We start from the raw sequence: 56,262 nt of genomic DNA, 5'->3' as shown, positions 1-56,262 counted from the left end.
TGCTCGGGCGCCTTTTTCGTTGTATCGGCCAGCATCCACAGATCAGTGTGTAGCCCATTTCCGTCAGCCAACAAACACACTGCCGTGGGCTCCGTCTGGATTTCGCCCAGCTGATTGTGGGGGCATTTCCCCACCCATAGACTCCGCCGCCGTAGGGCAAATCCCTGTCCCCTCGACGATTCCAACAGGCGGCACGTAGCACAACTCCCTGCCGCCAAGACCTGCAAGGAGCCACACCCATGACCAAGACCTCAACCGCCGTCCTATTGCTTGCACTGACCAGTCTGTTGGCAGGCTGCTCAACCAACCCCAATGTACTGCAGATGCACAAGGTCACCGCGGAGGCGATCGGCTTGGCATCCACCGATGAGCTGACCATGGGTCCGGTGACCAAGGGCAAGGAAGACTTCCTGGGTGGCGCTGAACTGACCTTCCAAGCCACCACCGCCAAGGGTCGCGTGTTCAACTGCTCGACATTCATGACCCCAGGCATCCTGCTTGATCCACCAACGTACACGCGACTGACCTGCACGAAGTAAGTCCGCTAATCCGGTGCGGGCATTGCTCGCACCGGCTACCCAGATGGGCACGACCGCGAAGCGATCAGTCGTTATCAACATCCGGCTGGTTGAGAAACACCAGCACACCAAGAATGGCCGCATAGAACTTGAACGCCGCGCTCTGGCCGTTCCACTCCTGCGATTGCCACATCAGAAACCATTCGCCACCGATCACCATGAAGCCAAAGAACCACACCACCAGGCCCATGGTGAGGCCCGCGACGGAACAGGCCTTGGCCCGGTTGAACTGCTGAGCCCTGCCCTGTCGAGCGCGCCACAGCAGCAACGCACCACCGGCCAGCAAGACGGCCGTCAGCGCCTCACCCGCAATGATCACCCAATAGGCACCGTGCCATAGCCAAGGCGCGTTGACCGCACGATTCATGGCGGCGTTGCCGGGAAAGGTGGTGTCCATGCTCAGCACATGCTGGACGAAGTAGAAATTGGAGTTGTAGTCGGTGAGGTTGTTGAACGCCGCCAGTGCCGCGAACGCCGCCAACATCCCAACCAAGACGATTTTTGCGTAACGAATGACCATGCTGCTTCCCTGAAAAGGTCTGAAACGCCCAGTACGCTACACCTACATCAATGCGCAGAACCCGCGACAGGTCTACTTGTGATGTAGGAATCGACTGAATAAATTTCAGATCGGAATAGGGGCATAGACGGCACCTCTTACCCACGCGCCATCGCCAGCATCCCGCGTTCAACTACCCATTGAATTCCCCTGCGGGTAGTTGCCCCATGTATCGCCGACACTGCTTACCCACCGCTGCAAGCCTGGCGCTCCTCCTCACGGCCAGTAACGCCACCGCTATCGACAGCGCAACACTGGTCAGTTCCAGCCTGTCCCCCGACTGCCTGGCCTACCGCGTGGTCGGCGTGTGCTACTGGCTGCGCTGCACGCCCTACGGCTGCAAGGTCAAGACTTCGGTGAAGGTGCGCCACTACGTGCCGGATGCGGTGGTATCGAGCTACGCCGACACCGGCGCCAACCCATGGCGCGAGGTTGCGCTGATGAGCCCGACCAATGCCTCGGCTCAAGGTGGCGGTGACAGCACGACCAACCAGGCTAACGAAAACGCCCTGCTCAAGTTCAAGAACGCGGACGTGATCGGCCATCCCGGCACACTGGTGTTCAATCGTTTTGCCAGCCAGTTCGGCTACAGCTGCACCGGCGCGGGTACCGCGTACATGCCGTACCTGCTGAGCAGCTTCGACTTCCTCGCCTGGCGCTACAACGTGCCCGAGATGTTCTATTCAGAAGCCCTGACACCCGGTGAGCGTGAGGTCGGTGTTAGCGGGGATCTGTGGGGCAGCGTGTATCCGCGCGGCGGCTTTCTGCAGCAGGCGGATGACTACAAGGCCGCTGCCGTGGTCGCCCAGCGTGCCGGCGATGTCGTCACCCGCAGCGGTCAGCCGCACCTCTATCAGTCGCTGCTGGCCAAGGCCCAACCGGGCTATTGGCCAGCAGGCGCGCTACGCGAGAACGATGCCGACAGCGGTAAATGGCAACGGCTGCAACCGGACCTGTCGAGGAGTTGCGCGGTGTTTCCAACCGCTGGCGCATTACCGCAGGCCGAAGACGGCGCCTATGCCTGGGGGCTATGGTGCCCATACAGCTGCTGCAAGCGCCAGGGCCAGACCTTTCTCGGCAGCACCGACACTGGGAGTTGAGCGATGAAGACCTACTACCCCACCGCCCTGCTGGTGTTCGGGATGCTGTGCTTCCCGGCCTACGCCGACGATCCCAACTTCGGCGCCAGCGGCAGCGTGATTGGTGACGACGTGCTCTACAGCATCGGCGGCGGCCGTGCGGTGCCGATGGGACCGGGGGCAAATATGCGCAGCCTCGGCGTCGGTGTTGGCTGGAGCAGCAACATGATTTGCGGCGACATGAACCTGCAAACCACCTTGCAGAACCAGTTGAACGGCATCACCAACGGCTTCCAGTCGATCATGAGCAGCGTGATCCAGAACGCCACCAGTGCAGTCGCCTCCCTGCCAGCCTTGATCATCCAGCGCGCCAATCCCGGCCTGTACAACCTCCTCACCAACGGCATCCTGCAAGCGCGGCTGGACTTCGACCGCTCCAAGACGACCTGCCGCGCCATGGCCAACCGCATGGCCGATATCGCCGGCAACCAGTCAGGCTGGGAGCAGTTGGCCGAAGGCATGGCCTTGAAAGAAAGCGCCAGCAAGACCGATGCGGTCGCCGCGATTGAGGAAACTGAGGCCAAGCGCGGTAACCGTGGGGTGCCATGGGTCGGCGGTGGCCAGGCCGGCGGCAGCGGGCAGACGCCAATCAAGGTGGTCGGCGACGTAACCCGCGCAGGCTACAACCTGCTTAACGGCCGCAACGTCACCGATACCTCGCCGATTCCACGCGCCAGCTGTGGCGACCGCCTGAGCTGCCAGAGCTGGCCGTCGCCCCAGGCCGCCGCCGACTGGGCCAACCGCGTGCTGGGCGAACAAGTTCAACGTACCTGCGACGGCTGCAGCAAGACCGACAGCACGCCTGGCATCGGGCTGACGCCACTGATCCAGGAGGAATACGACGCCAAACTCAAGGCCCTGCTGGACCTGGTCAGCAAGCGCCTGCCGACTACCTCGGCCAATCTGGAAGCCGCCGGCAGCAATGCGCTGCCGGTCACCCGTGGTCTGGTCGAGGCACTGCGCGAGGAGCCCGATCAGGATCTGCTAGGCAGACGCCTGGCTTCCGAAGTGGCGCTGTCGGGCGTACTGGAGAAGGCCTTGCTGTTGCAGCGCACGCTGCTGACCGGGCGCCAGGAGCCGAATGTGGCGGCCAATGAATTGGCGCAGCAAGCGGTGGCCCAGGAGAGCGACATGCTGACCCTGGAAATCCAGAACCTGAAGACCGAACTGGAACTGCGCCGCACCCTGGCCGCCAATGCCGCGAGCGAGATCCTGCGGCGTAATCAGCTGCGGGTTGAGGGTTCGCGCGGGGTGTATCAGGGCGATCCGGAGCGCAACCGCATCGAGCAGATCGAACGGCCGGTCGAGGGAGGTCGCTGAGATGCGCCGAGTCTGGATCAAGTACCTATCCACCAGCGCCCGCTATGCGATATGGGCTTTGGTTTTGATCCTCGCCGGGCTACTGATCAACCTGATCGCCATCGGCCTGCTCGGCGATACCTCGGCCTGGAGTACCTGGTTGCAGGATCACAGCACCGGCCTGTTGGTCTGGCGCCTGTATCTTTATGCCGCAATCCTCTACGGCTGGCGCTGGATGCGTACACGCCTGCTGCAGCGCGAACCCGACGCGGCCGCGCGCCTGCGCCGTGCCGAATGCGCAGGCATCGCAGCACTGATGCTGCTGGAAGTCAGCAACGCCCTCACCGGGTCGGGGGCATCATGACCCTGACCACCACCGACTATCTGGAGTACTACCTGACCCTGGTGGGCTGGATCGTCAACAACGGCCTGTGGCAGGTGCTGGTTGCCAGCGGCGTATTCGCCCTGCCGTTTCTGGCGATCATCCTGCAGGAGTGGTTGCGCGCCCGTGCCGAGGGCGCCGACGAAGGTAACAAGGGCGTGCTGTCGGCAATGCGCATCGAGAACCGGGTATGGGTCGCGATCGTGGTGATCATGTTCGCCGGCATCCCCTTTGTACCGGTGGACCTGAGCACGCTGCAGTTCGACGAAAGCCGCTCGCGACAGTGCCAGGTGCGTGTCGTCGCGCCGACGGAAACCGGCTGGAACAGCGCCTTTACCACCCTCAACAACCAGAGTGCCGAAGTACCCGTGTGGTGGTTCTTTATGCACGCGCTGTCCAAAGCCGTGACCGGTGCCGCCGTCGCGTCGATCCCTTGTGGCGTGGACCTGCGGCAGATGCGCATGGCCATCGACAGCGCCCGCATCGACGACCCGCTACTGGCCCAGGAAGTTGCCGACTTCACTCGTGATTGCTATGCCCGCGCCCGTGCGCGGCTGTTCATGGATCGCCCTGGGTTGAACGAAGAACAGATGAACGATGTGGGCTGGATTGGCTCACGCTTCTTCCTCAACAGCCCCGGCTTCTATGACCGCTATCGCTCAAGCACTCCACGCAGTGCCTGGCCCTACGATGCTACCCGCGACGCCGGATTGGCCCAGGTGCCCGGTGGCGGCGGGTATCCCGGTTGCCAGCAATGGTGGGGAGATGGTGACCAGGGATTGCGTGCACGTTTGCTGCAGCAGGTGGATCCCGACGTGTTGACCCGGCTGGCGCGCTGGGCGGGTTTCATGTCGCGAGTGCAGGTGGATGACGCTGTAATCCGCGCCGTGGCCGCGCCAAAGCAGCAGGTGATGAACCAGGGGCAGGTCTACAACGACTACGGCGGCCAGGTGGAAAAGAGCATCCCCAATATCGTTACCCGCGCCACCGCGGATCTGGGCCTGACTGTCGGCTCGCTGGGGTTCTTCCCGGCGATGGATGTGGTGCGCCAGGCACTGCCGATGGTGTTGTCGTTTCTGAAAATGGCCTTGGTGATCTGCCTGCCGCTGGTGCTGGTGATCGGTACCTATGATCTGAAGACCCTGGTCACTGCCAGCTGTGTGCAGTTTGCGCTGTTCTTCGTGGATTTCTGGTTTCAGCTGGCGCGTTGGATCGACAGCACGATCCTGGATGCGCTCTACGGCAGTGGTGCGCCCCACAGCAACTTCAATGTGCTGTTTGGGTTAAACAATTCGTTTGGGGATATGTTGCTGAATTTCGTCATGGCGACGATGTTCATTGTGCTTCCAAGTCTTTGGGTAGCGAGTTTGACCTGGGCCGGCCTACACGTCGGCAGCGTGCTACGAGGCTTAAGCGACGCGACAACCGAAGCAAAAAGTGCTGGCCGAAGCGGCGGCGAGATGATTAGCAAAAGGCTGACCTAGAGATTGAGCTATACGTCTTCGCCGTCTTCAAAAAGTCGACCGAAGTCCGTACGAACGCCCTTCTCATAAAAGCCAAACCCCTCATCGCCGTAACGCCATTCGGCTTCTGACGCTCGATAGGAAAAATCGCCTCGCGCAACACCCCGACCGATCAGCCACAGCCCGAAGACAACCATGGCCAGCAGGAGGGAAAAGCTCAATAGCAAGACAATCACGCTGACCCGCAGACACCAAGCAAAGATCCGGGCGCCTGTTGCAGGAATTCCGAGCCCAACAAGCCACAGACGCAACCGCTGCTCCTGCTGCATCAGGCTTCGGTAGGCTCGCCCAAGCCAGCGTCCAACACGCTCGGCCTTAGTGTTTTTAGGATGACCGCTCATGGCATTCACCTCTACGACGACGGGCTTTTCAGCACTCCAGTTCGAGGAAGGACATGTGGCAATAGTTATCACAACTTTCCCCGAATTTGCGTGCCGCCCGTCAGCAAAAATGGCAAGAAACGGCTGACGCAAAGGACACAACGGAAGGGTTCATCAATGGCAAAGGCCTTACCCAGAAAAGGCAAAGGGCACTCCCGCCGCGCGCACTTCGGAGGACGCCATGTTCCAGTGGTTGCGCCCTCGCAAAGGGACAGCTGAAGCTCCCACTCCTGACAGCAACCAAGCTCCTGTCGGCTGGCTTCGTCCGCAGTCGGCAGCGGAGCTATTGGCTATCCCCCATCGCCAGGCACTGATAGAGCAGATCTGGCAGCGCACCGCCGTCTCGCCGGCGCAATTCGCCCTGCTCTACCGCACGCCACTCGAACGCTACGCCGAGCTGGTGCAGTTGCTCCCCGCTTCGGAAAGTCACCACCACGCCCATCCCGGTGGACTTCTGGATCACGGCCTAGAGATCGTGGTCTGCGCCCTTAAGCTGCGCCAATCCCACCTATTGCCGCCGGGCAGCCCGCCAGAGATCCAGACCCAGCAGGCCGAAGCCTGGACCGCCGGGATCGCCTACGCCGCGCTGCTGCATGACATTGGCAAGCTGGCCACCGACCTGCGGGTGGAAGATCAACACGGCAATCGCTGGCAGCCCTGGCACGGCCCTCTGCACCAGCCCTATCGCTTTCGTCACCTCTCGGGCCGGCAATACCGTCTGCATAGTGCCGCGGCCGGGCTGCTGGCTGGCGCCGTGCTCGGCCGCGAACCGCTGGACTGGCTCAGTGGTTTTCCCGACCTATGGGCCACAGTTCTCCTGGCGTTGGCCGGCCAGCACGAACAGGCCGGGATCCTCGGCGAGTTGGTGATCCGTGCCGACCAAGCCTCCGTCGCCCGCGCCCTCGGTGGCGACCCGGTCCAGGCCCTGGCTGCCCCGCGCCACGCACTGCAACGCAAGCTGCTCGACGGACTGCGCTACCTGCTGCATGACGTGCTCAAACTCAACCAGCCCGAAGCCTCGGACGGATGGCTCACCGACAACGCTCTGTGGCTAGTGAGCAAGACCGTCTCGGACAAGCTGCGCGCCCATTTGCTGTCCCAGGGCATCAGCGGCATTCCGGAGCGCAACACCACCCTGTTCAACATCCTGCAGGAACACGGCCTGGTGTTGGCCAACCCCGAAGGCAAGGCGATCTGGCGGGCCACGGTACACAGCGGTAGCGGCTGGACCCAGACCTTCACCCTGCTGAAGTTGGCCCCTTCGTTGATCTGGGAACCCGAGCAACGCCCGCCGCTATTTGCCGGCAACGTGCAAATGGAGGCAGCCACAGAACCTACCGAGACGTCCGACGTACCAGCCCAAGGTGAGGCAGGCCCCGAGGCCACTGTCCCAATACCTCAGAAGACCGACGCGTCCCCCGGTGAGCTATTCCTGCACTGGCTACGCGAAGGCCTACTGCTGCAACGCCTGGCCCTGAATGACGCAAAAGCCCTACTGCACACTGTGGACGGCACCCTGTTCCTGGTCAGCCCCGGTATCTTCCGGCGCTACCTGCAGGAGCATCCCGAAGCCACCCCCAACGCCCAGCATGAAGACGCCAGCGATTGGCAATGGCTGCAAAAGCAGTTCGAACGATTGGACCAGCACCGCAAACGCCCCGACGACCTCAACCTATGGACCTGCGAAGTATTCGGCCCGCGGCCGGGCAAGCGACTGCATGGTTACCTGCTACGGCAGCCGCAAGCCGTGCTGCCATCGGTGCCGTTTGACAACCCTTACCTGCGATTAGAGCCTGCTGGCCAGACCAAGGCCTGACAGTCCTTGAGCAGCAATCACTCACTCTGTCTCAGTGTGGTCTGCGAGGTCGAAGGAAGAGCGGCGGGCACCAGTGGCCAGATGCAAGCAAGCCAGGATGAAGTGGGCTCGTGGCGTACCGCTCGTCGGAAAAACGGCCAGTCCACAGACTGCCATCGACAACCCAAAGCTTCCAACACATGGCGCACATCGCTTGATAGTCGATTTGATAGTTGACTGCCCATTCAGCAGGCAAAAAAAATCCCGCAGAGCGTCTAACTCGCGGGATTTTTTAGGTATTTATGGCGGAGAGATAGGGATTCGAACCCTAGGTACCGGTGAAGGTACAACGGATTTCGAATCCGTCCCATTCGGCCACTCTGGCATCTCTCCAACGGCGCGCATCATAACAGCATGATTCGTGGATGCAAAGCGCCGAAGCGATTTTTTTCCGTGCTATCAGATGCTTGCGTCGATTAAAGCGGTACGCCGAGACGATTGGCGACTTCTTCGTAGGCTTCGATCACATCACCGAGGCCCTGGCGGAAGCGGTCTTTGTCCATCTTTTTCTTGGTGTCCTTGTCCCACAGGCGGCAGCCGTCCGGGCTGAATTCGTCGCCCAGGACGATGGAGCCGTCGTGGAACACGCCGAACTCGAGCTTGAAGTCCACCAGCAGCAGGCCAGCGTCGTCGAATAGCTTGCTCAGCACGTCGTTGACCTTGAGGGACAACTCCTTCATGCGCGCCAGTTGCTCAGCGGTGCCCCAGCCGAATGCCACGACGTGGGATTCGTTGATGAACGGGTCGCCCTTGGCGTCGTCCTTCAGGAACAGTTCGAAGGTGTACGGGTTGAGCTTGAGGCCCTCTTCCACGCCCAGGCGCTTGACCAGGCTGCCGGCGGCGTAGTTACGCACGACGCATTCAACCGGGATCATGTCGAGCTTCTTGACCAGGCACTCGTTGTCGCCGAGCAGTTTGTCGAATTGGGTCGGGATGCCGGCCGCTTCGAGCTTCTGCATGATGAAGGCGTTGAACTTGTTGTTCACCATGCCCTTGCGATCAAGTTGTTCGATGCGCTTGCCGTCGAACGCCGAGGTGTCGTTGCGAAACAGCAGGATCAGGCGGTTGGCGTCGTCGGTCTTGTACACCGACTTGGCTTTGCCGCGGTAGAGTTCTTCACGTTTTTCCATGATGGGCTCCGCTTGCTAAATGGTGGGCTAGGCGATGTGTCGCCAGTCGAGCCCTGAATCTTGATCGGCCAGTTGCAGCCAGTCCGGGTCGCACCCGAGGGTGTCGACAAAACATTGCCGGGCCAGCTGCGGCAGGTTGTTCTTGCTGCTCAGGTGGGCCAGGACCAGGTGTTGCAAGTCTTGCCAGCCCAACTCATACACCAGGTACGCCGCCTGGTGGTTGTTCAAATGTCCCAGTTCGCCGCCCACCCGCTGCTTGAGGAAGTAGGGGTAATGACCACGAGCCAGCAGGTCTCGGCAGTGGTTTGACTCGATCATCAAGGCATCGAGGTTCCGGTAACCGTCCAGCACCTTGGTGCAGTAGGAGCCCAGGTCGGTCAGCACGCCAAAGCGCCGCTCACCGTCACTGAAGACATACTGCGTCGGCTCCTGGGCGTCATGCGCAACGGCAATCACATCGATGCTCAAGGCACCGATTTGCAACTGCTCGCCACCGGCCAGGAAACCCGCGGGTTCAATGGGTTTGCGCATCCCGCGCAAGGTGCCGCGACTGAGGTACACCGGGAGATTGTAGCGCCGAGACAGCAAACCCACGCCATGCACGTGGTCGGCATGTTCGTGGGTCACCAGAATCGCGCTCAGCTGCGCGGGGTGAACCCCCAGGCGCAGCAGGCGCCGCTCGGTTTCTTTTAACGAGAAACCACAATCCACCAGCACATACGTGTCGTCATGTGCGACCAGCGTGCCGTTCCCTTGGCTACCGCTGCCGAGAACGGCAAAACGCATCGGATCAGCCCAGGTTGTCCTGAATCACGCCCAACACTTTGCGTGCTGTTTCAGCTGGCGCAACGGTATTGATGTTCTTCTCGACGGTGACCTGCACGCTGTCGCCCACCTTGCTCAAACGAACCTGGTAACGCTCGGCGCGGGTCTCGATCTCTTCCTTGGTCGGCTTGCTGCCGAACAGTTTGCCGAAGAAACCAGGCTCGTCGTCTTTACGCTCGGCCTTTTCCGCCACGTTGATGTAGTACAGGCCCAGGCTGCGGTTGATGTCTTCAACGCGCCAAGGGCCCTGCTCCAACGCGCGGCCAACACTGGCCCAGGCACGATCAAGGTCCTCACCCAGGTTCAGCACCACGTTGCCGCTGCCGTCCTCAGTGAGGCTGACGCGGCTCGGGGTGTCGTAATCACGGGCGGCGAGCAGGGAAACCGACCCACCCTTCTCGGAGATACGGCTCATGCTGGCCAGCATCTCGTCGACCAGCGCCGAGTCGACACCGGTGTTGACCGAGCGGTTAGTGAAGTCAACGTTGGCGGTGCTGCCGGCCGGGCGCTCGGCGCTGACTACGTAGACTTCACTGGTATTACGCTGCACGCCTGGCTCGATGCGCACACGCACACGGGCTTCGCTGTCGGCGGCTACACCACCGGCCTGCAGGCGCTTGGCCATGGTGGCGGACAGTTCGCTGCCCTGCTGCCATGCCGTGGTGAATTCACCGGTCTGCGGACGCTGCTCGTCGATATGGAAACCGTTGTCCTGGAAGAACTGCACGGCCACTGGCCAGACTTCGGCAGGTGGGCGCTGAGCCACGATCCAGCGCGAGTCGCCGCTCTTCTGCAGGCTGTAGTCGCTGGCATCCGCCACGGCCGAGATCGGCTGTGGACGCGGCACCACGTACTCACCCTTGGTGGTGTCGTCGGCGACGTTGCGCGGGATCGGCAGCAACGGGTCAAGGCGCTTGGCGACGTTGACGCCCGGCGGCAATTCCATCGGTTTGGTAGGTTGTGCTTCCAGGTAATCGCTGCCGCGGTCACGGAAGTAGCCTTCCGGGCCCCAGATCCAACCGCAGCCACTGGTGCTGGAGATAATCAAGGCAAGTGCGGAAAGTCCGGCCAATCGCTTCATGCGTAGTGCTTCCTCAATTAAACCAGGACGCCGGACTGGCGCAGGGCCTGTCGCAGCGGTTCGTGACAGGCTTCGCTGAGACGGGTGAGCGGCAGACGGATACCGTCCGGCATCATGCCCATTTCAGTCAGCGCCCACTTCACGGGAATAGGGTTGGATTCGATAAAGAGTGTCTTGTTGAGCGGCATCAGCTTCTCGTGGATCGCGCGGGCGGTCACGGCGTCGCCGGCGATGGCGGCGGCGCACATTTCGCTCATGGCACGCGGGGCCACGTTGGCGGTCACGGAGATGTTGCCCTTGCCGCCCAGCAGGATCAGCTCGACAGCGGTGGCGTCGTCACCGGAATACACCAGGAAATCGCTGCTCACGCCGGCCAGGATGTCCTTGGCGCGCTGCAGGTCGCCGGTGGCTTCCTTGATACCGATGATGTTCGGTACGGTGGACAGGCGGATCACGGTCTCGGCCTTCATGTCGCACGCGGTGCGACCCGGTACGTTATAGAGGATCTGCGGGATGTCGACCGCTTCGGCAATGGCGCGGAAATGCTGGTACAGGCCTTCCTGGGTCGGCTTGTTGTAGTACGGGGTCACCAGCAGGCAGGCGTCGGCGCCGGCCTTCTTGGCGTTTTTGGTCAACTCGATGGCTTCACGCGTCGAGTTGGCGCCCGTACCGGCGATCACGGCAATACGGCCCGCAACACGCTTGACCACGAACTCGATGACCTGGATGTGTTCTTCCACATCGAGGGTGGCCGATTCACCGGTGGTGCCGACCGCCACGATGGCGTTGGTGCCTTCTTGCAGGTGGAAGTCCACCAGTTTGCCCAGGCTGTCCCAGTCGAGATGACCTTGTGCATCCATGGGTGTGACCAGTGCCACCATACTGCCCGCAATCATGCAACCGCTCCTGCCGGAAAAAGAGAGCCGTAATGGTACTGGCGCCAAGATGCTTGCACAAGCGAAGTACCGCCTGAGGATGCGTTCTGGCGCAACTAAACGACAGGCAATGCCATCATTGGGCAGAAGCACGCCCTGAAGCACGATGAAATCAGACCGGTCACGCAATGAAAACGCCCCCTCCTATCCCTTGGCGACGGTTTTCGCTACCCTTCATCCTTTGATCGATACAGCCCACACGGTATCGACCGCTCATCGTTTTAGGAAGGCTGCATGTCCACCCCCACAGTTCGCGAACAATTCCTTGTTATCAGTGCCCTCGGCGCCAACCCCATGGAGCTGACCAACGTCCTGTGCCGCGCCAGCCATGAAAACCGCTGCGCCGTCGTGACCTCCCGCCTGACCCGCCACGGCGAGTGCAGCGCGCTGGTCCTGCAGATCTCCGGCACCTGGGATGCCCTGGCGCGCCTGGAAACCGGCCTGCCGGGCCTGGCCAAGAAGCATGACTTCACCGTCAACGTGGTGCGCAGCGCTGCGCTGGAGAATCGCCCTCAGGCGCTGCCTTATGTGGCTTATGTCAGTTCGGCCTATCGTTCGGACATCGTCAATGAGCTGTGCCAGTTCTTCATCGACCACAACGTCGAGCTGGAGAACCTGACCTGCGACACCTACCAGGCCCCACAAACTGGCGGCACCATGCTGAACGCCACGTTTACCGTGACCTTGCCGGCCGGCGTGCAGATCAGTTGGCTGCGCGACCAGTTCCTGGATTTCGCCGATGCCCTGAACCTCGACGCCTTGATCGAGCCATGGCGCCCACAGAACCCAATGTAAGGAAGTTTTCATGGCGGTAGTCATCGACAAACCCGTAGCCGATTTCGAAGCCCAGGCCACCAGCGGCCAGACCTTCAGCCTCGCCGCCCTAAAGGGCAGGCAAGTGGTGATCTACTTCTACCCGAAGGACAGCACGCCGGGCTGCACCACTGAAGGCCAGGGCTTTCGTGACCAGTACGCAGCGTTCAAGGCGGCCAACACCGAGGTGTTTGGCGTATCGCGTGACAGCGTGAAATCCCACGAGAACTTCAAGGGCAAGCAGGCGTTCCCCTTCGAGCTGATCAGTGACAAGGATGAAGCGGTTTGCCAGCTGTTTGATGTGATCAAGTTGAAGAAGCTGTACGGCAAGGAATACCTGGGTGTGGATCGCAGCACCTTCCTGATCGACAAGGATGGTGTGCTGCGCCAGGAATGGCGTGGCGTGAAAGTGCCAGGGCATGTGGATGCCGTGCTGGCGGCGGCGCAGGCTTTAAACAAGGCTTGAAGCCTTGGGGCGAACACCCCTGTTCGCCCCAATTGTTACAACATCGGCGCAACCACCGGCTCCTGGCGCGGCCACGCATCCAGCACCGCCTTGAACAACGTCGCCAGTGGGATCGCAAAGAACACGCCCCAGAATCCCCATAACCCACCGAACAACAGCACAGCGCAGATGATCGCGACCGGGTGCAGGTTGACGGCCTCCGAGAACAACAGCGGCACCAGCACGTTGCCATCCAGGGTCTGGATGATCCCGTAAACCGCCATCAGGTAGATGAACTGGTCGCTCCAGCCCCACTGGAACAAGGCGATCAAGGTCACAGGTACGGTCACCACCACGGCGCCGACGTAGGGCACCACCACCGAAATCCCCACCAGCAAGGCCAACAAGGCCGCGTAGTTCAAGTCCAGGGCGATGAAGGCGATGTAGGTCACGCCACCGCAGATAATGATCTCGATGACCTTGCCGCGAATGTAGTTGGCGATCTGCCGGTTCATTTCCTCCGCCACCCGGGTAATCAACGCGCGCTCACGAGGGAGGTAGCCTCGCACCCAGCGACCGATCATGGCGCGGTCCTTGAGGAAGAAGAACACCAGGATCGGCACCAGCACCAGGTAGATCATGATGTTGACCAGCAGCGGCAGGCTGGACAGGGAAAAGGTCAGCGCCCATTGCCCGAATTTTCCGATCTCTCCGCGCGCCACTTCGATGGCTTGCAGCACCTGTTCGTCCGACACCAAATGCGGGTAGCGCTCCGGCAACAACAGCAACAGCGACTGCCACTTGGCGAGCATGCCGGGCAGTTCATTGAACAGGGTGATCAACTGATGCCATAGCAGCGGCAATACCACCACGATAAACAGCACCAACAAGCTCATGAACAAGGCGAACACCAGCCCTACCGCCGCACCACCCGGCAGGCGCAGGCGCTCCAGCGTAGTGACCAGGCCCTGCATCAGGTAAGCCAGCACCATCCCCGCCAATACCGGCGCCAGCATGCCGCCCAAGGTCAGTACGGCCGTAAAGGCCAGAAACAGCAGGACCGCCAGCACCACGGCTTCTTCGTCGGAGAAGTAGCGCTGGATCCAGTCTCGTAACACTTTGAACATCAATCAACCTCGGGTGATGGGGCAAACGGTTCAGGCCTTGCGCAACCAGTAACGGTACACACCGGCGGCGTCTTCTTCATGCAACAGCGTGTGGCCGGCCAGCTTGGCAAACGTACGGAAATCACGCTGGGAGCCGGCGTCCGTGGCGATCACCTTGAGCACTGCGCCACTGGCCAGACGGTTGAGTTCCAGCTTGGCCTTGAGCAAAGGCAGCGGGCAATTGAGGCCGCTGGCATCGAGTTCGGCATCAAAGGCTACAGCGTCGGTCATGGTTTTACTCCGGGCACGCGTTTGGGTTGCTTAGAATATCTGGTCCGAAGCTCAGTGTCCGGCTACAGTAAGCTCTTTGTCGAAAGGCTCTGTGCATGACTTTTTTGCGCCCCACCCTGCTGACGCTGGCTTGCCTGCTGGCCTCCCCAGGCTTCGCTGACGACCTGCCGTCACTTGGCGACGCCAGTTCTGCCATTGTCTCGCCGCAACAGGAATACCAGTTGGGCCGCGCCTGGCTGGCCTACCTACGGGGCCAGGTCTCGCAACTCAACGACCCGCAGCTCAAGGACTACGTCGAAACCAGCGTGTACAAGCTGGTGGAGACCAGCCAGGTCAATGACCGGCGGCTGGAATTCATCCTGATCAACAGCCCGCAACTGAACGCCTTTGCCGCACCGGGTGGCATCGTCGGGGTCAACGGCGGCCTGTTCCTCAACGCCCAGACCGAAGGGGAATATGCCTCGGTACTGGCTCACGAACTGGCGCATTTGTCCCAACGCCACTTCGCCCGTGGCGTTGAAGCGCAACAGCGCATGCAGATTCCGATGATGGCCGCCCTGCTCGGCGGCATCATTGCTGCGGCGGCGGGTGCAGGCGATGCAGGTATTGCCGCGATTGCCGGCACCCAGGCCGCGGCGATCCAAGAACAACGTCGATTCTCTCGCCAGAACGAACAAGAGGCTGACCGTATCGGCATCCTCAACCTGGAAAAGGCCGGTTATGACCCGCGCTCCATGCCGACCATGTTCGAACGCCTGATGCGCCAATACCGCTTCGATGCCAAACCGCCGGAGTTCCTGTTGACGCACCCGGTCACCGAATCGCGGATCGCCGACACCCGTAACCGCGCCGAGCAATCCAAGCCTGGCGGCAAGGAAGACAGCCTGCGTTATCAGCTCATCCGTGCACGGGTGCAACTGCAATACGAAGACACCCCTGGCCTCGCCGCCAAGCGCTTCCAGGCGCAACTGGACGAAAATCCGAAGAACGATGTGGCGCGCTACGGCCTGGCTATCGCCCAGATCAAAGGTTCCCAGTTCAAGCAGGCTCGGGAAAACCTTGCACCGCTGCTGGCCAAAGCGCCCAGCGACATCACCTACAACCTGGCGCAGATCCAGCTGGACATCGACAACAACCGACTGCCGGATGCCCAGCAACGCACGGATCGGATGCTCACCCAGTATCCGGGTAACTATCCGTTGAATCAGGTGCGCGTGGACCTGCTGCTCAAGCAGAACCGCACGGCAGATGCAGAAAAGGCGTTGGACGGTTTGCTCAAGTCTCGCCCAGATGACCCGGACGTGTGGTACCAGGTCGCTGAGACCCGCGGCTTGTCGGGCAACATCATCGGGCTGCATCAGGCTCGCGCCGAGTACTTTGCGCTGGTGGGTGATTTCCAGCAGGCTATCCAGCAATTGGATTTTGCCAAGCGTCGCGCCGGCAGCAATTTCCCGCTGTCGTCGCGCATCGATGCACGCCAGCGTGAGTTGATCGAACAGGAACGCCTGGTCAAAGGGATGATGAGCTAAACCCGTCAGGCACAAAAAAGCCCCGCCTTCGTTAAACGAAAGCGGGGCTTTTTGTTTTTACCGACTTATTCAGCCAGCTTGAAGGTAATGAAGCTCGCACGCCCTTGACGCAGAACGCGCATCGAGACTGAACGATTCTTCGGCAACGCCTTGGCGATATCGGTGAATTGCTTGGTGCTATCGATTGCCTGGTTGTTCAGGTGGGTGATCACGTCACCCGGCTGCAGGCCGATCAGGGAAGCAGGGCCGTCCTGCACCTCCTTGATCACCACACCGCTCTTAAGGTCGAAGCTCTTCTTCTGCTCATCGGTCAGCTCGGCTACAGCGATGCCCAGACGGTTGCTGCTGCGTTCGGCACCCGGCTTGGTGTTACCGAGGGCGTCCAGGGTCGCGCCTTCTTCCGGGATTGCACCCACAGTCAGCTCAACAGTCTGGCGCTTGCCTTCGCGGATCACTTCCAGCTTGGCTTTGCTACCCGCCTTGAGCGCACCTACGAGGTGCGGCAGGTCGGCCGACATGACGATCGGCTGGCCGTTCATGCTCAGGATCACGTCGCCAACCTGCAGGCCGCCTTTGGCAGCCGGGCCGTCGTCCTGGATCTGCGCAACCAGCGCACCGGCCGGCTTGTCGAGGCCGAAGGATTCAGCCAAGTCTTTGTTCACTTCCTGAATTACCACACCCAACCAACCACGGCTGACCTTGCCACCGCTTTTCAGCTGGTTGGAGACGTCCATGGCCACGTCGATCGGGATCGCGAACGACACCCCCATGAAGCCACCGGAGCGGGTGTAGATCTGCGAGTTGATGCCGACCACTTCGCCCGCCAGGTTGAACAGCGGACCACCGGAGTTACCCGGGTTGATCGGCACGTCAGTCTGGATGAACGGTACGTAGTTTTCGTTCGGCAGGCTGCGGCCAATGGCGCTGACGATGCCTTGGGTAACGGTATGGTCAAAACCAAACGGCGAACCGATGGCGACTACCCACTGCCCGGCTTTCAGGTCCTGGGATTTGCCCAGTTTCAGCACGGGCAGGTCCTTGCCGTCGATCTTCAGCAGGGCCACATCGGAGCGTGGGTCGGTACCGACGAGCTTGGCTTTCAGCTCACTGCGATCAGCCAGGCGCACGAGAATCTCGTCAGCATCGGCAATCACGTGGTTGTTGGTAAGGATGTAGCCGTCCGGCGAGATGATGAAGCCCGAGCCCAGGGACTGAGCCTCTCGCTGACCGCCACCACCGCCACGAGGTGCGCGCTGTTGTGGCATGCCACGCTCAAAGAACTCGCGCAGCATCGGCGGCAGGCCTTCCAGGTCCGGCATCTGCTGGTTGGAGACTTTGCGATCCGGCAGTTTTTGCGTGGTACTGATGTTCACCACGGCAGGTGAGGCTTGCTCGACCAATTGGGTGAAGTCAGGCAGCTCGACTGCTTGCGCAGGCAACGCCTGACCCAGCACCAACACCGTGGCGACTATGGATAGGTAAGACTTCAAACGTGGTATCGACATACAGCTCCCGTTACGACGAGCAGGGTTGAGCGACAGGGTTCAAGAAACGCCGGAAACCGCGACCGACATCTTTGTTCCGCGAACAAAACAAGGCCAGAGCCGACAAGCCCTGACCTATAAAAAACATGAGGGATTTTTGCAAGTGAAAATGCTGATCCAGACATTTCATGCTCTCGGCAGCCAACCTGGCATGGAAGTACAGTGAAACGTCAGGATGAACATAGGATTAAAGACTCACGGCTGGACGGCTGGTTTTTTTTCACCACGCACCGATAGCGCGATACGCTCGGCGGTGCCGATGGGTATTTCACCCACCACCGTCACCATCATTTCACCGTCCACCGTGTTCAGCCGACGCGATACCGCGACTGTAGGACCCAGCTGAGTGCGGGTCTCCGTGACGCTTGCATCGCTGATCGGCTCCAGGAATACCGAGAACCGCGCCAACCCGTCTTCATACATCAGGCTGTCGACGGTCGCTTTGGTCTGGGTGTCTTTGCGGGCACTGGTGTTGGTCAGCTGAAAACCCGGCGGCAACCATTCCATATGCCAAATCTCGGTAGATTGCACCTCTGGCGCCTTGCTATTTGCGACGGCGATAGGTGTACAGTCGCTGCTGGGTTGCAGATCCCGGTCATCAGGCACGACCGAAGTATTCAATCGCGTGAACTGGAAGCGCTCCAGCAATTGCCCTTGATCATTCAGCAGCAGGGACTTGAGCGGCAGCGCGGTCTCTCTATCCAGGTGCAGTTCAAAACCATAACGGTACTGGTCACGCGGTGTGATCGATACGATGACCGCATTTCGACCGGCCACGCGCGATTTGCCAATGACGGCCAGTTCGTAGAATTGATTGAGTTTTTGCGGATCGAGCGCACGTGACGGTGCATCACGGGAATTGCCAATGCCTGCGACGAGGGTGCCGCTGACGCATTGTGTCCGGCCATCCAACCGCACGACTTCCTGGGCAGAACCATCGAGCTGCAAGAGCCGCTCACGGACCTGACCGTCCTGGACACGATGCCAGATGTCATGGGTGGAAAAACTGCCGTTACGTTCATAAACGAACGTACCTTGAAAGCTTTGCTGTTGCTCTGCACGCCCAAGTCGAGTCAGCCAGTCTTGGGCTTCATCGGCGTGGGCGGGGAGTGCAAACCAACCACTGAGCAAAAGCGTAAGGAGCGGTATGGCTCGCATAGAGCTCCTTACGGATTAGCGGTTTTCCAGGCTTGCTGCACGAGCATAAGGCAGAGCGCTTTCAGTGCCCTTCAGAGCCGATTCCTGTGCGTGTTGGCGCAGGTAGCCTGGAAGACGCTGGTCTTGCCAGCCGGATTGCCCTTGCAGTACACCGTTGGCCATCGGGCCGGTGGTGTCAGAGCTTTCCTTGTAGCCGGCCAATACCGCTGGGCCTTTGACTTGCGGACCGGCCATGACCGGTTGCTGAGTCTGTTGGGCCAGTTCGGCACCGGCGATTTCATCCTGGTTGTACAGGCGAACACCAGCAAGCACGGCAACAGTTACCGAGGCAGCAACTGCCAAGCGACCCAGGCTACGCCATGGACCACGAGCAGCTTTTGCCGGAACGGCTTCATCAGCCAGCGCAGCAGAAACGGCCGCAGCAATATCCAGACGAGGGATTAGAAGATCCTTGTGCATCACCGCCCGAGCGACTTGGTAACGAGACCAGGTATCACGGGTTTCGGCATCATCAAATGCGTTGAGCACTCGACGAAGTTCCAGTTCATCCGCTTCGTTATCCATCACTGCGGACAGCGATTCCTGCAGGGCATCACGACTCATGGCGGTTCCTCTCTTGGCTGTCGCCGCTGTCTTTAGTTCTCTTGCAACAACGGTTGCAAGGCTTTATCGATGGCTTCCCGGGCCCGGAAAATCCGTGACCTTACAGTCCCCACCGGACACTGCATGACGCTCGCAATGTCTTCGTAACTCAGACCATCGAATTCACGTAAAGTTAACGCCGTACGCAAATCTTCTGGCAGTTGCTGAATTGTGCGATGAACGGTGCCTTCGATCTCGTCGCGCAGCAATGCACGCTCCGGCGACTCGAGATCCTTGAGGCCGTGATCACCATCGTAAAATTCCGCATCTTCTGAACTTACATCGCTATCTGGCGGGCGGCGTCCGCGAGACACCAGATAGTTCTTCGCCGTGTTGATGGCGATTCGGTATAGCCACGTGTAAAACGCACTATCACCGCGAAAGTTACCAAGTGCACGGTAAGCCTTGATAAAGGCTTCCTGTGCAACGTCCTGCGCTTCATGGGTGTCGTGCACAAACCGCACGATCAACCCGAGAATTTTGTGCTGGTATTTCAGCACTAGCAGATCAAAAGCTCGCTTGTCGCCGCGTTGGACGCGCTCGACCAGCTGCTGATCCTCTTCCTGGGTTAGCATGAACACTCCTCGTAGTACTTGAAGGAGGCTTGCATAACTAAACGATCAGGCTTGCAAACATAGACTCGGTCTTTTCGCAAAAGTTCTCCCCCTTCAAGCAAGTTTCCGGCACGCACTGATTTGGCACACACGAAAAACGCAGCACGGGCAACGCCGACTGCGCGAATAATCTTGTCGTCGGTTTTCTGACGCGTCCAATGCTCCCGACGGGCCAATAAACTCAACGTTTTCCCAGCTTTCGGGCAACCTGCTATTGAGTCGGGGCCTATGCAAAAAGTTCCCGCTTCAATAACCAGCTGATTCTACCCGAGCCGTGCACCGTAATCTCACATTGCCACGAATGCCCGGCTATTGTGCCGCTCCACCCCTCTATATACTAGTAGCCCGTGTGCCCCTTTGATTCGCCGATCCAGGCGTCCTGTTTGCGCCACCTCTTCGGATCGCTTTTTGCGGAATCCTTCCAATGAGCCAACAGTTTCAACACGATGTCTTGGTGATCGGCAGCGGCGCGGCCGGTTTGAGCCTAGCGCTGACCCTCCCCAGCCACCTGCGCATTGCGGTACTGAGCAAAGGCGACCTGGCCAACGGCTCGACATTCTGGGCCCAGGGCGGTGTCGCCGCCGTGCTGGACGACACCGACACGGTGCAATCCCATGTCGAAGACACCCTCAACGCCGGCGGCGGCCTGTGCAATGAAGAAGCGGTGCGCTTCACTGTCGAGCACAGCCGCGAGGCCATCCAATGGCTGATAGACCAGGGCGTCCCCTTTACCCGCGATGAGCACGCAGGCAGCGACGACGGTGGTTTCGAGTTCCACCTGACCCGCGAGGGCGGCCACAGTCACCGTCGCATCATTCATGCCGCCGATGCCACAGGTGCGGCGATTTTCAGGACATTGCTCGACCAGGCGCGCCAACGCCCCAACATCGAATTGCTGGAGCAACGCGTCGCCGTCGACCTGATCACCGAAAAACGCCTGGGCCTGGACGGCGAGCGCTGCCTCGGCGCCTACGTGCTCAACCGGGGCAGCGGCGAAGTCGACACCTACGGCGCACGCTTCACCATCCTCGCCTCTGGCGGCGCGGCCAAGGTCTACCTCTATACCAGTAACCCCGACGGCGCCTGCGGTGACGGCATCGCCATGGCCTGGCGTTCGGGCTGCCGGGTGGCCAACCTGGAATTCAACCAGTTCCACCCCACCTGCCTGTACCACCCACAGGCCAAGAGCTTCCTGATCACCGAAGCCCTGCGTGGCGAAGGCGCACACCTGAAACTGCCCAACGGCGAACGCTTCATGCAGCGCTTCGACCCTCGCGCCGAACTGGCCCCGCGCGATATCGTCGCCCGCGCCATCGACCATGAGATGAAGCGCCTGGGTATCGACTGTGTGTATCTCGACATCAGCCACAAACCCGAAGCCTTCATCAAGACCCACTTCCCCACCGTCTATGAGCGCTGCCTGGCGTTCAACATCGACATCACCAAGAGCCCGATCCCGGTGGTGCCGGCTGCGCACTACACCTGCGGCGGCGTGATGGTCGACCAGCACGGTCGCACCGACGTACCGGGTCTGTACGCGATTGGCGAAACCAGCTTCACCGGCCTGCACGGCGCCAACCGCATGGCCAGCAACTCGCTGCTCGAATGCTTCGTCTACGCACGCTCTGCGGCGGCGGACATACTCGAACAATTGCCCCGCATTCCGGTGCCAGCCGCCCTGCCCCGCTGGGATGCCAGCCAGGTGACCGACTCGGACGAAGACGTGATCATCGCGCATAACTGGGACGAGCTGCGCCGCTTCATGTGGGACTACGTGGGGATCGTGCGCACCAACAAGCGCCTGCAACGCGCGCAACATCGCGTAAGGCTGCTGCTGGACGAGATCGACGAGTTCTACAGCAACTACAAAGTCAGCCGCGACCTCATCGAGCTGCGCAACCTGGCCCAGGTCGCCGAATTGATGATCCGCTCGGCCATGGAGCGCAAGGAGAGCCGAGGCCTGCATTACACCCTCGACTATCCGCAGATGCTGCCCGAGGCCCGCGACACTATCCTGGTGCCAACCACCTACGGCGGCTGAACTTCAGGCGTACACGCAGGCGCCGGTGCACATCGGCGGCCTGCGAATCCCTCGGCACACAGACCGAACGTACCCGCCGTTCGCCCTGCACCCGATAACGCAGCACCACGATCAACGGCAACGCCAGGCTATCGCGACGCAACTGCACGCTGTGCCAGCCCCGCGCGGCACTCCACAGCTGCCAGCCGTCTGCATCGCGGCGCAGGCCACCAATCGACGAACGGTGAGTCAACAGGACAGCGCGTGGCAAAACCCAGGCGGCGTGCGCCAGGCACACCAGCATGCCAAGGCTCGAAAAAGGAAGTTGCACGAACATCAAGGCGCCCAGCGCAAACAGCTGGGCAAGGAGATAGGCCGCCAGCAACAGCCGTGAGGCCTGCCAGCGGCATTCAAAGCTATTACTTGGGCTGGACACGATCCAGGATCATCCGGACCATGCGCTGCAGCTCCGGGTCTTCCGACTCGGCGCGTTCCATGAACCAGCCGAACATGTCCTGGTCTTCGCACGTCAGCAGGCGGACATAGAGGTCGCGATCCACTTGATTGAGCGTCGCGTAGACCTCCTTGGTGAAAGGCACCAGCAACACATCCAACTCCAGCATACCGCGACGGCTGTGCCAGTAGAGGCGATTGATTTCTACATCTTCGACCATGGAGCGCTCCTCAAATAGGCGGCAAGTATACAGACCCGACGGCACCGGAACAGTCGGCTTTGGTCGCCCCATACGGAAACTATCCATTTGCCGGGCGCCCCTCTATGATGCACCCATGACTTTTTGACCTGCGATGACCCATGGCTGACTCTGCTTTCTTCTGCCCCCTGTCCCACGAAGGCGTTCTCGCCGTCCGCGGCGCCGACGCTGCCAAATTCCTTCAGGGCCAACTGACCTGCAACCTCAATTACCTGAGCGACACCCAGGCCAGCCTCGGCGCGCGCTGCACGCAAAAAGGGCGCATGCAGTCGAGCTTCCGCATCCTGCTGCAAGGTGACGGTGTGTTGCTGGCCATGGCCAGCGAGCTGCTGGAGCCGCAACTGGCCGACCTGAAGAAATACGCCGTGTTCTCCAAGTCCAAACTCACCGATGAAAGCGCCGCCTGGGTGCGCTTTGGCCTGGTCAATGGGGATCAAGCCCTCATAAGCCTTGGCCTTGAGCTGTCGGCAGAGACCGACAGCGTCGCCCGCAGCGATACGTTGATTGCCATCCGAGTCTCCCCTGATCGCGCTGAACTTTGGGTGCCTGCCGAGCACGCCAACGTTATACGCCCTCAATTGGCTGCGAATCTCAAAGAAACCGACCTGAATGAATGGCTGCTGGGTCAAATCCGCGCTGGCATCGGCCAGGTCATGCCCCAGACCCGCGAGCTGTTCATCCCGCAGATGCTCAACCTGCAGGCCGTGGGCGGCGTGAGCTTCAAGAAAGGCTGTTACACCGGCCAGGAAATCGTCGCGCGCATGCAGTACCTGGGCAAACTCAAACGTCGCCTGTACCGTTTGAGCCTCAATGCGCCGGAAATGCCCGAGCCAGGCACTCCGCTGTTTTCTCCCAGCCATAACAGCTCGATCGGCGAAGTGGTGATCGCCGCAAAAGCTGACCAGAGCGTTGAACTTCTGGCCGTGTTGCAAGCCGAAGCTGCCGAGAGTGGCGATGTGCACCTGGGCACACTGGAAGGTCCAGGCTTGCGACTGCTCGACCTGCCTTACACCCTCGACCGCGATCGAGAGATCCAGCGTTAATCGCCGTACCTTCTTGCAACACCCTAGAGAGCATGAATGAACAAGCTGGCGGAAAAAGTCCAACAGGCTTTGGTGAGGGCCATCGATAACGATGACCTGGTTCTGCCGACATTGCCGGAAGTGGCCCTGAATATTCGTCAGGCCGCAGAAGACCCGGAGATCAGCATCAGCCACTTGAGCAAAGTGATCGGTCGCGACACCGCGCTGTCGGCGCGCCTGATCAAAGTGGTCAACAGCCCGTTGTTGCGTGCGACCCAGGAAGTCACCGACCTGCACACCGCCATCACCCGGTTGGGCACCAACTACAGCAGCAACCTGGCGATCGGCCTGGTCATGGAGCAGATCTTCCACGCGCGTTCCGACGTGGTCGAACAAAAGATGCGTGATGTGTGGCGCCGCAGCCTGGAGGTCGCGGGTGTGAGTTATGCCCTGTGCCGCAGCCACACACAACTCAAGCCGGACCAGGCGGCCCTCGGCGGCCTGGTGCACCAGATCGGTGTGCTGCCAATCCTGACCTACGCCGAAGACCACTACGAGCTGCTCGCCGACCCGGTCAGCCTCAACCACGTCATCGAGAGCATCCACCCACTGCTGGGCGACAAACTGCTGGGCGGCTGGGACTTTCCGGAAATGCTGGCGAAACTGCCAGGCCAATACCTGGACCTGGAACGCGACTCGCCCAGTCTCGACTACATCGACCTGGTGCAGGTCGCCGTGCTGTATTGCCATCGCGGCACCGATCATCCCTTGGCCAGCGTTCCAGTCTCCAGCTTGCCGGCCATCCAGAAACTGCGGGTCGACCCTTACAGCGACGCCTTGCGCGCCGAGCTGGATGAAGCCCGCTCGATGTTCTACTGATCAACCCGCGATAAAACTCACCCGCACCTTCAGCCCGGCCTGTTCGCCATCGTGCAGGCTGATCTGGGCCAGGTGCGCCCGGCAGATTTCGCCGACGATCGCCAGCCCCAGGCCAGAGCCCATGCCCTGCTGGCTGCGCCGGTAGAAACGCTCGAACACCCGGTCCCGCTCATCCAGCGGGATGCCCGGCCCATCGTCTTCCACTTCCAGTACCGCCGGCGCCGTGACCCGCAGGATTACATTGCCGCCAGGCGGGGTGTGCGCCAGGGCGTTGTCCACCAGGTTGCTCAACAACTCGTTCAACAGGGTTGGCTCCCCGCGCAGCCACACCGGCTCATCGGCTTCCAGCGCCAATGCCACGCCGCGTGCGTGGGCCAGCGGCGCCATGGCCATGCCCAGCTCACGGGCCAACTGGCTGAGGTCGAGCAACTGCGCGCCGCCTTCGGCAATGGCGCGGGCACCATTTTCGATGCGTGCCAGGGACAACAGTTGATTGGCCAGGTGGGTCAGGCGGTCAGTGCCCTGGGCTGCGGTTTCGAGGGTGCTGCGCCAGGTGGCGGGGTCCTCGGCGCGCAGGCCCAGTTCCAGTCGGGCCTTGAGCGCGGCCAGTGGCGTACGCAACTCATGGGCCGCATCGGCAATAAACTGCGCCTGGCGCTCGAACTGGCCGCGCAGGCGTTCGGTGAAATGGTTGAGGGAACGCACCAATGGGCCGAACTCATGCTGCACTTCCACCAACGGCAAGGGCCGCAGGTCGTCAGGCTGGCGTTCTTCCACTGCCGTACGCAAACGCTCCAGTGGGCGCAACGCCGCGCTCACGGCGAACCACACCAGCAACAACGCGCCCACGGCGAGCATGCCCAGGCGCAGCAAGGTGTCGGCCATCAGGCTGCGAGCCATGCTCACGCGTGCTTCATCGGTTTCGGCGACACGGATTTCGGCCATGCCGTTCATGTTCGGTTCGGACACCGCCTTGAGCAGACTCACCACCCGCACCTGCTGGCCCTGGTAGATGGCGTCGTAAAAGCGTGCCAGTGCCGGATAGTCATCGGTGCGTGGCGTACCCGGCGGTGGGCCGGGAAGGTTTTCGTAGCCGGAGATCAGTTTCTGGTCGATGTCATTGACCTGGTAGTAAATGCGCCCGGCACTGTCGTAGGCAAAGGTGTCCAGGGCCACGTAGGGCACGTTGGCGCTCAGGGTGCCGTCCACCTGGGTCAAGCCGGCGGCGATGGTACGCGCCGAGGCCAGCAGCGTGCGGTCGTAGGCGGTGTCAGCGGCCTCGCGACCGTTCCAGTAGGCGCTCATGCCACTGGCCAGCATCAACAGCACTAGCAACAGCGCCAGGTTCCACAACAGGCGCCAGCGTAGGCTGCTGGGCTTATGCATCGCGGGCTTCCAGCAAATAGCCGAGGCCGCGGAAGGTGACGATGGCGATGGGCTGGCCATCGAGTTTCTTGCGCAAGCGGTGCACGTAGATTTCGATGGCGTCGGGGCTGGCCTCTTCGTCCAGGCCGAACACCTGGGAAGCCAGTTGCTCCTTGCTCATCACCCGACCCGGACGGGCAATCAGCGCCTCAAGCACGGCTTGCTCGCGGGAGGTGAGCGTCATCAACTCTCCCCCGACCGTGAAGCGTCGCGTATCGAGGTCGTACACCAGCACGCCGCAGGCCTGCTGACGCTCACCACCCAACACGCTGCGGCGCAGCAGCGCCTTGACCCGCGCCTCCAACTCCGTCAGTTCGAACGGTTTGGCGAGGTAGTCGTCCGCCCCCAGGTTGAGGCCGTGCACGCGGTCTTTCACATCGCTGCGCGCGGTCAACATCAGCACCGGCAGGTTTTTGCCACGGGCGCGTAACCGCGCAAGCACCTCGAAACCGTCCATGCGCGGCAGCCCCACATCGAGGATCGCCGCCGCGTACTCCTCGCTGCTCAGGGCCAGGTCCGCCGCCACGCCGTCGTGCAGCACGTCAACGGTCAAACCCGTGCTCTTGAGCGCTTGCGCGACACTTTCGGCGAGTTGCAGATGGTCTTCAACCAGCAAGACACGCATGGATTACTACCTCATTCAGGGGTGGTCGGCGCCACGCTTTGGCGGGCAGTTTACAGGCGCCGACCGGCCTGTGAAGCCCGAAAACATTGAAAGCCGACTGAAAGGTTAGTGAAAGCTTCGCCCTTTAGCATCCAGCCACGGTGGTCTATGCCCGCCGAGCTGCCTTAACCGCAGCGCCCGAAAAACGCCTCGAAGCGTTTTCGCCAAAATAAGAACAATAACGGAGTACACAACGATGCTGTCGACACAGCCCCAGGTCCCCTCGCCTGTTCGTTTTTCTCGCCTGACCCAGACCGCCCTCGCCAGTGCTGCTACCCTTGCCGGCTTTTCGCCGCTTAGCCAGGCGGCCTTCTTCGAAGACAGTAGCGCGACCCTGGAAACCCGCAACATGTACTTCAACCGCGACTTCCGCGACGGCACCAGCGCCCAGCAATCCAAGCGCGACGAATGGGCCCAGGGCTTCATGCTCAACCTGCAATCGGGCTACACCGACGGCACCGTCGGCTTCGGCGTGGATGCGCTGGGCATGCTCGGGGTCAAGCTCGACTCCAGCCCCGACCGCACCGGCACCGGCCTGTTGCCTACCCATGATGATGGCCGCGCCGCCAACGAATACTCCAAGCTGGGCCTGACCGGCAAAGTGAAGATCTCGGCCACCGAGCTGAAGATCGGCTCGTTGATCCCCGAGCTGCCGATCCTCAAGCCCAATGACGGGCGTATCCTGCCGCAGACCTTCAACGGTGGCCTGATCACCTCCAAGGAATTCAAGAACCTGGTGTTCACCGGCGGGCGCCTGGACAAAGCCAAGGACCGCGACGACACCAATTACGAAGACATCGCCCTCAACAACAAGAACAGCCGCTTCGTCAGCGGCGCCACCGGCAAACACTTCAATTTCGGCGGGGCCGACTACAAGTTCGCTGACAAGATCACCGGCAGCTACCACTTCGCCCAACTCGACGACGTGTACCGCCAGCACTTCCTCGGCCTGGTCGCCTCGCGCCCGATGGGTCCTGGCACGTTTAGCACCGACCTGCGCCTGGCCATCAGCGATGACACCGGCGCCGCCCGTGGCGGCAAGATCGACAACACCTCCCTCAACGGCCTGTTCAGCTATGCCCTCAACGGCCACAAGCTCAGCGCCGGTTACCAGCACATGTCCGGCGACAGCGCCTTCCCCTATGTGGATGGCAGCGACCCGTACCTGGTCAACTTCGTGCAGATCAACGACTTTGCCGGCGCCGAAGAGCGTTCCTGGCAGGCGCGCTACGACTACGACTTCGCCAAGCTGGGCATTCCCGGCCTGAGCTTCATGAGCCGTTACCTGTCGGGTGACAACATCAAGCTCAAGAACGGCGAGACCGGCAAGGAGTGGGAGCGCAACACCGAGATCAAGTATGTGGTGCAAGCCGGCACGTTCAAGGATGTGGCCGTGCGCCTGCGCAACGCCACGTACCGCTCCAACTACTCGGCCCGTGACGCAGATGAAGTGCGTGTGCTGGTCAGCTATAGCGTTGCGCTCTGGTAGTAACCCCTCATAACAACAACGACGGAGATAACCATGACCCTTTCACTGCGTAAACTGGCCCTCGCCGCCGGCTGCATGCTGTTCGCCGGCCAACTGCTGGCCGCTGACGAACCCAAGCGCCCGGAGTGCATCGCCCCGGCCTCGCCGGGCGGTGGTTTTGACCTGACCTGCAAACTGGCGCAAAGCGCGCTGGTCAACGAGAAGCTGTTGAGCAAGCCGATGCGCGTGACCTACATGCCCGGCGGCGTGGGCGCGGTGGCTTACAACGCCGTGGTTGCACAGCGCCCTGCGGACGGCGGCACACTGGTGGCCTGGTCCAGCGGTTCGCTGTTGAACCTGGCCCAAGGCAAGTTCGGTCGCTTCGATGAAAGCGCCGTGCGCTGGTTGGCAGCGGTCGGCACCAGCTACGGTGCCATCGCGGTGAAAGCCGATTCGCCCTACAAGACCCTCGACGATCTGGTCAAAGCCTTGAAGAAAGATCCGGGCAGCGTGGTGATCGGTTCCGGCGGCACCGTCGGCAGCCAGGACTGGATGCAAACCGCGCTCATTGCCAAGGCCGCCGGGATCAACCCGCGCGAACTGCGTTATGTCGCCCTTGAAGGCGGCGGTGAAATCGCCACCGCCCTGCTCGGCGGCCATATCCAGGTGGGCAGTACCGACATCTCCGACTCCATGCCGCACATCCTGAGCGGCGACATGCGCCTGCTGGCGGTGTTCTCCGAACAGCGTCTGGACGAGCCGGAAATGAAGAACATCCCAACCGCCAAAGAGCAAGGCTACGACATCGTCTGGCCAGTGGTGCGTGGCTTCTACCTCGGGCCAAAAGTCAGCGATGCCGACTACGCCTGGTGGAAAGACGCCTTCGACAAACTGCTGGCCTCCGAGGAGTTCGCCAAGCTGCGTGACCAGCGTGAGCTGTTCCCGTTCGCCATGACCGGCCCGGAGCTGGACACCTACGTGAAGAAACAAGTGGCTGACTACAAAGTGCTGGCCAAAGAGTTCGGCCTGATCCAGTAATCGCCCCTCTTTTGTGTGGCCACGCCCTTTAGCCAAGCGGCGTGGCCCAGGAGTTCCACATGCTCTTACAACGCATTTTCGCCGCCGCGCTGCTGCTGGCCTGTGCCGGCCTCGCGCTGATGGCCTGGCCGTATCAGGCGTCGTTTTCCTACGAGCCGGTAGGGCCGCGCGCCTACCCGCTGCTGATGCTCGGGCTGATGAGCCTGGCACTGATCTACATGCTGTTTCGTCCACAACCGACCAAACACACCGAAGAAGAACCCGCGCTGGACCGCGAAACCCTGATCAAGATCGGCGTGTGCGTCGCGCTGTTGATCGTGTTCGCCGGCACCTTCGAACCCCTGGGTTTCATCCTCAGCAGCATGCTGATCGGCATCCCGATGGCGCGCCTGTATGGCGGCCGCTGGTTGCCCAGCGTGGTGATCGTCAGCCTGATGGCGATTGGTCTTTACCTGTTGTTCGATAAAGCCATGGATGTGCCGCTGCCCCTCGGCCTGCTCGACGTTCTGGAGAACTGATATGGATACTTTCGGCTACTTGGGCCAGGGTTTCGGCGTTGCACTGTCCCCTTACAACCTGGTGACCGCGCTGTGCGGCACCTTGATCGGCACCGTGGTCGGCCTGTTGCCGGGCCTGGGCCCGATCAACGGCGTGGCGCTGTTGATCCCCATTGCCTTCGCCCTGGGCCTGCCGCCGGAATCGGCGCTGATCCTGCTGGCAGCCGTGTACCTGGGCTGCGAATACGGCGGGCGCATCAGCTCGATCCTGCTGAACATCCCGGGCGAAGCCTCCACCGTGATGACAACCCTCGACGGCTACCCGATGGCCCGCAAAGGCCTGGCGGGCGTGGCGCTGTCGTTGTCGGCATGGAGTTCGTTCATCGGCGCGTTCATCGCCACCTGCGGCATGGTGCTGTTTGCGCCGCTGCTGGCCAAATGGGCGATTGCCTTCGGCCCGGCGGAATATTTCGTACTGATGGTGTTCGCGATTGTCTGCCTCGGCGGCATGGCCGGGGACAAACCGCTGAAGACGTTTGTAGCGGCGCTGATCGGCCTGTTCCTCTCGGCGGTCGGCATCGACGCCAACAGCGGTGTGTATCGCTTCACCGGCGACAACATCCACCTCACCGACGGCATCCAGTTCGTCGTGCTGGTGCTGGGCCTGTTCTCCATCAGCGAGATCCTGTTGCTGCTGGAAAAAACCCACCGTGGCCAGGAAGCGGTCAAAGCCACCGGGCGCATGATGTTCAACCTGAAGGAAGCGGGCGCGGTGTTCGTGGTGAATATCCGTTGCGGCCTGCTCGGTTTCATCATGGGCGTACTGCCCGGTGCAGGTGCCACGTTGGCGTCGGCGGTTGCCTACATGACCGAAAAACGCCTGGCCGGTGCCAGCGGTAAATTCGGCCAGGGCGACATGCGCGGCCTCGCCGCTCCGGAAACTGCGATTGGCGCGTCCGCCTGCGGTGCGCTGGTGCCGATGCTGACCCTCGGTGTTCCTGGCTCGGGCACCACGGCGGTGATGATCGGCGCACTGTCGCTGTACAACATCACCCCGGGCCCGCTGCTGTTCCAACAGCAACCGGACATCGTCTGGGGCCTGATCGCCTCGTTGTTCATCGCCAACATCATGCTGGTGATCCTCAACATCCCGATGATCCGCATCTTCACGCGCATCCTCGCCGTGCCGAACTGGGCGCTGGTGCCGGTGATCGCGATCATCACCGCCATCGGGGTGTATGCGGTGCACGCCACCACCTTCGACCTGTTCCTGATGGTGGGTATCGGCATCTTCGGCTACATCCTGCGCAAGCTCGACTTCCCGCTGTCGCCGGTGCTGCTGGGCTTTATCCTTGGCGGCCTGATGGAACAGAACCTGCGCCGTGCGCTGTCGATCTCCAACGGTGACCTGCAGATCCTCTGGTCGAGCCCGATCACCTTTGGTGTATGGGTACTGACCGCGCTGATGCTGGCCTTCCCGCTGCTGCGTATCTACCGTAAACGTGCCCTGCAGCGTCGTGCCGTGGCCGATGTCTGAGGTCACCTTCAGACATTGGTGGGGCACACCGCTGGTCGGCCTGGCCGGCGGTTACCTGGCCAGCCTGGTCGGCTGGCCGTTGCCGTACATGGTCGGTTCACTGCTGGCGATCATCCTGGTGCGTTGCCTTACGCCGTGGCAGTTGGCGGAGATTCCCGGTGGGCGCAAATGCGGCCAATGGGTGGTGGGCATCGGCATCGGCCTGCACTTCACCCCGGTGGTGATCGAGCAGGTGATGAGCCACTTCGGGCTGATCTTCTTCGGCGCGCTGGTCACCAGCCTGTCGAGCGTGGTCGGTGTGTGGTTGATGCGCCGTAGCGGTGAAGACCGCGCCACGGCGTTTTTCTCGAGCATGCCGGGTGGTTCCGGTGAGATGGTCAACCTCGGCGCACGCAATGGCGCGGTGTTGAGCCGTGTCGCGGCGGGCCAGAGCCTGCGGGTGCTGATGGTGGTGTTGTGTGTGCCGGCGATCTTCAAGTACTTGCTCGAAGGTGGTACACCGCAGTTTCACCCGGCGCCGGTGAGCTGGCCGTGGCTGCTGGCGCTGTTTCCGCTGGGCGCCTTGGTCGCCTGGGGTTGGCAGCGCTTGCGCCAGCCGAACCCTTGGTTATTCGGGCCGTTGCTGGTGAGTGCCACGGCCAGCGTCGTGTGGGATTTGCATATCGGCCTGCCCGATGGCGGCAGCCAGATTGGCCAGTGGTTGATCGGCAGTGGCCTGGGTTGCCACTTCAACCGGCAGTTCTTTCGTCGGGCGCCGTCGTTCATGGGCCGTACCTTGATCGGCACCGCGTTGACCATGGCGCTGGCGACGTTGGCGGCCGTGGGGCTGAGTGCGTTGACACACCTGGACCTGCGCTCATTGACCCTGGGCATGATGCCCGGTGGCATTGCCGAGATGAGCCTGACCGCCGAGACCCTGCAACTGTCGGTGCCACTGGTGACGGCGATGCAGGTGATGCGCTTGTTGTTTGTGTTGTTTCTGGCGGAGCCGTTGTTCAGGCATTGGAATCGCCCGTCTTAACTCTTGCGCGATGGCACGCTCCGCCTCCTCATTACCGCTTGTCGGCACTGTCAAACTTCACAGCTAGTGGGCCAACGCCAACGGGCGTTGAATCGAGCCTGCGACTGTCGGCGCCCCATCGGGCGTCAGGTCGCGTCGATTCTATCCAACTAACAGGATGCCGATCATGACTGACGATCAAAACGCTAAACCCGGTAATGCTCAGGAATTGTCAGAATTGACCATTCCAGGCGATACAAGGGTAATTGAACTTGACGGTTGGCTGCTGGCGAAAGGATTCCCCAACAACGAGCGTGCTTATCTCCCGTCAACACGCGTCGCCAGTGGCGGTAAACCGCGTTATGAATACTCCAGTAACTCCAGCGCCGTATCGGTGAATGCCTCGACAGGACAAGTCAATATCAACTCCGAGGGCACCGCCATCATCACGGTGAAAGACCAGTCGCAGCCGCCGCAGACAGCCAGCTATGAAATTCAGGTAACCGGGGAGCACCAGACCCTCGAGTACCTTGGTTCCATGAACTGGAAGGACGCGAATGAAAGCGGGCAATTGCTCACAATCGATCAATTCATCTCGCTGGTTTCAAGATTCGGCCCTGGATTCCCTGTAAATGGTCTGGCCTGGACTGTCCACCCACAAAAAGATCAGCCCGATGTTTACCACAGTGTTTTTATGCCAGGCGGTCAGGGCACAGACTGGGGCACGTGGTCTGCCGACTCCGCGTCTCTGCTTGTGTTGACTGTCTTGTAGTGTACGCATTCGTACGGAAATGATTTCGAACAGTCGGCCCATTCAGTTATGAGGTCGACTCAAAATCAAACATTAGAGCGTGGAGAAGTCCATGCCCATGATAAGCGTGCAGTTTTGGGCCACGTCCAACGAGCATGTGGCAAACATGTGCTCTGAAACAGTGGCCCTCGTGCTGCTATAGCTAGTTAGTGCCACTCGTCGGCACTGTCATTTTTCACAGCTAGTCGGCCAGCGACCGCGGGCGTTGAATCGAGCCTGCGACTGTCGACGCCCCATCGGGCTTCAGATCGCGTCGATTCTATCTAACAGGATGCCGATCATGACCTACGACCAAAACCCTGAACCCAGTAATGATGACGAATCCAGTGTTCCAGCCTTGACTGCGAGCTCTCGCAGCGGAGCAAGAAACCAACTCGCCACAGTCCGTAGCCAAGTGTCGGGTGGGCTGCCACCTAACCTGTATCGACGTGAAGGCTTCACGTCTCCACCGCCCGCCGGGGCGATCTTGAATGACAAGGCTTTTATCAATACGCCCTTCAGCGTGCTGCCCTTGTACCTCCCCACACTCTGGAACCCTGTTCCGGGCCACGACGGTGGGCTCAATGCTGCGGCCTTGATAGTCAACCAATTTGGTGTGATCTGCATCGTAAATGCATACCTGGGCCAAGCCGAGCTCGATTTCATCAGCCTCAGGGTCAACGGGACACAAGTTGCGTTCCACACCGTCACCGACGATGAAGCCACCAATGGCAAGCCGATTGTCCTGTTCATCAATAGCAGTCGTTTTATCGACCAGGCAAACAATACGATACAGGCTTTTGTAACGCCGCTTGGTGGCAACGCCGATCCGTCCAAGCTCTTTAATATTTTCGTTGATCGCCAACTACCGGTCAGCCCATTTCCTACCTTCGGCAAGCCCTACAACGAAAACATGGCAGTGTTGAAGTTTACCGACCCGTTGATCGAAAATTTTGGTCTCGTTACTCAGGCTCAGATGCAGCTCGGTACCGAGGTAGAAATCGCCAACTACCCGCTGGACAGGTCATTGCCGCAAGTTCACTGGCGCAAGGAACATGATGTCATCACGGTGAGCATCGGCGGAGTAACGGTCAGCCATACGGTCACTGCTTTTGAAGCAGCAGGCACTGCCCCCATCAGATTCACCATCTATTTCGGTACCTGGAGCCTGGTACCCGACGGCGTTCGTTTGGTCGAGTGGAATGTGCTGGACAAGGTCGGCAACCCCTCCCCCGGGGCCTCACCGCCTCGGCTGATACAAGTGGACTCCGGTGCTTCGACCGAGCCGCTGCTGAAAGCGTTATTTGCATCCGAATCCGATTACGACCCAGTACGCGATCTGGACTTTATCGACACGCGACATCTTGTAGTCGATACGCCGCTGGAACTGCTGATCCGTAACCAAGGCTACCTCGTCGGCGATACGGTGATCATTACGGTTAGAGGGCTTGCCGCAGATGGCACCACCTCCGAAAAGATCATCGAGTATCCAGTCACCGTGATCACACCGATCCGTGTGTACATTCCCTTGGCGCTGGATTTTCTCTTGCTGCTATCGGGCGGACTGATTCTGATCACCTACAAACGGGTTCGACCAGGCGTCGCTGATCGCCCGTCAGAAGGTGTGTTGTACGCTATCGATGGTGAACCCGTTGAGGACGGTCTTAAAGCTCCGATCGTGTGGGACCTCGACGAGGGTGCCTTACCAGCCGATACCAACCCGGTGAGAATTGTGGTTCCGCGTTATTTCGGCCAGTTACCGAATGACCGCGTTGACCTCATCGTGACGGGCCTGACGGCTGATGGAAGACAGGTGTACGCGACGTTTACAGACATGGCCGGCACTGGCGATCTGACGTTCCTCTTGGACAACCCCTTCTTCGCCGCACTGAACGGTGGCTACTTCGTTGCGTACTACGAGATCAATGGCGCTGCCCAGCGACCCGCATCGAAGTCGGTCACTGTACCGGTCGGTAATGCACAAGCGATACTGCCGCCGCCGTGGACATTGCAGGCAACACTTCCCAACCTCACGTTTGACCCCGCCATCAGCCTGGCAAACCTGAATGTTCGCATCAACCCCCACCCGGTGATTGTCGAAGGAGCCCAGGTACGGTTGCTCGGTATAGGCAGTCAGCCAGGCGGCAGCTTTGCAAGCACCTGGTTCAACGTAGACATCAACTGGGAGGATTCAGTCCTGCCGTTTACCATCCCACGACTGATCGTACTCGCCAACCTGAACAGTACAATGAGGTTGTTTTACGAAGTCATTCCCGCACCAGGCGCCGCTACTCTGTTTTCACAAGACCTGGTTATCAATGTCGGCATGGCGTTGAAGCTCCCTACGCCACCCAAGGTGCTGGAGGCGACGGTCATTTCGCCTACCGAAGCCGAGCTGAACCCACTGCATGTAAGGCCGCCGTCGCCCATCATCGTCACCATCCAGGTGCCTGCTACCGACTTGTTACCCACCGATGATGTAACTGTTCATATTGTGGGTATGCCTGGCCTGGGCGAACCCGTCATCCCGTCCAAACCTGGTGTGCCTGACGCAGGTGTGGATTACATTTCTTTCCCCATCCTGAGTGATTTCGTGGCCGCTTACCTGGGGAGTTTCTGCCAGGTGTTTTTCACGGTTATGCGCAATGGCAACCCTGTTTCGTCAGCCATCCTGACGCTCAGGGTCACGGCATTACCATCTAGTACGCTGGACATCGTTTCAGTACCTGAGGCGAATGGCACTTCAATTAACGTGAACACTGCCAACAACGTGAAAATCGACCCATGGCCATTCTTCAAGGCGGGACAACCGGTATTCATTGAACTGGAACACACAGCCGGCGACCTGACGTTGCGTGACGGCCTGGTTGTCACCGCACCCGAGTTTACAGCGGGCCGTACTCTGGACCTGATCCCAGGCGATTACCTCAAGACAAAACCCAATGGCAGCTCCCTGACTGTTAGGGCCAAGGTTGTCTTGAATGGGACTGGCCTTGAGAGCGAAGCGATAGCGTTGAATCCTAGGACCTACACGCTGAGTTCGGTCCCTGCATTGACCATTCCAAACGACACAAGGGACGTTAATCTTGGGGGATGGCTGCTAGGGACCGGCTTTCCCAACAACGAGCGTGCTTATCTGCCGTCAACACGCCAAGCCACTGGCGGCACACCGCCTTATTTCTATCGCAGTAGTTCCAGTGCAGTAACAGTGAATAGCTCAACAGGACAGGTCAATATCAACTCTGCAGGCACCGCCATCATCACTGTGACAGACCGATCACAACCGATGCAGACAGCCACCTATGGAATTAGGGTATCGGGGTCATACCAGACTGTCCGGCATTTTATTAACACTCAATGGGGGACCGCGAATGTCAGCGGGCAATTGCTCACAATGAGTCAACTCAGCTCGTTACGTTCAAGATTCGGTTCCGCATTTCCAATAAGCACTCATACCTGGACAATTCATAAAAGGGATGACGACTCTCACTACAGCGTCTTTTTACCGAGTGGCGAGGGTTTGGGATACGAAACCCATACAGCTGACGGTGCGTATATCAATGCTATCGTTTTCTAATAACGCAGGTCGCTAAACCACAACGCTCTTGAACATTCGACCCGTTCCATAACCGTAAAAAAGCCCCGTATCAAAGATACGGGGCTTTTTTATTAGGTGTGTCTCGTCCTGAATAAGGTTTACACCTTCTGGCTTCTGATCAGGAGGGTGCAATGGATACGGGCGCAAAACGCAGTCAGCGCGATTACACGCTGACTTTTAAATTGTCGGTTGTCGATCAGGTCGAAAAAGGCGAGTTGAGTTATAAAGAGGCTCAACGGCGCTATGGGATCCAGGGCCGGTCGACGGTGTTGGTCTGGTTACGCAAGCATGGTCGACAGGACTGGAGCCAAGGCGCTTCCATTCGCTCCCAGAGGGTCCGACCGATGGATGAGCCCACTTTGCCATTAACTCCCGAGCAGAGAATCAAAGAGCTTGAGGAGCAGTTGGCGCTGGCGAATCAGAAAGCCAAATTCTTCGAAGACGTGGTCGAGGTTCTGAAGAACGACTACGGCGTATCCGTCGTAAAAAAGCGGCCCGGCAAGTCGTTGCGCAAACCCAGACCCTGAGTGTCAGCAGGGCTTGCCAGTTTATGGGGATCAGCCGCCAAGCCTTTTACAAGCGTGATCGCGTCTATCGGGCTCGAGTCGATCAAGATCAGAAACTCATCAAATTTGTGCAGGCAATCCGAGTGCGCCAACCCTGCATCGGCACACGCAAACTCCAGTCATTGATGCACGCAGAGCGTGAGAAGCCTGAGCTGCATGTTGGCCGTGATCGCTTGTTTGAGGTGCTGCGCGAGCACCGACAGTTGGTTCGTAGGAAACGGGCGTATCACAAGACGACCGACAGCCATCATCACTTTCACTGCCATCCCAATCTGCTAAAGCCAGGCCCGCAGCAAGTCATCGCGAGCGGTCCGGAACAGGTCTGGGTGGCCGATATTACTTACCTATCCACCAAGCGTGATGATCCGGTTTACCTGAGCCTGATAACAGACACCTTCTCAAGAAAAATTGTCGGGTATCACGTGCACGGCAGCCTTCACGCCGAATCGGTGGCCCAGGCCTTACGCATGGCGCTGAAAACACGTCGAACACGTCAGAAACTGGTTCATCACTCGGATCGAGGTGTGCAGTACTGCTCGGCGCTGTATCAAAAACTCCATGCCAAGCACGACATCACGTGTTCAATGACCGATGGCTATGACTGCTACCAAAACGCCTTGGCAGAGCGGGTTAATGGCATCTTGAAAACAGAACTGTTGCTCCACCGGCCGACAGACCTGGAACAAGCGGAGCAGATGGTGCGGGAAGCAATCCTGATCTACAACCAAGAGCGCCCGCATCTGTCCTTGAAATACAAAACGCCCGATGCAGTGCATCGGGCGTTGGGGTGAAACAGGTGTAAACCTATTTCAGGACTAGACAGTGTGAGTTTATGCACTCTTAGAAGTCATACCGCACCCCCACATTAACCCCCCACGGCTGGTCAACGCTCTTGCCCATGCTGCGCTCTACATCGGCATGGACCTTCCAGTTCTTCGACACGGCCATGGCCAGACCAGCTGCCATTTCAACCCGAGTGCCCGACAGGTCGTTGTTGAAGCTATTGCCGTTCACCGACACCTTGTTGCTCTGGTTGAACTCATGGGCAACGGCAGTCCGCAAGTACGGCTGCAATACACTGCCACCGTCCAGCTGGATGTCACGTCCGGCGGTCACACCGGCCTTGCCCACCACCGAAGCGGTACGCGCGCCCTTGGCTTGCAGGCCGTTATCCAGCTCGTAGCTCTGGCGCTGGATGATCGCCGTGGCCAACTGGCCGTAAGGTTCCACGAAGAAGCCGTCGTCCAGCTTGATGTGGCGGCCCACCTCTGCCGAAGCAGTCACTGCGTTTTGCGTGTAGTTGCCCTTGGCTTTCCTGCCGTCGCTCATCGCCACGTTGGACTCATTGTGCAAGCGGTTGAACTTGAGCACGCCGTCGAAGTAGAAGCCGCTTTCAGCGTCCAGCCAGGTGGCGTAACCACCGGCGTAGTAACTGTTGACGGTGGCTTTGCTGCCACGGTTCAGGTCTAGGTCGGAGGTGCTGTGACCGGCCAGGAAGCCTGCCAGCCATTGGCCGTCGCCACCGGACAACGGTACGTCGGCACCCAGGGTAAAACCACGCTGTACCTGGTTGTACTGCACACCTTTATCGCGGTTGTTCACTTCAAACTTGTTGCCGTACGTACGGCTCCACAAGCCGCTGGACTTACCATCGCTGTGGCGCAACTCACCCATTCGGGTACGCAGGTTGGTCATTTCACCGTAGAGCACGCTCGGCGCCGCGTTGGCCAGGGCCAGTACGGAGTGGGTGCTCGGGCTGATCACCTTGCTGCCCGGGTCCAGCAGCCAGTCTTTGCCTTCGTTGTCGTTGACCAGGCTGTAGGAGTATGTGCCCACGTCCACACGGTCACCCAGCAGGCTGAACTTGGCGCCGCCATCGGCGGTGTGCACCACGTGCAGGCGGTCATCGCTCAACGGGTCGGCACCGCTGCTGGCGATCAGCAGTTTGTGATCACCCGACGACGTCCCGGTGACGTTAAGGAAGTCACCGGTCAACGTGGAGAAATCCGCCGTCATGATGAAGGTGCCGTTGCCCGACAGGTTTTCCACGTCCAGTTGGTAGAACACGCCCGGGTCGCCAAACTTGACGTTACCGCCGCTCAGGGCCAGGTCGCCCACTTGCTGGTTGTCGACCATCACCCAGGTCGCGTCGCTGTTGATCGCCAGCTTGTCGACGTTCTCCAGACGGCCAGTGAGGATCGAGCCGTTGCTCAGGCCAACGCTGGCGCTGCCGCCGTTGTTGATCACGTCGCCGTTCATGATGGCGTGGTCGAGGCTCAGGTCCAGGGCGCTGCCGGTGCCCACTTGGATGTTGCCGGTCAGGGCGCTGTTGTTGACGCGCATGTTGGCGTTGCCGCCACCCGTCAGCTCGAGCATGTTGCCGTTGCCGCCGACCAGGGTGGAGCCATTGCGCACGTCGATTTCAGCAGTGAACGGTCGCTCTACGCTGATTGCCGGACCATTGAGCCCAACCACCCGCGAACCGTCCAGGGTCAATTGAGGCGTCGCAGGCACGCTCAGGCTCTCACCCGTCATTACCACACCACTGGTAGCCCCTGTAATTTCACTGCCGGTTGCAATCGCCGCGCCCCCCTGCAGCACCAGGCCCTGCCGGCTTTGCCCTGTCAACGTAGAGTTATTCAATTCCAGCAGGCTATGGGAGGTGACGTTGGCTCCCCAGGTCGCACCGATGACTTCGCTGCCATTGACCTGTGCGTAGGAACCAGTCGTCGTGCCCGGCTGGCGAGCCACGTTCAAGCCGCCGCTGAAATGGCTGGTAATCTTTGTGCCGGTGATGACTGCGTTCGAGTTGGCCAGGGTAATCGCCGCCTGGGAGGCGTGTGCCGAGGTCACGGTGGCACCGGTCATGGTCAGATTGGAGCCGGTCGTAGCACGGATTTCCTTGACCGTCGCGCCGTCGTGGACAGTGAGCGTCGCACCGTTCTGGGCAATGTAATCGGTAGCGCCTGTACCGGAATAGACGTCATGTTTGCCGCTACCGACGTTACCGTCTACGACGACCGCGGAGAGTGCTTGCTCGCTCAGTAAGTAGAGCGGGGCAACCGCCATGAGTTTGATGATTGACGATAAACGCGACAAGCGAAAACGATGGGAAGTAATAGAAGTCATGCCAAGTAGCCTCAGAAGTAAATACCAGTTCGAATCCGGACCCCGTATCGAATAGGTTTCCGTTTTCTTCGGCGCAGAGACTAAAGACCTGACCTCCCAAGCCCTGTAGGACTTTCCTTAAGGTCACGCGGGTAGCGACTAAAGGTCATTACACAAAAAAGCCTCACCCTTTCAATCAGAAAGGATGAGGCTTCAACGTTGCTTCAAAGCGTACCGTTACGACGTGACGCCCCCGGAACGCAACTACCCGGCACACCACCGCCAGTACCGACGAGGTCCCAGGCCGCCCTGACCTCATCGGAGATGCCCCGATCTTCTGTCGAGGGGCGATGAAGTTTCCAGCGCACGCCAACATAGCCTCGCCCTGAAGTACCCGTGTGGTCTTCGAACCAGGCACTCAAATCCATTGGCACAACCAGACCAAGATTGACATCGGAACTGTTGAGTGTGAACCACGCACTCTCTATGGGCGTACCGACAGGCACACCGATCGGTGCAGTAGGTGGGACATACGCATACCTGACCGCCTCAATCATCACTTCATCGTCGATCTGGAGCAATCCAGAATCCAGGACCTTGATGGGCACATCTAGCCAAGGACTTCTTGTGCAATTGATGTAGTAGCTGAAGTTCGTCTGGCCGGTAACAGGCTGGGCGTTACTAAAGATCGCATCGGCCAGCCCCTCCAGATTGAAGATGTCCACGAAGACGTCTTGATGTGGCGAATGTTTGTAATTGACCGCATCACGGATGAGGCAGAAAAGGGGAATAGTACCGTTCCCCGTCTCACCGATATCAACCCAGTCCACGGTAACCGTCACGATAAAGTCTGGGGCTTCGGCCCCTGTCACAGGATAGGTGGCGACAACAATGCCCGCATAGACAAAGTCAATGAAATCACCTGCCTCCAGGCCGGGTGGCAACAAGAAGGTTGCGGTGGCATCAAATCCACGGTCCTTTTCCGAAAGACGGTTGAGTGGCCTTGGCAGCGGCCCTCCGCCAATCAGATCAGGCTTGGCCAGGTTGGGGTCTACCGGGCCTTCGCCCGGGTTGGTGACGCCCGGCTCACGCAGGTCGACGTCTACCTGCGTGTCTGGCCCTGGGTAAGTGCTACCGTCCTGGCGTTCAACAGTGAGTTTAATGTCCGCAGTGTAAAATTCCCCGCCCGCCGCAATGGCCGCAAACGGCGCGGGAATGTCCAGCGGGAAGATGGCCATGCCGAGGGCTTGCCGGTAGATCTCAACCGTTCCCCAGCGAACCACCAAGATATCAGACGGCAGATGGCCGGTGAGGTTTTCCAGTTGCACCGTCGCACCGTTGCGGGCTTCCTCTTTATCGACCAGGGGCTCTTCCAGCACCTTGACATCACCGAAGTCCGGTGGATCGTTGAGACTGACCCGCACATAAGCCGGAAGGGAGAGGACGGAGATGTTACCAGAACGATCCTCCAGGCTGTACTGCACGGGGATTTCGCCTGACTTTGCCAGGATCATCGTGGTGGGAATGGTCCCCACAATGTCTCCGGTCAGCGGAACGCTATTCTCCAAGGGGTGTTCGATCGTCCCGACATAAACCCTATAAATATCTCCCCCGCGACGATCGGCAGGATCAGGAATAGTGAATTCAAGACCGTCTTTTCCCTCCAAGTCAGCAGGAGTCAGTTCCGAACCGTAATCTTCCAGTCTGATCAAATTAGGTTGGTTGTTGTAGTTAGGGTCCTGCGCATCCACATAGACCCGGCGAATGTTGTAGTTAACGTCATTGCCACCGAAATTGATTACATGCACCCGGATGTCCTTGATGCCATGAGTCTGCAACGCGGATTTAGGCCCCAGATCCACCGTCACAGGGTCTGTCAGATCGTCGGTGTGGTCATAGGTCATGATCTCGATAGGCCTTTCGTTGACGTATATGGTGAGTGTTTCAAAGTCATTGAGAAAGCCACTCCGATCCCACAGCCGGAGGGACAGCACCACGCCCCGCAGTTGCATGTCCCTGTCCACAATATTCCTATGTGAGTCCCCAGGAATAGCGGGTAACAACCCGTCGATCAAAGGGGCAGGCTCAAGTGTGGGATCAATGACGGGGTCTTCCCAATCTTCCGTGGGAAACTGCGGTTGTGCGGACGTTTTTTTATTGATGATGTTTTGGGGCTTGTTGGACATGGTGCACACTCCTGGTAGGAACAAGTTTTCACCCCGGTCACCCCGGGCCGTCTATCGGGAAGAACGAACTACGACCGACAACTACCTGGTCTTGCGAACCTGCTGATCTCGTGTCCATTAAATGTGAGTTTTCGATCACCCGTAACTGTCAAACTTGACAGGTGCCGAGCGTTTGAATCGCGCACGGGTGTAACGCCCGTGCGCGCGGCTTCAATCATCCGAAGTGCAAGGCGGAAGGCCATTTAGGCGGATCAACTTAATGGCCACCAACCTGCGAGGAGACCACCCCATCCCGCCTCCTGCGGGTTTCATCACCCGGTACCGCGCTATGGCTGAACCATGTCTAGGATTTGTTTGCCCGGTAGGTGGTTGCACCAACCCTGGATGCAGGATGTAGGGGTCGAAGGGAACCCTGAACTCATAACCATCCCGAGCCTCTGCGGGACTCAACGTATGGGAAAATGTGTTAATCGTTTCGGGCATGACGCCACTCGGATGACCGTTGGGGTTTGCGTAACTGGCCCACTCGAGAACCACTTCGTCACCGCCTTCCAGCAAGCTAGCGTCCCCCGGAATGAAGACACCTACACCGTTAACCCAAGGCCTCAATGGGCAACTGATAAACCCTGCATCAGGCCCCGGTCCATAGGTGACGCCAACGTACTCCAGGTCCTGCAACCCGACGATGGGCACAATGTTGACAATCACCGGGGTGTCCTCGGCACGCTGGCGGTTCACTCCGTTAAAGGTCCAATAGAAGAACGCGAAGATGCCGCCGTTACCAACAATGGGTGCCAAATCAGCCCAGTCGACAAAAAACTCGATCTCCTGCCCGGCGACGTCGGTGAGCTGCACGGTATAGGTGGCCAACGGTACCGGATGGTTACCTACCATCAGCTCCAAGGTTTCGTTGGCATTAGGCTCGTCGAACAACAAGGTCACGACCCGAACAGGGAGGCCCACGTCATTGAGGGTCAGCAGGTTGTCGCCGTCTCGCCCCTTGACCGTGACGGTCTCCAGCAAGCGGTTGATCGGGTCCGGATTGTCTGGGCTGACTTGGCCGGCAACCGTCAAGTTGACAGGGACAAATCGAGGTTGCGAGTCCCTGGGCGTCGCCGATCCTCGCTCCCATGTATAACCCGCCCGAATCGTCCCCGGCGTCACCTCAAAACCACCTGTGGCGAGGACAGAATACGGGATTGGCACGCGGATGGGCCAAGCCTGAATAGCCGCAATCTCAATTTCAGGCAGAGGAATAAAGTTCCAGAGAGGACGCAGAATGTCCCCCGGCGCAGAGCCGAATATTTCAAGAATATTCATGAACACACCACCGGGCTCGCGGGCATCGCTTAGTGTGATACGTCCGTCGTTCAACTGAGGCAGATCGACCGGGCGCAGCTCAGTAGGTGTTACTGCCAAATTGATATACAACACGCTGGTAAATGACGGACCCGATTCGCGACCTGCCCGGTCTCGCAGCCAGTAGTGTGCGTTGTACTCTCGATTGGACGCCAGACCACGCAGGACGTCCCCGGGGAAAATCACCTCAACGGGCGCTCCATCTTTGTGTGCTTGGGTGATGGTGGTTGTGGCAACAATATCCTGTTGCCGTGGATGCCTGCGCAAGGGCCGACGCAAAGGCAAAAGAGCCAGGTAGGCTTCAACAACATCGCCTAATCGCATGTCCAGCCAGGCAGGCGTAGTAGTGGAAACGACGGTGCCCACCACCTGGTCGTTATTGGCGGGGTCATTCAGGTAATCATCAGTGACACCGTCTTGTTCAATTTCAGGTGGAAATCGCAGCCGTGGGCCACGCTGCCCCTGATTGGGCCCGACCTTGTCGCTGTCCAGCACGGTTACAAAAGACGGCTCGCCGGGGTTCCCACTGCTTTCCCTAAGCAACACTTCATAGTGCAAGTTATGCAAGCCAGCGGCATCCATCAGATGGGGCGGTACCACCGCGTCAACGAGAGGTAAGTCGGTGGCATCGTAAGGTGCCTCCACCCGCTTGGTGTCAAACGGTACGCCATCCCAGTACCAGACAACGGCAGTTATATCGCCAGGGAACAGAACGCCAGTCCCACCCCACAGGGTGGGTACCTGGACTGGCAACCCCGTACTTTGAAAGGGCACCGGGATCTTGAAACCAACATCGTCAGCCCACAGGGGCAACGCATCCGGCGCCACCGGGGCATCTGCTTCAAGAACCCCAGGAGCCCTGGCTCGAGCGAGCATTGGAGTCGTTACAGTGGGTCTAGTCATATCTAATCTCCTTGGTAATCAGCAGTAAGCCGCCGTCGACCAAGAGCTGGTATGCACCAGCCCCCACGGCCGAGAAGAGTAGTTAATGCGCTTGAACTGACCATGAATACTGTCAGAACTAACAGGTACCCCTGCGCTCTGAAGCATGCAAAAAAGTGAGGCCCGTGTCGAAACAACGAGTAGACGCGGTACAGGCGGCATTGCACCGCCCTTTTCAATCAGACCGGCGGTAACCGCCACTCGATCGGCGTCTCGCCGTTCTGCTCAAGAAACTTGTTGGTCCGGCTGAAATGCCCACACCCCAAAAACCCGCGATACGCCGACAACGGCGACGGGTGCACCGACGTCAACACCAGGTGCTTGGTCGCGTCGATCAGCTTCTGCTTGCCCTGGGCATGGGCGCCCCACAGCAGAAACACCAGGTGCGGCTGATGTTCGCTGACCACTTCGATGATCCGATCGGTAAAGAACTGCCAGCCCTTGCCCGCATGGGCGTTGGCGTTGGCGCGCTCGACGGTCATGGTGGTGTTGAGCATCAGCACGCCCTGGTCGGCCCAGCTTTGCAGGCAGCCGTGGTTGGGGATGTCGATGTTGAGGTCGCGCTTGAGTTCTTTATAGATATTGAGCAGCGACGGCGGCGTCGGGATGCCCGGTTGCACCGAGAAGCACAAGCCGTGGGCCTGGCCGGGGCCGTGGTACGGGTCCTGTCCGAGGATCACCACCTTGACCTTGTCCAGCGGTGTGGAGTTGAGCGCGTTGAAAATCAGCGGGCCGGGTGGATAGATCTCTTTGCCGGCGGCATGTTCCTGGCGCAGGAACTCGCGCAACTGGGCCATGTACGGCAGCTCGAACTGATCCCGCAGGGCGTGTTTCCAGCTGGGTTCGAGTTTGATACGGTCGTCTTCGGTCATGGTTGAATGGTCTTGTCAAAAAGAATGTGGCGAACCCTAGGAAAGCCGACCCCGCTTGTCAATTGCTCTGACACACCACCGGCACTTTCCTGCGAAGCGATCATACTCATCCTTCACCTTCTCGATTGAGGTCACGATGAACCTGCACTTCGAAGAGCTGACCGGCAGCGACGGTGCCCGCATCGGCATCGCCAGCCTCGACGCTGAAAAGTCCCTCAATGCCCTTTCCCACCCGATGATCCTCGCGTTGAGCGAACGCCTGGACACCTGGGCCAAAGACCCGAACATCGTCTGCATGCTGCTGCGCGGCAACGGCCCCAAGGCGTTTTGCGCCGGTGGCGAAGTGCGCAGCCTGGCGCAGGCTTGCCGCGAGCAGCCAGGCGTGGTGCCGACGCTGGCGGCGCAGTTTTTTGCGGCGGAGTATCGCCTTGATTACCGCCTGCACACCTACCCGAAACCGGTGATTTGCTGGGGCCACGGCTACGTGCTGGGCGGCGGTATGGGCCTGTTGCAAAGTGCGGCGGTGCGTATTGTCACGCCGAGCAGCCGGTTGGCCATGCCGGAGATCAGTATCGGCCTGTACCCGGACGTCGGCGCCAGTGGGTTCCTATCGCGCCTGCCGGGCAAGCTCGGGTTGTTCCTCGGCCTGACCGGTGCGCATATCAACGGGCGTGACGCGTTGGACCTGGGCCTGGCCGACCGCTTCCTGCGTGACGACCAGCAGGACGAACTGCTTGACGGCCTGTTGCAGCTGAACTGGCAGGAACAGACCTCGATGCAGCTCAACAGCCTGCTCAAGGCGCTGGCCCAGGAAGCCGCCGGTCAGCAACCCGAAGCACAGTGGTTACCGCGCCGGGCGCAGATCGACGAATGGCTGGATGTAGGCGATGTGCGGTGTGCCTGGCGCGCCTTGAGCCTGCTGAGCGAGCATGCCGATCCATTGTTCAGTCTTGCCGGCAAGACGTTGAAGGAAGGCTGCCCGCTGACCGCCCATCTGGTGTGGGAACAGATCCAGCGCGCCCGGCACCTGTCGCTGGCCCAGGTCTTCCAGATGGAATACACCCTGAGCCTCAATTGCTGCCGTCATCCTGAATTCAGCGAAGGGGTGCGTGCGCGGTTGATCGACAAAGACCAGACGCCCCATTGGCACTGGCCGGATATCAACGCCATTCCTGAGGCGGTGGTGCAGGCTCACTTCGACAAGGCGTGGGAAGGCCGCCACCCGTTGGCGGACCTGTCCGATTACTGACGGCTGCGCCCATAAAAAAGCGGCGCTTCATGCGCCGCTTGCCGTACAGGCCCGTCAACGGTGACCGCCGCGGCCACCTCCATGGTCGGAACCGCGACCGTGCCCACCCCCATTACCCCAATGACCTCCGCCCCAGCCCTGGTTCGGGTACGCCCGATAACCGGCACGCGGCCCGTAGTAGCGTGGCGCCGGCTGGTAATAACGCGGGGCCGAGTAATAACGCGGTTGTGGTGCGTAATAGCGCGGCGCGGGGTAGTAGTCACGGCGGTATTGATACGCCGAGCCACCCCCGTAGTAATACGCCGGCGCCGGTGAAGTGTAGACCTCGGATCGATAGTAGCTCTGGCCTCCATCGTAATAGGGCACACAAGCAGAGAGGGTCAGACCGAGTAAAGCGCTGAGCAGCAGTCGTCGATACATGGCGGCCTCCTGGACCGCGGAAGAGCACCTCCAGCGACGCTGGAGGGCGGCATTCAACTTTCATTGAATGACGAAATATCTGACATCAAAAAAGGAATCTGGTGCGTTTTCGTAATAGGTTGATACATCTGCGCAAGCTTTATCGATTCAGTAAATTTATCTGGCTCGCAACTTTGTCAATTGCGATGATGTCACAATGACATCGCCAAGAGCCAGGGAGGCTCTAGCGTGCACCCTTCGCTACCCTGCCCGGACCCGACTCATGAAAATATCAACCAAACTGCTGCTCTCATTCCTCCTGTGCGCGCTGGTCACCCTGGGGGTGGGCCTGCTGGGCATCAAAGGCGTGGTTCGCCTCTCCACGGCGTTGGAGTCAACATTCTCCAACAACCTGGTCTCGGTAAGCACCACTGCCGCCACCCTCAACGGTCTGGTCGCCCATAACCGCGGCCTGTACCGCTTGCTGGACGCCAGCAACGGTGACGTTTCCGCCCAGGATCGCGAACGTGTGCGTCAGGATATCGCCCAGGAACTCAAGCGCAGCCAGACCGCGTACGCCACCTACCGCGCAACCCCGCTGGAAGACGACGAACGGGCAGCCGGCGACAAACTCGACCAACTCTGGCCCACTTACATCAGCAGCTCAGACCGCATCATGGCGCTGCTCGACGGTGGCCAACTCGATCAGGCCCGCACCCAGCTCAATACCACCAACAATGAGCTCTTCCGCCAGGCGCGCGAGCTGATCCGCGTGATGGTCGAATCCAATAACCGCCAGATCAAGGAAGGCGCCGCCGCTGCGGATGAACTGCGCAGCAGCGCGTTGACGTGGATGATCAGCGGCATTGTGCTGGCCTTCATCATCGCCTTGACCATTGGCATGTTGATCACCCGCCTGATCACCCGCCCCATCGCCCAGGCCGTGGCTAGCGCACAACGTATTGCCCAGGGTGACCTGACCCAAGCCATCATCACCGAACGCACCGACGAGGCCGGGCAACTGCTGATGGCGCTGTCGGATATGCAAGGCGGCTTGAAAAGCACTCTGGTGGAAATCGCCAACGCGTCCGACCAGCTTGCGTCGGCCGCCGAGGAACTGAGTGCGGTCACCGATGAAAGCAGCCGTGGCCTGACCCGCCAGAACGATGAAATCCAACAAGCGGCCACCGCCGTCAACCAGATGACCGCCGCCGTGGACGAAGTGGCCAGCAACGCCGTCTCGACCTCTGAAGCCTCGCGCCAGGCCACCACCGAAGCCGAAGAGGGCCGCCAGCAAGTGGAACAGGCGGTGTCCGGCATGAGCTCGATGGTGGTTGAGATCAACGACTCCACGCAGTCGGTGGCAGACCTCGCCGGGCAGGTGCGGGAGATCGGCAAGGTGATCGATGTGATCCGTGGCATCGCCGACCAGACCAACCTGTTGGCGCTTAACGCGGCCATTGAAGCGGCGCGTGCGGGTGAGCAAGGTCGCGGTTTTGCCGTGGTTGCCGATGAAGTCCGCGCACTGGCCCATCGCACCCAGACGTCCACGGTCGATATTGAAAAGATGATTGGTGAAGTGCAAACCGGAGCCGATGATGCCGTCGCGGCGATGAACAAGAGCCTGACCTGGGCCAACAACACCCAGACCCTGGCGCAGAACGCCGGCGAAGCCCTGCAACGGATCACCACCAGCGTGGCGAAGATCAATGAACGCAACCTGGTGATCGCCTCGGCTTCGGAAGAACAGGCCCAGGTCGCCCGCGAAGTGGACCGCAACCTGCTGAACATCCAGGACCTGTCCACCCAGACGGCGGCCGGCGCCCATCAGACCAACGCCTCCAGCCAGGACCTGTCGCGCCTGGCCACCTCGTTCAACGTACTGGTCAGCAAGTTCCAGCTCTGAGTGGCCTGGGCGGGGACGGCCCTGTATCGTACAGGGCCTAGCGGAATCATCCGCAACCTTGCCCGACTAGCCCATGACCACACCCACCCTTTGCCCCGCCTGCGGTGCACGCAACGACTGCAGCCTGGCTGACCCACGTACGGTCGACCAGGCCTGCTGGTGCTACAGCGTCACCATCGACCCGGCCGTGCTCCAGGCCCTGCCCGATGAACTGCGCAACCAGGCCTGCCTGTGCCCGCGCTGTGCCCAGGTCGATGAACAGTTGCGTAGGGTTGAGCCGACGTAATGCGGGTGGATCGTTTCCTCAGTAACCTGCCGCGTTTCAATCGCAAGCAAGTGCGCCTGCTGTTGGTTGAGCGGCGTGTGGTGGTGGACGGCGTGGCTGTCAGCGATCCCCATCATGAGGTACGGGAATTCAGCCGAGTGTGCGTTGACGACGAGGTACTACAGGCAGGCAAACCGGCGCGTTACTTCATGCTGCACAAGCCCCGGGGGTGCGTGAGCGCCACGTCTGATCCGCAACATCCAACCGTTCTGGATTTACTCGATGAACCGGACAAAGGCGAATTGCACATTGCCGGCCGTCTGGACTTCAACACCACCGGCCTGATGCTGATCACCAACGACGGCCAGTGGTCACGGCGCTTGACGCAACCGCAGACCAAGTTGCCCAAGGTGTACCTCGTCGAGACCGAACAGGCTATCGGCCCTGAATACGCAACGACATTTGCCGAGGGTCTGTACTTCGCCTTCGAAGACCTGACCACTCAACCCGCCGAATTGGAATTGCTAGGGCCAAGAACCGCACGGCTGAGCATCATCGAAGGGCGTTATCACCAGGTGAAGCGCATGTTCGGGCACTTTGATAACAAGGTCATCGGCCTGCACCGCGAGCGCATGGGGCCTCTGGTGCTGGATGCGACCCTTGCGCCGGGCCAGTATCGGGCGCTGACTGACGACGAAATCCGACAGGTCTGACGACCGTTCGGCCGGTGATGGCAAAAAACCGCCAGGTCACCTTGCGAGGTGCCGCCTCGACTGCTTGAATCAGGATCACCAGTTCAATTATGACTGGCGAGTCGCCTATAACCTCCAAGAAACACCTTGCCCCGCCCGCGCTTGATCTACGGGCCTTCCAGGCAAACAGCCCGCCACAACAACAGCCGTCGGCCAGCCGTCATCGGATCGACATGGGCCCTCCTTTTCCAGGCGTATGCCTACCTGTCACAAAGCTCGTGCAGAGTGATCTGCGCGCCCTACCCGCTTGCCAGGAGTCTTACGACATGAGGCCAGAAATCGCTGTGTTGGATATACAGGGTCAGTATCGGGTTTACACGGAGTTCTATCGCGCGGACGTTGCTGCAAAGACCATCATCCTGGTCAACGGCTCCATGGCCACCACGGCATCCTTCGCTCAAACCGTGAAAAGCCTGTACCCGCAGTTCAATGTGGTTTTGTACGACCAGCCCTACGCCGGTCGCTCCAAAATCCATAACCGCCATGAGCAGATGCTGACGAAGGAAGTCGAAGGCCAGATCCTGCTGGAACTCATCGACCATTTTGCCGCTGAACATGTGCTGTCGTTTTCCTGGGGCGGTGCCGCCACCCTGGTCGCCCTCGCCCACCGGCCACGTCGCGTGGAAAAAGCCGTGATCAGCTCGTTCTCCCCAGTGATCAACGCGCCCATGCGCGACTACCTGGAACGCGGTGTCGACTACCTCGGCAACCTCGATCGCGACCGCGTCGGCCACCTGGTCAACAGCACCATCGGCAAACACCTGCCGTCGCTGTTCAAGCGCTTCAACTACAAGCACGTGAGCAGCCTGGCCGAGCACGAGTATGGGCAGATGCACTTTCACATCAGCCATGTGCTCAACAGTGATCGCCTGTGCTACCTCAAGGCCGCCAAGCAGATCGATATTCCAGTGCTGTTTTTGAATGGCGAATGGGACGAGTACACCAGCGCCCAGGACGCCAAGCTGTTTGGCCAGCATGTGGCGAAGAGCAGCTTCAGCACGATCCAGGCCACGGGGCATTTCCTGGACATGGAGCACAAGGCCGCCTGTCGGGACAGCCGGGATGCGGTGGTGGGCTTCCTGAAACCAGAGCGCCAGGTCAGCCGATTGCGCTATCAAACCGGCCCGGCACACCATGCCTTCGCACTCTGATACACGACGCGTTGTAGGAGCGGGCTTGCCCGCGAAGAACGTCAACGATAACGCTCGTCTCCTGAGAGAACGCGGCGCTCTTGAGTCTTTCGCGAGCAAGCTCGCTCCTACAGAGGGTTCGCTTGTCGATGTGCGAGACATCTGTAACCCACACATTTTTTTGAAGAAAAACTTCAAATCCCGGCGAACTTCTGGTACAAAGTCAGCCGCTCTGAGCGGGTATAGTTTAATGGTAGAACAGTAGCTTCCCAAGCTTCCGACGAGGGTTCGATTCCCTCTACCCGCTCCACTCAGATTCTCGTTCCGCGTCAGGTTATTTTTGACGAGGGATGCAAAAAACCGGTCCTTGGTGGCCGGTTTTTTTATGCGTTGAATTTGATGATTCGGGAGGGAGGCAACCGCACGCAGGCGAGTGAACCGGGTAGCTTTCGGGATACCGGCGCACTCCAGGGTGCCCTGGGTGCAGTTGCCATTGAACATGTAGCAGCTGACAAACCATAAATAGCCCATGCCATGGCATACAACCCAACGTGTTCCGAAGGTGGTGTAGGCAATGTCGCAAAACTTGAAAAAAGGGCGCAGGGCATTACGCCGATGCAGGCAGCTCAAACAGAAAAACCGGCTTCAGCCAGCCGGTTTTCATTTACTTAAAAGGCACAACCTCGGAATTTATCGATGCTCCAGCGCTGCCAATACGTGACTAGGGTCGTTGTGTAAGGCACGAAGCAATGCTCTAGCCGGCCCTTCTGGCTCACGTCGCCCTTGCTCCCAGTTCTGAAGTGTTCCTACAGGCACGTCAATCGCCTTTGCAAAGCCCGCTTGGGAAAGCCCGGTGGCTCGTCGAATCTCTTTTACCTTCAACGCATCAACAAAAAATTCGCGAGAAGGAGGTCGCTCGCCACTTACGATCTCATCCATCTGAATCAAACTTTCGACCAGACGGTTGAAAAGTTTTTTCTCCATCATTCCCACCTTCTGTTTATTTCACTCAGAACACTTCTCTGCGCCAGCGAAAGGTCATCTTTAATGCCCTTCCGGTAGATCAAGATCAACCTGATTTGATAGGCCTTGCAGACATGATAATAAATCACTCTGACGCCTCCGCTCTTTCCCCTTCCCCGCACGGCCCACCGGATTTTTCTCAAGCCATTGGTGCCTTGAATGACATCACCGGAGGTGGGATTTTCGGCCAAAAACGCTTGGAATTCACCGTAGCTTTCCTCACTCAGAAGCCCTAGCAGATCTTCTGTAAATGCGGGTGACTCGATAAATATCATATTCACGCCTATACGTCATTGGCGCATAGAAAGCTTAGTCTGATCGCTTCCTATCAAGCAACGGCCACTCGTCACTCACTGATAGGCATGCGAAACATGCGCCGCGATTTTTGAAGCCCGAACTGTACAGTTTCGCCTTCTGTATCCTGACGTAGGATGGAACTGAAATTCGGGTCAGAAAAAGTTATCAACCGTCCAGTTGCATTCCTCTGCGAATCACCCACGCCAACGGCAACGTCATCCCCAACACCCCGGCCAGCAGCATCACCGCCACCGTCACCCCCATTGCATCCCCCACCCCGCCGAACACCATGGGCGCCAGCGCCCCGCCACCAATCGTGCCGGTGTAGAACACGGCGAACGCCTGTTCGCGTTTCTCGGCTGGCGCCAGATCGGGCACCGCGCCGTACAGCGCTGAAGACGTGCCATTGAGCACCAGCCCCAGCACCGGCAACATCACCATCAACCCGTCCAGCGGCAGGTACACCGCCGCGACGATCAGCAGCGCCGTGCTGCCCTCCGTCAACCACACCGTCTTCAGCATGCCGATGCGTGCGCCCAGGTAGCCGCAGAATAATTTGCCGAACGCCCCGCCGATAAACAGCAGGGTCAGGGCCAGGCCAATACCGGCGGTGCCCGCCCCCTTGCCTTGTAGCAGAAACGGCAGGAAGGTGAGAAAGCCCATGCGCACGGCACTGTCGAGGGTGCCGGTGAGGATCAGTGCGCGCAGGCCGGTGACGGAGCCTGTTCCAGTGAAGTGTTTGGCTTTTTTGGTCGAGGACGATTCGGATGTTTGCGCAGGAATAAGCCACCACAGCAACCCCGCCGCCGCCAACCCCAGCACCCCCAGCAACGTGGCACTGGCGCGCCAACTGATCACCGTGAGCAACAGGCCCACCAGGCCGGGGATCAGGGTTTTGCCGATGTCGCCGCAGAAGTTGTACTGGGACAACGCCTGCTTGATTCCGCCACCGTCCTCATAGGCATCGCTGATCATCGAAGACGCCAGCGGGTGTTGACTGCTGGCCCCCAGACCGCCGAGCAGCAGCGCCAGCAACAGCATCACCAGCCCGGTGGCCTGGCCCACCAACAGGTAAGCCGCGCCGGCGAGCGCGGTTCCGCCGACCAGCATCGGCACTCGGCCCCAGCGTTTTGCGGCGCGGCTGGCCATGAGCTGGAACACCGCCATCATTCCGGAATAGGCACCGCGCAACAGCCCGACCTGGGCGTAGGACAAGGCGAACTGTGTTTGCCAGATCGGCAGCAGCACGTAGATGACATCGGTCAGACCATCATGCACGGCGTGGGCGCTGCAGCCAGCGATCAGTGTGCGACGGCGGGTTGGGATGGCATTCATGGCGTCGGAATCAGTTGAGGTTTGGCGGGCTTCCAGCCGGTCAGGGCGATCAGCAAGGTCAACACCTGGAAGGTAATAATCAGCGCCACACACCCGGCCCAGCCCCAGCGTTCCCAGATCAATGCCGGGACAATGGCACCACAACTTCCGCCCAGGTAGTAACACGTGAGGTACACCCCCACAGCGCCTGCTTTATTGTCACCGGCCGTGGCCGTGGTGAACGCGTTGGCCGCCGACTGCGCGAGGAATACGCCGGTAGAACTGAGGGCCAGGCCCACCACGATGCACCACAAGGAGGGCACCAGCGTCAGCACCGAGCCGCTGATGCCCAGCAGCGCAGCCACACTCAGCAGTTCGGCATGAGGCCGGGATTTGCTGAGGCGCCCGGCTATGGGGATCACGATCAACGCCAGCAAAAACACCATATACAGCGCACCCAACGCCGCAGGCCCCAGGTTGAACGGCGGTAATCCGAGGTACAACCCTGCGTAGGTAAACGCGGCAACCTGGGAGAACAGCACGCAAAATCCTACGGCGTAGGCGGCCAGCAAGGGCTTGCTAAAAACCGCCGAGAACGAGGGTTGAACCTTCGCCGAGCGCACCCGACTCATAGGCAACAGGAACTGGATAAACCCACCCACCATCAGGCTCAGCACCGCCAGCCATTCAAAGGCTTCGCGCCAGCCGACATATTCAGTCACGACGCCGGTGACGAAACGCCCGGCAAACCCACCCAGCACGGTCCCTGCCACATACAGGCTGGTGACTTCCGTCACCGTACCGCCACGCCAGCGGTCGCCGATATACGCCACGCTGGTGGCGAACACCACCGGGATCAACATTCCCGCCACAAACCGCCACACCAACACTTCGGCAAAGCTGTCGGCCCAGGCAGTCATCAGCGCCGGCAGCGCCAGCAGCAAGGCCGCCGCGCTGATCACTGTACGTGGCTCGAAGCGCCCGGTCAGGCGGCTGACAAACGGTGCAGTGATCGCCACCGCCAACGTGGTCACGGTGATGCTCCACCCCGCCGCCTTGGCGCTGATGTGAAACTGCGCGGCAAAGGTCTGGAGAATGCTCTGGGTGGCATACAGGTTGAGGAACGCCGCGCAGCCACACAGGAACAGGGCAAGACGGGCACAATGCAGGCGCGGTTTCATGAAACCTCTCGTTTTATTTTGTGAGGTCTTTATAGAATGGCCGGCAGGTCATGAACCAATACCGATTTCGGACCGATCGATACCCAAGGACCAGGATGCTCGACCTACGCAAGCTGCGTTACTTTCTGACCGTCGCCGAAGAATTGCACTTCGGCCGCGCCGCCATTCGCCTGCACCTGGCGCAGCCGCCGCTGACGCGACAGATCTCGGCGCTGGAAACCGAGCTGGGCTTCAAGCTGTTCGACCGCACCAGCCGCACGGTCACCCTCACCGCACAAGGCCGCTCATTCCTGCCCTATGCACGCGGCGTACTGGAGCAGGTGGAATTGGCACAGGTGATCGCCGGCAAACTCGCGGCAGGTACGGCCGGGCAACTGGCGTTGGGCTATGTCAGTTCGATCGCCCTGTCGGACCTGTTCAGCCAGGCGATCCAGGCGTTTGCCCAACGCTTTCCCGATGTGCAATTGACCCTGGTGGAATGCGCCTCGGGCAGCCTGGGTGCGCAAGTGGCGGATGGGCGGCTGGATATCGGCCTGAGCCGCCTGTTGCCGCAAGGCGAAGCGGTGCAAGCGCTGTCCTTGGGCGAAGAACCCTTGGTGGCCGCCGTGTCCAGTGACAGCCCGCTGGCCAATCAACCCAAGGTCAGCCTGGCGCAGCTCAGTGCCTACCCGTTGATTCTGTTTCCAGCGGATTATGGCTCGGGGCTCAACCAGTCCATCGAACAGTTGTACCGCCACCACGGCCAGCCGCTACGCCCCGGACCGACCGGGCGGCAGATCACCTCGATCATTGCGCTGGTGGCCGCCGGGCAAGGCGTGGCGTTGGTGCCGGCGTGTACGCAAAGCCTGATGAATAAAGGCGTGACGTACAGGCCGCTGGTGGAAGCGGATGCGTGTGCGCAGCTGTTGGTACTGACCCGCGCAGAAACAAAAAGTGTGCTGGTTGATGCGTTTCTCGCCGTCATTGCACAGACGCTACCGGCCCGGTAACGCCGCTGCAAAACCTCGCAATACCTCTCTGCAGCGCCATTCCGTCGCGCTCATACACTCCATTGACCACCTGCCAAAATGCCGGTCATCGACCACTGGTAGGTAGAGTGTTGATAATTTCAATTCAGTGGTTATAGTCACCACCATCACACACCACAAGGAGGTGTTGTGGATAGCCGATATTTGATAGGTCACATCGTTGCGGACGGTTGGTATCTGGTACGTATCAGAGGCAGCCACCACCC

At 59.9% G+C, this 56,262-nt stretch carries 54 protein-coding genes and 2 tRNA genes (1 of these 56 only partly in view); 30 read left to right on the top strand and 26 right to left on the bottom strand.

Features of this window, described 5'->3' with window-relative positions; all coding sequences use genetic code 11:
• The first annotated feature begins 239 nt into the window (after window positions 1–239).
• The gene (locus M2497_RS08465) at window positions 240–539 is read left to right on the top strand and encodes a hypothetical protein (protein ID WP_248486834.1); all 300 of its coding nucleotides are present in this window, start codon (window positions 240–242) and stop codon (window positions 537–539) included.
• 64 nt (window positions 540–603) lie between these two features.
• Here M2497_RS08465 and M2497_RS08460 read toward each other — a convergent pair whose 3' ends face one another.
• A complete protein-coding gene (locus M2497_RS08460) occupies window positions 604–1,098 on the bottom strand; it encodes a DUF2165 domain-containing protein (protein WP_248486832.1) in 495 nt (164 codons plus the stop codon).
• Between the two features lie 206 nt (window positions 1,099–1,304).
• Here M2497_RS08460 and M2497_RS08455 point away from each other — a divergent pair, with 206 nt between their 5' ends.
• Genes M2497_RS08455 through M2497_RS08440 form a run of 4 tightly spaced genes read left to right on the top strand, consistent with a single transcriptional unit; the run spans window position 1,305 to window position 5,441 of the window.
• The gene (locus M2497_RS08455) at window positions 1,305–2,237 is read left to right on the top strand and encodes a TIGR03756 family integrating conjugative element protein (RefSeq protein WP_248486831.1); all 933 of its coding nucleotides are present in this window, start codon (window positions 1,305–1,307) and stop codon (window positions 2,235–2,237) included.
• A 42-nt stretch (window positions 2,238–2,279) separates the two neighbouring features.
• On the top strand, window positions 2,280–3,596 hold the full coding sequence (locus M2497_RS08450; RefSeq protein WP_248488182.1) for an integrating conjugative element protein: 1,317 nt from the start codon (window positions 2,280–2,282) through the stop codon (window positions 3,594–3,596).
• Window position 3,597: 1 nt separating this feature from the next.
• Window positions 3,598–3,939 carry a hypothetical protein gene (locus tag M2497_RS08445; protein WP_248486830.1) on the top strand — a complete coding sequence of 114 codons (342 nt, stop codon included), beginning with the start codon at window positions 3,598–3,600 and terminating at the stop codon, window positions 3,937–3,939.
• On the top strand, window positions 3,936–5,441 hold the full coding sequence (locus M2497_RS08440; RefSeq protein ID WP_248486829.1) for a conjugal transfer protein TraG N-terminal domain-containing protein: 1,506 nt from the start codon (window positions 3,936–3,938) through the stop codon (window positions 5,439–5,441). The genes M2497_RS08445 and M2497_RS08440 overlap by 4 nt, the downstream gene beginning before the upstream one ends.
• An 8-nt stretch (window positions 5,442–5,449) precedes the next feature.
• Here M2497_RS08440 and M2497_RS08435 read toward each other — a convergent pair whose 3' ends face one another.
• Window positions 5,450–5,821 (bottom strand): DUF3742 family protein, encoded by a 372-nt coding sequence (locus M2497_RS08435; protein ID WP_248486828.1) that lies wholly within the window; start codon window positions 5,819–5,821, stop codon window positions 5,450–5,452.
• Between the two features lie 220 nt (window positions 5,822–6,041).
• Between M2497_RS08435 and mobH the strand changes: the two genes are divergently transcribed.
• Window positions 6,042–7,676, top strand: a complete 1,635-nt coding sequence (gene mobH, locus M2497_RS08430) for a MobH family relaxase (protein ID WP_248486827.1) — start codon at window positions 6,042–6,044, stop codon at window positions 7,674–7,676.
• 282 nt (window positions 7,677–7,958) lie between these two features.
• Here the strand turns inward: mobH and M2497_RS08425 are convergent.
• The 5 genes from M2497_RS08425 to dapA all read right to left on the bottom strand — a co-directional run bounded on the left by M2497_RS08425 (window position 7,959) and on the right by dapA (window position 11,647).
• Window positions 7,959–8,048: transfer RNA gene (locus tag M2497_RS08425), tRNA-Ser, on the bottom strand.
• Between the two features lie 83 nt (window positions 8,049–8,131).
• The gene (purC, locus tag M2497_RS08420; RefSeq protein ID WP_010212191.1) at window positions 8,132–8,845 is read right to left on the bottom strand and encodes a phosphoribosylaminoimidazolesuccinocarboxamide synthase; all 714 of its coding nucleotides are present in this window, start codon (window positions 8,843–8,845) and stop codon (window positions 8,132–8,134) included.
• Window positions 8,846–8,872: 27 nt separating this feature from the next.
• On the bottom strand, window positions 8,873–9,631 hold the full coding sequence (locus M2497_RS08415) for an MBL fold metallo-hydrolase (RefSeq protein WP_248486825.1): 759 nt from the start codon (window positions 9,629–9,631) through the stop codon (window positions 8,873–8,875).
• 4 nt (window positions 9,632–9,635) lie between these two features.
• The gene (gene bamC, locus M2497_RS08410; protein ID WP_248486823.1) at window positions 9,636–10,751 is read right to left on the bottom strand and encodes an outer membrane protein assembly factor BamC; all 1,116 of its coding nucleotides are present in this window, start codon (window positions 10,749–10,751) and stop codon (window positions 9,636–9,638) included.
• Window positions 10,752–10,768: 17 nt separating this feature from the next.
• Window positions 10,769–11,647, bottom strand: a complete 879-nt coding sequence (gene dapA, locus M2497_RS08405; protein ID WP_016975174.1) for a 4-hydroxy-tetrahydrodipicolinate synthase — start codon at window positions 11,645–11,647, stop codon at window positions 10,769–10,771.
• 273 nt (window positions 11,648–11,920) lie between these two features.
• Here dapA and M2497_RS08400 point away from each other — a divergent pair, with 273 nt between their 5' ends.
• The gene (locus M2497_RS08400; protein WP_003172487.1) at window positions 11,921–12,481 is read left to right on the top strand and encodes a glycine cleavage system protein R; all 561 of its coding nucleotides are present in this window, start codon (window positions 11,921–11,923) and stop codon (window positions 12,479–12,481) included.
• A gap of 10 nt (window positions 12,482–12,491) precedes the next feature.
• Window positions 12,492–12,965: a peroxiredoxin gene (locus M2497_RS08395; RefSeq protein ID WP_248486821.1), complete on the top strand. Its 474-nt coding sequence runs from the start codon at window positions 12,492–12,494 to the stop codon at window positions 12,963–12,965.
• Between the two features lie 35 nt (window positions 12,966–13,000).
• Here M2497_RS08395 and M2497_RS08390 read toward each other — a convergent pair whose 3' ends face one another.
• Complete coding sequence (locus M2497_RS08390) at window positions 13,001–14,071, bottom strand: AI-2E family transporter (RefSeq protein ID WP_071496795.1); 1,071 nt, start codon at window positions 14,069–14,071, stop codon at window positions 13,001–13,003.
• Window positions 14,072–14,101: 30 nt separating this feature from the next.
• Window positions 14,102–14,341: a sulfurtransferase TusA family protein gene (locus tag M2497_RS08385; protein ID WP_010212198.1), complete on the bottom strand. Its 240-nt coding sequence runs from the start codon at window positions 14,339–14,341 to the stop codon at window positions 14,102–14,104.
• 95 nt (window positions 14,342–14,436) lie between these two features.
• Between M2497_RS08385 and M2497_RS08380 the strand changes: the two genes are divergently transcribed.
• Entirely contained in the window at window positions 14,437–15,870 is a 1,434-nt protein-coding gene (locus M2497_RS08380; RefSeq protein WP_248486820.1) for a M48 family metalloprotease, read from the top strand.
• A gap of 65 nt (window positions 15,871–15,935) precedes the next feature.
• Here the strand turns inward: M2497_RS08380 and M2497_RS08375 are convergent, their stop codons facing one another.
• Complete coding sequence (locus M2497_RS08375) at window positions 15,936–17,375, bottom strand: DegQ family serine endoprotease (protein ID WP_248486819.1); 1,440 nt, start codon at window positions 17,373–17,375, stop codon at window positions 15,936–15,938.
• A gap of 25 nt (window positions 17,376–17,400) precedes the next feature.
• Between M2497_RS08375 and M2497_RS08370 the strand changes: the two genes are divergently transcribed.
• The gene (locus M2497_RS08370; protein ID WP_248486818.1) at window positions 17,401–17,580 is read left to right on the top strand and encodes a hypothetical protein; all 180 of its coding nucleotides are present in this window, start codon (window positions 17,401–17,403) and stop codon (window positions 17,578–17,580) included.
• A gap of 29 nt (window positions 17,581–17,609) precedes the next feature.
• On the opposite strand, the gene M2497_RS08365 is transcribed toward M2497_RS08370, so the two are convergent.
• The 3 genes from M2497_RS08365 to rpoE are packed head-to-tail and all read right to left on the bottom strand — an operon-like array spanning window position 17,610 to window position 19,789.
• On the bottom strand, window positions 17,610–18,572 hold the full coding sequence (locus M2497_RS08365; RefSeq protein ID WP_248486817.1) for a MucB/RseB C-terminal domain-containing protein: 963 nt from the start codon (window positions 18,570–18,572) through the stop codon (window positions 17,610–17,612).
• Between the two features lie 15 nt (window positions 18,573–18,587).
• Complete coding sequence (locus tag M2497_RS08360) at window positions 18,588–19,175, bottom strand: RseA family anti-sigma factor (RefSeq protein ID WP_003172479.1); 588 nt, start codon at window positions 19,173–19,175, stop codon at window positions 18,588–18,590.
• Window positions 19,176–19,207: 32 nt separating this feature from the next.
• Window positions 19,208–19,789 (bottom strand): RNA polymerase sigma factor RpoE, encoded by a 582-nt coding sequence (rpoE, locus tag M2497_RS08355; RefSeq protein WP_003172477.1) that lies wholly within the window; start codon window positions 19,787–19,789, stop codon window positions 19,208–19,210.
• 463 nt (window positions 19,790–20,252) lie between these two features.
• On the opposite strand from rpoE, the gene nadB reads away from it, so the two are divergent.
• Window positions 20,253–21,869 (top strand): L-aspartate oxidase, encoded by a 1,617-nt coding sequence (gene nadB / locus M2497_RS08350; protein ID WP_248486816.1) that lies wholly within the window; start codon window positions 20,253–20,255, stop codon window positions 21,867–21,869.
• Here nadB and M2497_RS08345 read toward each other — a convergent pair.
• Together M2497_RS08345 and M2497_RS08340 are read right to left on the bottom strand one after the other, a co-directional pair.
• Complete coding sequence (locus M2497_RS08345) at window positions 21,838–22,284, bottom strand: protein YgfX (RefSeq protein ID WP_248486815.1); 447 nt, start codon at window positions 22,282–22,284, stop codon at window positions 21,838–21,840. The genes nadB and M2497_RS08345 overlap by 32 nt on opposite strands.
• Window positions 22,268–22,522, bottom strand: a complete 255-nt coding sequence (locus M2497_RS08340) for a succinate dehydrogenase assembly factor 2 (protein ID WP_014717362.1) — start codon at window positions 22,520–22,522, stop codon at window positions 22,268–22,270. Before M2497_RS08340 ends, M2497_RS08345 begins: the two co-directional genes overlap by 17 nt.
• Window positions 22,523–22,662: 140 nt before the next feature.
• Between M2497_RS08340 and M2497_RS08335 the strand changes: the two genes are divergently transcribed.
• Together M2497_RS08335 and M2497_RS08330 are read left to right on the top strand one after the other, a co-directional pair.
• Window positions 22,663–23,604: a folate-binding protein YgfZ gene (locus M2497_RS08335; RefSeq protein WP_248486814.1), complete on the top strand. Its 942-nt coding sequence runs from the start codon at window positions 22,663–22,665 to the stop codon at window positions 23,602–23,604.
• Between the two features lie 36 nt (window positions 23,605–23,640).
• The gene (locus M2497_RS08330) at window positions 23,641–24,462 is read left to right on the top strand and encodes an HDOD domain-containing protein (RefSeq protein ID WP_248486813.1); all 822 of its coding nucleotides are present in this window, start codon (window positions 23,641–23,643) and stop codon (window positions 24,460–24,462) included.
• On the opposite strand, the gene M2497_RS08325 is transcribed toward M2497_RS08330, so the two are convergent.
• Both M2497_RS08325 and M2497_RS08320 read right to left on the bottom strand, forming a co-directional pair.
• Window positions 24,463–25,848, bottom strand: a complete 1,386-nt coding sequence (locus tag M2497_RS08325; RefSeq protein WP_248486811.1) for a sensor histidine kinase — start codon at window positions 25,846–25,848, stop codon at window positions 24,463–24,465.
• On the bottom strand, window positions 25,841–26,512 hold the full coding sequence (locus tag M2497_RS08320) for a response regulator (RefSeq protein WP_010212220.1): 672 nt from the start codon (window positions 26,510–26,512) through the stop codon (window positions 25,841–25,843). Before M2497_RS08320 ends, M2497_RS08325 begins: the two co-directional genes overlap by 8 nt.
• A 235-nt stretch (window positions 26,513–26,747) precedes the next feature.
• On the opposite strand from M2497_RS08320, the gene M2497_RS08315 reads away from it, so the two are divergent.
• From M2497_RS08315 to M2497_RS08275, 9 genes are all read left to right on the top strand, one after another.
• Window positions 26,748–28,040 carry an OprD family porin gene (locus tag M2497_RS08315; protein WP_248486809.1) on the top strand — a complete coding sequence of 431 codons (1,293 nt, stop codon included), beginning with the start codon at window positions 26,748–26,750 and terminating at the stop codon, window positions 28,038–28,040.
• 27 nt (window positions 28,041–28,067) lie between these two features.
• Complete coding sequence (locus tag M2497_RS08310) at window positions 28,068–29,057, top strand: tripartite tricarboxylate transporter substrate binding protein (RefSeq protein ID WP_162276416.1); 990 nt, start codon at window positions 28,068–28,070, stop codon at window positions 29,055–29,057.
• A gap of 59 nt (window positions 29,058–29,116) precedes the next feature.
• Window positions 29,117–29,575, top strand: a complete 459-nt coding sequence (locus M2497_RS08305; protein WP_058425152.1) for a tripartite tricarboxylate transporter TctB family protein — start codon at window positions 29,117–29,119, stop codon at window positions 29,573–29,575.
• A gap of 1 nt (window position 29,576) precedes the next feature.
• Entirely contained in the window at window positions 29,577–31,091 is a 1,515-nt protein-coding gene (locus M2497_RS08300) for a tripartite tricarboxylate transporter permease (protein WP_092247192.1), read from the top strand.
• Window positions 31,084–32,112, top strand: a complete 1,029-nt coding sequence (locus M2497_RS08295) for an AbrB family transcriptional regulator (protein ID WP_248486808.1) — start codon at window positions 31,084–31,086, stop codon at window positions 32,110–32,112. Before M2497_RS08300 ends, M2497_RS08295 begins: the two co-directional genes overlap by 8 nt.
• A gap of 166 nt (window positions 32,113–32,278) precedes the next feature.
• Complete coding sequence (locus M2497_RS08290; protein ID WP_248486807.1) at window positions 32,279–32,863, top strand: hypothetical protein; 585 nt, start codon at window positions 32,279–32,281, stop codon at window positions 32,861–32,863.
• A gap of 319 nt (window positions 32,864–33,182) precedes the next feature.
• Window positions 33,183–36,458, top strand: a complete 3,276-nt coding sequence (locus tag M2497_RS08285) for a hypothetical protein (RefSeq protein WP_248486806.1) — start codon at window positions 33,183–33,185, stop codon at window positions 36,456–36,458.
• Window positions 36,459–36,610: 152 nt separating this feature from the next.
• Window positions 36,611–37,006 (top strand): IS3 family transposase, encoded by a 396-nt coding sequence (locus M2497_RS08280; protein ID WP_058427878.1) that lies wholly within the window; start codon window positions 36,611–36,613, stop codon window positions 37,004–37,006.
• Window positions 36,910–37,836, top strand: coding sequence for an IS3 family transposase (locus M2497_RS08275; RefSeq protein WP_348984777.1), 927 nt, complete (start codon window positions 36,910–36,912; stop codon window positions 37,834–37,836). The genes M2497_RS08280 and M2497_RS08275 overlap by 97 nt, the downstream gene beginning before the upstream one ends.
• Before the next feature lie 49 nt (window positions 37,837–37,885).
• Here M2497_RS08275 and M2497_RS08270 read toward each other — a convergent pair whose 3' ends face one another.
• The 4 genes from M2497_RS08270 to ung form a co-directional block, all read right to left on the bottom strand.
• Entirely contained in the window at window positions 37,886–40,174 is a 2,289-nt protein-coding gene (locus tag M2497_RS08270) for an autotransporter outer membrane beta-barrel domain-containing protein (protein ID WP_248486805.1), read from the bottom strand.
• Between the two features lie 203 nt (window positions 40,175–40,377).
• Window positions 40,378–42,339 (bottom strand): hypothetical protein, encoded by a 1,962-nt coding sequence (locus M2497_RS08265; RefSeq protein ID WP_248486804.1) that lies wholly within the window; start codon window positions 42,337–42,339, stop codon window positions 40,378–40,380.
• 210 nt (window positions 42,340–42,549) lie between these two features.
• Entirely contained in the window at window positions 42,550–44,601 is a 2,052-nt protein-coding gene (locus M2497_RS08260; protein ID WP_248486803.1) for a hypothetical protein, read from the bottom strand.
• Window positions 44,602–44,819: 218 nt separating this feature from the next.
• The gene (gene ung / locus M2497_RS08255; protein WP_248486801.1) at window positions 44,820–45,512 is read right to left on the bottom strand and encodes a uracil-DNA glycosylase; all 693 of its coding nucleotides are present in this window, start codon (window positions 45,510–45,512) and stop codon (window positions 44,820–44,822) included.
• A gap of 136 nt (window positions 45,513–45,648) precedes the next feature.
• On the opposite strand from ung, the gene M2497_RS08250 reads away from it, so the two are divergent.
• Window positions 45,649–46,761 (top strand): enoyl-CoA hydratase/isomerase family protein, encoded by a 1,113-nt coding sequence (locus tag M2497_RS08250; protein WP_248486800.1) that lies wholly within the window; start codon window positions 45,649–45,651, stop codon window positions 46,759–46,761.
• Between the two features lie 54 nt (window positions 46,762–46,815).
• Here the strand turns inward: M2497_RS08250 and M2497_RS08245 are convergent, their stop codons facing one another.
• On the bottom strand, window positions 46,816–47,181 hold the full coding sequence (locus M2497_RS08245) for a hypothetical protein (RefSeq protein WP_248486798.1): 366 nt from the start codon (window positions 47,179–47,181) through the stop codon (window positions 46,816–46,818).
• Window positions 47,182–47,443: 262 nt separating this feature from the next.
• On the opposite strand from M2497_RS08245, the gene M2497_RS08240 reads away from it, so the two are divergent.
• From M2497_RS08240 to M2497_RS08220, 5 genes are all read left to right on the top strand, one after another.
• Window positions 47,444–49,066 (top strand): methyl-accepting chemotaxis protein, encoded by a 1,623-nt coding sequence (locus tag M2497_RS08240; RefSeq protein WP_248486796.1) that lies wholly within the window; start codon window positions 47,444–47,446, stop codon window positions 49,064–49,066.
• A gap of 73 nt (window positions 49,067–49,139) precedes the next feature.
• Window positions 49,140–49,352 carry a cysteine-rich CWC family protein gene (locus M2497_RS08235; protein ID WP_071488921.1) on the top strand — a complete coding sequence of 71 codons (213 nt, stop codon included), beginning with the start codon at window positions 49,140–49,142 and terminating at the stop codon, window positions 49,350–49,352.
• Window positions 49,352–50,044 carry a pseudouridine synthase gene (locus M2497_RS08230; protein ID WP_248486794.1) on the top strand — a complete coding sequence of 231 codons (693 nt, stop codon included), beginning with the start codon at window positions 49,352–49,354 and terminating at the stop codon, window positions 50,042–50,044. Before M2497_RS08235 ends, M2497_RS08230 begins: the two co-directional genes overlap by 1 nt.
• A 305-nt stretch (window positions 50,045–50,349) precedes the next feature.
• Complete coding sequence (locus M2497_RS08225; RefSeq protein ID WP_248486792.1) at window positions 50,350–51,234, top strand: alpha/beta hydrolase; 885 nt, start codon at window positions 50,350–50,352, stop codon at window positions 51,232–51,234.
• A gap of 215 nt (window positions 51,235–51,449) precedes the next feature.
• A tRNA-Gly gene (locus tag M2497_RS08220) sits at window positions 51,450–51,523 on the top strand.
• Between the two features lie 380 nt (window positions 51,524–51,903).
• Here M2497_RS08220 and M2497_RS08215 read toward each other — a convergent pair.
• The 4 genes from M2497_RS08215 to M2497_RS08200 all read right to left on the bottom strand — a co-directional run bounded on the left by M2497_RS08215 (window position 51,904) and on the right by M2497_RS08200 (window position 55,028).
• On the bottom strand, window positions 51,904–52,197 hold the full coding sequence (locus M2497_RS08215) for a helix-turn-helix domain-containing protein (RefSeq protein WP_248488180.1): 294 nt from the start codon (window positions 52,195–52,197) through the stop codon (window positions 51,904–51,906).
• Window positions 52,197–52,511, bottom strand: a complete 315-nt coding sequence (locus M2497_RS08210; RefSeq protein WP_248488179.1) for a hypothetical protein — start codon at window positions 52,509–52,511, stop codon at window positions 52,197–52,199. Before M2497_RS08210 ends, M2497_RS08215 begins: the two co-directional genes overlap by 1 nt.
• Window positions 52,512–52,698: 187 nt before the next feature.
• Window positions 52,699–53,868, bottom strand: coding sequence for an MFS transporter (locus M2497_RS08205; RefSeq protein ID WP_248486790.1), 1,170 nt, complete (start codon window positions 53,866–53,868; stop codon window positions 52,699–52,701).
• A complete protein-coding gene (locus M2497_RS08200; protein ID WP_248486788.1) occupies window positions 53,865–55,028 on the bottom strand; it encodes an MFS transporter in 1,164 nt (387 codons plus the stop codon). Before M2497_RS08200 ends, M2497_RS08205 begins: the two co-directional genes overlap by 4 nt.
• A 95-nt stretch (window positions 55,029–55,123) precedes the next feature.
• Here M2497_RS08200 and M2497_RS08195 point away from each other — a divergent pair, with 95 nt between their 5' ends.
• Together M2497_RS08195 and M2497_RS08190 are read left to right on the top strand one after the other, a co-directional pair.
• Window positions 55,124–56,017: a LysR family transcriptional regulator gene (locus M2497_RS08195; RefSeq protein WP_248486785.1), complete on the top strand. Its 894-nt coding sequence runs from the start codon at window positions 55,124–55,126 to the stop codon at window positions 56,015–56,017.
• 168 nt (window positions 56,018–56,185) lie between these two features.
• Window positions 56,186–56,262 carry the 5' end (the start) of a type II toxin-antitoxin system HicA family toxin gene (locus M2497_RS08190; protein WP_248486783.1) on the top strand. 106 nt of this gene lie beyond the right edge of the window, so 77 of the gene's 183 nt are visible here — the first part of the coding sequence; it begins with the start codon at window positions 56,186–56,188; the stop codon falls past the right edge of the window.

Source organism: Pseudomonas sp. CYM-20-01 (assembly GCF_023169845.1).
Lineage (GTDB): Bacteria > Pseudomonadota > Gammaproteobacteria > Pseudomonadales > Pseudomonadaceae > Aquipseudomonas > Aquipseudomonas azotoformans.
Note: the sequence above shows the minus strand (reverse complement) of the source record. Positions and strands in the feature narration are given on the sequence as shown.

Coding starts and splice junctions, on each gene's coding strand:
- M2497_RS08295 (WP_248486808.1), top strand. CDS start 31,084: ATGTCTGAGGTCACCTTCAGACATTGGTGGGGCACACCGCTGGTCGGC.
- rpoE (WP_003172477.1), bottom strand. CDS start 19,789: ATGCTAACCCAGGAAGAGGATCAGCAGCTGGTCGAGCGCGTCCAACGC.
- M2497_RS08280 (WP_058427878.1), top strand. CDS start 36,611: ATGGATACGGGCGCAAAACGCAGTCAGCGCGATTACACGCTGACTTTT.
- M2497_RS08235 (WP_071488921.1), top strand. CDS start 49,140: ATGACCACACCCACCCTTTGCCCCGCCTGCGGTGCACGCAACGACTGC.
- M2497_RS08330 (WP_248486813.1), top strand. CDS start 23,641: ATGAACAAGCTGGCGGAAAAAGTCCAACAGGCTTTGGTGAGGGCCATC.
- M2497_RS08205 (WP_248486790.1), bottom strand. CDS start 53,868: ATGAATGCCATCCCAACCCGCCGTCGCACACTGATCGCTGGCTGCAGC.
- M2497_RS08270 (WP_248486805.1), bottom strand. CDS start 40,174: ATGACTTCTATTACTTCCCATCGTTTTCGCTTGTCGCGTTTATCGTCA.
- M2497_RS08260 (WP_248486803.1), bottom strand. CDS start 44,601: ATGACTAGACCCACTGTAACGACTCCAATGCTCGCTCGAGCCAGGGCT.
- mobH (WP_248486827.1), top strand. CDS start 6,042: ATGTTCCAGTGGTTGCGCCCTCGCAAAGGGACAGCTGAAGCTCCCACT.
- M2497_RS08315 (WP_248486809.1), top strand. CDS start 26,748: ATGCTGTCGACACAGCCCCAGGTCCCCTCGCCTGTTCGTTTTTCTCGC.
- M2497_RS08400 (WP_003172487.1), top strand. CDS start 11,921: ATGTCCACCCCCACAGTTCGCGAACAATTCCTTGTTATCAGTGCCCTC.
- M2497_RS08230 (WP_248486794.1), top strand. CDS start 49,352: ATGCGGGTGGATCGTTTCCTCAGTAACCTGCCGCGTTTCAATCGCAAG.
- M2497_RS08380 (WP_248486820.1), top strand. CDS start 14,437: ATGACTTTTTTGCGCCCCACCCTGCTGACGCTGGCTTGCCTGCTGGCC.
- M2497_RS08250 (WP_248486800.1), top strand. CDS start 45,649: ATGAACCTGCACTTCGAAGAGCTGACCGGCAGCGACGGTGCCCGCATC.
- M2497_RS08200 (WP_248486788.1), bottom strand. CDS start 55,028: ATGAAACCGCGCCTGCATTGTGCCCGTCTTGCCCTGTTCCTGTGTGGC.
- M2497_RS08325 (WP_248486811.1), bottom strand. CDS start 25,848: ATGCATAAGCCCAGCAGCCTACGCTGGCGCCTGTTGTGGAACCTGGCG.
- M2497_RS08305 (WP_058425152.1), top strand. CDS start 29,117: ATGCTCTTACAACGCATTTTCGCCGCCGCGCTGCTGCTGGCCTGTGCC.
- bamC (WP_248486823.1), bottom strand. CDS start 10,751: ATGAAGCGATTGGCCGGACTTTCCGCACTTGCCTTGATTATCTCCAGC.
- M2497_RS08290 (WP_248486807.1), top strand. CDS start 32,279: ATGACTGACGATCAAAACGCTAAACCCGGTAATGCTCAGGAATTGTCA.
- M2497_RS08215 (WP_248488180.1), bottom strand. CDS start 52,197: ATGGAGAAAAAACTTTTCAACCGTCTGGTCGAAAGTTTGATTCAGATG.
- M2497_RS08375 (WP_248486819.1), bottom strand. CDS start 17,375: ATGTCGATACCACGTTTGAAGTCTTACCTATCCATAGTCGCCACGGTG.
- M2497_RS08225 (WP_248486792.1), top strand. CDS start 50,350: ATGAGGCCAGAAATCGCTGTGTTGGATATACAGGGTCAGTATCGGGTT.
- M2497_RS08245 (WP_248486798.1), bottom strand. CDS start 47,181: ATGTATCGACGACTGCTGCTCAGCGCTTTACTCGGTCTGACCCTCTCT.
- M2497_RS08465 (WP_248486834.1), top strand. CDS start 240: ATGACCAAGACCTCAACCGCCGTCCTATTGCTTGCACTGACCAGTCTG.
- M2497_RS08265 (WP_248486804.1), bottom strand. CDS start 42,339: ATGTCCAACAAGCCCCAAAACATCATCAATAAAAAAACGTCCGCACAA.
- M2497_RS08210 (WP_248488179.1), bottom strand. CDS start 52,511: ATGATATTTATCGAGTCACCCGCATTTACAGAAGATCTGCTAGGGCTT.
- M2497_RS08320 (WP_010212220.1), bottom strand. CDS start 26,512: ATGCGTGTCTTGCTGGTTGAAGACCATCTGCAACTCGCCGAAAGTGTC.
- dapA (WP_016975174.1), bottom strand. CDS start 11,647: ATGATTGCGGGCAGTATGGTGGCACTGGTCACACCCATGGATGCACAA.
- M2497_RS08385 (WP_010212198.1), bottom strand. CDS start 14,341: ATGACCGACGCTGTAGCCTTTGATGCCGAACTCGATGCCAGCGGCCTC.
- M2497_RS08460 (WP_248486832.1), bottom strand. CDS start 1,098: ATGGTCATTCGTTACGCAAAAATCGTCTTGGTTGGGATGTTGGCGGCG.
- M2497_RS08455 (WP_248486831.1), top strand. CDS start 1,305: ATGTATCGCCGACACTGCTTACCCACCGCTGCAAGCCTGGCGCTCCTC.
- M2497_RS08395 (WP_248486821.1), top strand. CDS start 12,492: ATGGCGGTAGTCATCGACAAACCCGTAGCCGATTTCGAAGCCCAGGCC.
- M2497_RS08335 (WP_248486814.1), top strand. CDS start 22,663: ATGGCTGACTCTGCTTTCTTCTGCCCCCTGTCCCACGAAGGCGTTCTC.
- M2497_RS08415 (WP_248486825.1), bottom strand. CDS start 9,631: ATGCGTTTTGCCGTTCTCGGCAGCGGTAGCCAAGGGAACGGCACGCTG.
- purC (WP_010212191.1), bottom strand. CDS start 8,845: ATGGAAAAACGTGAAGAACTCTACCGCGGCAAAGCCAAGTCGGTGTAC.
- M2497_RS08390 (WP_071496795.1), bottom strand. CDS start 14,071: ATGTTCAAAGTGTTACGAGACTGGATCCAGCGCTACTTCTCCGACGAA.
- M2497_RS08285 (WP_248486806.1), top strand. CDS start 33,183: ATGACCTACGACCAAAACCCTGAACCCAGTAATGATGACGAATCCAGT.
- nadB (WP_248486816.1), top strand. CDS start 20,253: ATGAGCCAACAGTTTCAACACGATGTCTTGGTGATCGGCAGCGGCGCG.
- M2497_RS08450 (WP_248488182.1), top strand. CDS start 2,280: ATGCTGTGCTTCCCGGCCTACGCCGACGATCCCAACTTCGGCGCCAGC.
- ung (WP_248486801.1), bottom strand. CDS start 45,512: ATGACCGAAGACGACCGTATCAAACTCGAACCCAGCTGGAAACACGCC.
- M2497_RS08435 (WP_248486828.1), bottom strand. CDS start 5,821: ATGAGCGGTCATCCTAAAAACACTAAGGCCGAGCGTGTTGGACGCTGG.
- M2497_RS08445 (WP_248486830.1), top strand. CDS start 3,598: ATGCGCCGAGTCTGGATCAAGTACCTATCCACCAGCGCCCGCTATGCG.
- M2497_RS08240 (WP_248486796.1), top strand. CDS start 47,444: ATGAAAATATCAACCAAACTGCTGCTCTCATTCCTCCTGTGCGCGCTG.
- M2497_RS08300 (WP_092247192.1), top strand. CDS start 29,577: ATGGATACTTTCGGCTACTTGGGCCAGGGTTTCGGCGTTGCACTGTCC.
- M2497_RS08440 (WP_248486829.1), top strand. CDS start 3,936: ATGACCCTGACCACCACCGACTATCTGGAGTACTACCTGACCCTGGTG.
- M2497_RS08340 (WP_014717362.1), bottom strand. CDS start 22,522: ATGGTCGAAGATGTAGAAATCAATCGCCTCTACTGGCACAGCCGTCGC.
- M2497_RS08360 (WP_003172479.1), bottom strand. CDS start 19,175: ATGAGTCGTGATGCCCTGCAGGAATCGCTGTCCGCAGTGATGGATAAC.
- M2497_RS08195 (WP_248486785.1), top strand. CDS start 55,124: ATGCTCGACCTACGCAAGCTGCGTTACTTTCTGACCGTCGCCGAAGAA.
- M2497_RS08365 (WP_248486817.1), bottom strand. CDS start 18,572: ATGCGAGCCATACCGCTCCTTACGCTTTTGCTCAGTGGTTGGTTTGCA.